At 46.1% G+C, this 57,671-nt stretch carries 43 protein-coding genes, 1 tRNA gene and 2 pseudogenes (2 of these 46 cut by a window edge); 17 read left to right on the plus strand and 29 right to left on the minus strand.

The features are described from left to right. Positions 1 to 1,804: the 5' portion of a tetratricopeptide repeat protein gene (locus tag RNZ41_RS00285; protein ID WP_314027298.1), read on the minus strand. The gene continues 104 nt to the left of window position 1, outside the view; only the first 1,804 of its 1,908 coding nucleotides appear in the window; it begins with the start codon at positions 1,802 to 1,804; its stop codon lies off the left edge, out of view. A 558-nt stretch (positions 1,805 to 2,362) separates the two neighbouring features. Here RNZ41_RS00285 and hemA point away from each other — a divergent pair. Further along, on the plus strand, positions 2,363 to 3,721 hold the full coding sequence (gene hemA / locus RNZ41_RS00290; protein ID WP_314027299.1) for a glutamyl-tRNA reductase: 1,359 nt from the start codon (positions 2,363 to 2,365) through the stop codon (positions 3,719 to 3,721). A 143-nt stretch (positions 3,722 to 3,864) separates the two neighbouring features. Continuing rightward, positions 3,865 to 6,543 carry a [protein-PII] uridylyltransferase gene (gene glnD, locus RNZ41_RS00295; RefSeq protein WP_314027300.1) on the plus strand — a complete coding sequence of 893 codons (2,679 nt, stop codon included), beginning with the start codon at positions 3,865 to 3,867 and terminating at the stop codon, positions 6,541 to 6,543. 79 nt (positions 6,544 to 6,622) lie between these two features. Here the strand turns inward: glnD and RNZ41_RS00300 are convergent, their stop codons facing one another. From RNZ41_RS00300 to mazG, 9 genes are all read right to left on the minus strand, one after another. Beyond that, positions 6,623 to 7,855: a sugar transporter gene (locus RNZ41_RS00300; protein ID WP_314027301.1), complete on the minus strand. Its 1,233-nt coding sequence runs from the start codon at positions 7,853 to 7,855 to the stop codon at positions 6,623 to 6,625. A gap of 199 nt (positions 7,856 to 8,054) precedes the next feature. Next, positions 8,055 to 8,564 (minus strand): ribosome biogenesis factor YjgA, encoded by a 510-nt coding sequence (gene yjgA / locus RNZ41_RS00305; RefSeq protein ID WP_007116564.1) that lies wholly within the window; start codon positions 8,562 to 8,564, stop codon positions 8,055 to 8,057. Positions 8,565 to 8,615: 51 nt separating this feature from the next. Then, on the minus strand, positions 8,616 to 9,491 hold the full coding sequence (rapZ, locus tag RNZ41_RS00310) for an RNase adapter RapZ (protein WP_095356293.1): 876 nt from the start codon (positions 9,489 to 9,491) through the stop codon (positions 8,616 to 8,618). A gap of 2 nt (positions 9,492 to 9,493) precedes the next feature. Next, on the minus strand, positions 9,494 to 10,462 hold the full coding sequence (gene panC / locus RNZ41_RS00315) for a pantoate--beta-alanine ligase (protein WP_314027302.1): 969 nt from the start codon (positions 10,460 to 10,462) through the stop codon (positions 9,494 to 9,496). Positions 10,463 to 10,481: 19 nt separating this feature from the next. Next, positions 10,482 to 11,363: a 3-methyl-2-oxobutanoate hydroxymethyltransferase gene (gene panB / locus RNZ41_RS00320; RefSeq protein WP_313422062.1), complete on the minus strand. Its 882-nt coding sequence runs from the start codon at positions 11,361 to 11,363 to the stop codon at positions 10,482 to 10,484. Between the two features lie 203 nt (positions 11,364 to 11,566). Continuing rightward, on the minus strand, positions 11,567 to 12,061 hold the full coding sequence (gene folK / locus RNZ41_RS00325; protein WP_314027303.1) for a 2-amino-4-hydroxy-6-hydroxymethyldihydropteridine diphosphokinase: 495 nt from the start codon (positions 12,059 to 12,061) through the stop codon (positions 11,567 to 11,569). After that, positions 12,058 to 14,265, minus strand: coding sequence for a polynucleotide adenylyltransferase PcnB (gene pcnB, locus RNZ41_RS00330; protein WP_314027304.1), 2,208 nt, complete (start codon positions 14,263 to 14,265; stop codon positions 12,058 to 12,060). The genes folK and pcnB overlap by 4 nt, the downstream gene beginning before the upstream one ends. 243 nt (positions 14,266 to 14,508) lie before the next feature. Next, positions 14,509 to 14,907, minus strand: a complete 399-nt coding sequence (locus RNZ41_RS00335) for a ComEA family DNA-binding protein (RefSeq protein ID WP_314027305.1) — start codon at positions 14,905 to 14,907, stop codon at positions 14,509 to 14,511. Positions 14,908 to 15,122: 215 nt separating this feature from the next. Further along, entirely contained in the window at positions 15,123 to 15,947 is an 825-nt protein-coding gene (gene mazG, locus RNZ41_RS00340; RefSeq protein WP_314027306.1) for a nucleoside triphosphate pyrophosphohydrolase, read from the minus strand. Between the two features lie 327 nt (positions 15,948 to 16,274). Here mazG and RNZ41_RS00345 point away from each other — a divergent pair, with 327 nt between their 5' ends. Beyond that, positions 16,275 to 17,474 (plus strand): nucleotide sugar dehydrogenase, encoded by a 1,200-nt coding sequence (locus RNZ41_RS00345; RefSeq protein WP_314027307.1) that lies wholly within the window; start codon positions 16,275 to 16,277, stop codon positions 17,472 to 17,474. An 83-nt stretch (positions 17,475 to 17,557) separates the two neighbouring features. Then, the gene (locus RNZ41_RS00350; RefSeq protein WP_314027308.1) at positions 17,558 to 18,997 is read left to right on the plus strand and encodes a phosphohexomutase domain-containing protein; all 1,440 of its coding nucleotides are present in this window, start codon (positions 17,558 to 17,560) and stop codon (positions 18,995 to 18,997) included. Between the two features lie 118 nt (positions 18,998 to 19,115). On the opposite strand, the gene RNZ41_RS00355 is transcribed toward RNZ41_RS00350, so the two are convergent. Beyond that, positions 19,116 to 19,739 (minus strand): thiol:disulfide interchange protein DsbA/DsbL, encoded by a 624-nt coding sequence (locus tag RNZ41_RS00355; protein ID WP_040403627.1) that lies wholly within the window; start codon positions 19,737 to 19,739, stop codon positions 19,116 to 19,118. A 556-nt stretch (positions 19,740 to 20,295) separates the two neighbouring features. Here RNZ41_RS00355 and ubiG point away from each other — a divergent pair. The 4 genes from ubiG to RNZ41_RS00375 all read left to right on the plus strand — a co-directional run bounded on the left by ubiG (position 20,296) and on the right by RNZ41_RS00375 (position 23,023). Then, positions 20,296 to 21,030 carry a bifunctional 2-polyprenyl-6-hydroxyphenol methylase/3-demethylubiquinol 3-O-methyltransferase UbiG gene (gene ubiG, locus RNZ41_RS00360; protein ID WP_007116237.1) on the plus strand — a complete coding sequence of 245 codons (735 nt, stop codon included), beginning with the start codon at positions 20,296 to 20,298 and terminating at the stop codon, positions 21,028 to 21,030. A 40-nt stretch (positions 21,031 to 21,070) separates the two neighbouring features. Further along, the gene (locus tag RNZ41_RS00365; RefSeq protein ID WP_100274291.1) at positions 21,071 to 21,793 is read left to right on the plus strand and encodes an HAD family hydrolase; all 723 of its coding nucleotides are present in this window, start codon (positions 21,071 to 21,073) and stop codon (positions 21,791 to 21,793) included. A gap of 100 nt (positions 21,794 to 21,893) precedes the next feature. Further along, a complete protein-coding gene (locus tag RNZ41_RS00370; RefSeq protein ID WP_050325276.1) occupies positions 21,894 to 22,664 on the plus strand; it encodes a YciK family oxidoreductase in 771 nt (256 codons plus the stop codon). Between the two features lie 92 nt (positions 22,665 to 22,756). Then, entirely contained in the window at positions 22,757 to 23,023 is a 267-nt protein-coding gene (locus RNZ41_RS00375) for a DksA/TraR family C4-type zinc finger protein (RefSeq protein WP_050325275.1), read from the plus strand. 38 nt (positions 23,024 to 23,061) lie between these two features. On the opposite strand, the gene RNZ41_RS00380 is transcribed toward RNZ41_RS00375, so the two are convergent. The 3 genes from RNZ41_RS00380 to RNZ41_RS00390 all read right to left on the minus strand — a co-directional run bounded on the left by RNZ41_RS00380 (position 23,062) and on the right by RNZ41_RS00390 (position 29,162). Further along, positions 23,062 to 24,720 carry a phospholipase D family protein gene (locus RNZ41_RS00380; RefSeq protein ID WP_201665288.1) on the minus strand — a complete coding sequence of 553 codons (1,659 nt, stop codon included), beginning with the start codon at positions 24,718 to 24,720 and terminating at the stop codon, positions 23,062 to 23,064. A gap of 38 nt (positions 24,721 to 24,758) precedes the next feature. Further along, the gene (locus RNZ41_RS00385) at positions 24,759 to 25,664 is read right to left on the minus strand and encodes a crotonase/enoyl-CoA hydratase family protein (RefSeq protein WP_314027309.1); all 906 of its coding nucleotides are present in this window, start codon (positions 25,662 to 25,664) and stop codon (positions 24,759 to 24,761) included. Between the two features lie 192 nt (positions 25,665 to 25,856). Further along, positions 25,857 to 29,162: an ATP-binding protein gene (locus RNZ41_RS00390; protein WP_314027310.1), complete on the minus strand. Its 3,306-nt coding sequence runs from the start codon at positions 29,160 to 29,162 to the stop codon at positions 25,857 to 25,859. Positions 29,163 to 29,540: 378 nt separating this feature from the next. On the opposite strand from RNZ41_RS00390, the gene cysM reads away from it, so the two are divergent. Genes cysM through RNZ41_RS00405 form a run of 3 tightly spaced genes read left to right on the plus strand, consistent with a single transcriptional unit; the run spans position 29,541 to position 32,090 of the window. Beyond that, the gene (gene cysM / locus RNZ41_RS00395; RefSeq protein ID WP_138018196.1) at positions 29,541 to 30,464 is read left to right on the plus strand and encodes a cysteine synthase CysM; all 924 of its coding nucleotides are present in this window, start codon (positions 29,541 to 29,543) and stop codon (positions 30,462 to 30,464) included. A gap of 46 nt (positions 30,465 to 30,510) precedes the next feature. Then, entirely contained in the window at positions 30,511 to 31,389 is an 879-nt protein-coding gene (locus tag RNZ41_RS00400; protein ID WP_314027311.1) for a 3'-5' exonuclease, read from the plus strand. Continuing rightward, positions 31,386 to 32,090 carry a fumarylacetoacetate hydrolase family protein gene (locus RNZ41_RS00405; RefSeq protein WP_312534245.1) on the plus strand — a complete coding sequence of 235 codons (705 nt, stop codon included), beginning with the start codon at positions 31,386 to 31,388 and terminating at the stop codon, positions 32,088 to 32,090. The genes RNZ41_RS00400 and RNZ41_RS00405 overlap by 4 nt, the downstream gene beginning before the upstream one ends. Before the next feature lie 81 nt (positions 32,091 to 32,171). Here the strand turns inward: RNZ41_RS00405 and RNZ41_RS00410 are convergent, their stop codons facing one another. Then, positions 32,172 to 35,138, minus strand: a complete 2,967-nt coding sequence (locus RNZ41_RS00410; RefSeq protein ID WP_314027312.1) for an insulinase family protein — start codon at positions 35,136 to 35,138, stop codon at positions 32,172 to 32,174. A gap of 284 nt (positions 35,139 to 35,422) precedes the next feature. Between RNZ41_RS00410 and RNZ41_RS00415 the strand changes: the two genes are divergently transcribed. Continuing rightward, on the plus strand, positions 35,423 to 36,436 hold the full coding sequence (locus RNZ41_RS00415; RefSeq protein WP_314027313.1) for an adenosine kinase: 1,014 nt from the start codon (positions 35,423 to 35,425) through the stop codon (positions 36,434 to 36,436). A gap of 96 nt (positions 36,437 to 36,532) precedes the next feature. Here the strand turns inward: RNZ41_RS00415 and RNZ41_RS00420 are convergent, their stop codons facing one another. From RNZ41_RS00420 to RNZ41_RS00470, 11 genes are all read right to left on the minus strand, one after another. Then, entirely contained in the window at positions 36,533 to 37,708 is a 1,176-nt protein-coding gene (locus RNZ41_RS00420) for an isovaleryl-CoA dehydrogenase (protein WP_065253886.1), read from the minus strand. Positions 37,709 to 37,724: 16 nt separating this feature from the next. Continuing rightward, a complete protein-coding gene (locus RNZ41_RS00425) occupies positions 37,725 to 38,657 on the minus strand; it encodes a hydroxymethylglutaryl-CoA lyase (RefSeq protein ID WP_314027314.1) in 933 nt (310 codons plus the stop codon). Further along, positions 38,654 to 40,762: an acetyl/propionyl/methylcrotonyl-CoA carboxylase subunit alpha gene (locus RNZ41_RS00430; RefSeq protein ID WP_096489515.1), complete on the minus strand. Its 2,109-nt coding sequence runs from the start codon at positions 40,760 to 40,762 to the stop codon at positions 38,654 to 38,656. Before RNZ41_RS00430 ends, RNZ41_RS00425 begins: the two co-directional genes overlap by 4 nt. Before the next feature lie 110 nt (positions 40,763 to 40,872). Further along, the gene (locus RNZ41_RS00435) at positions 40,873 to 41,667 is read right to left on the minus strand and encodes an enoyl-CoA hydratase/isomerase family protein (RefSeq protein WP_314027315.1); all 795 of its coding nucleotides are present in this window, start codon (positions 41,665 to 41,667) and stop codon (positions 40,873 to 40,875) included. A gap of 103 nt (positions 41,668 to 41,770) precedes the next feature. Then, entirely contained in the window at positions 41,771 to 43,387 is a 1,617-nt protein-coding gene (locus tag RNZ41_RS00440) for a carboxyl transferase domain-containing protein (RefSeq protein WP_159375540.1), read from the minus strand. A gap of 88 nt (positions 43,388 to 43,475) precedes the next feature. Next, positions 43,476 to 45,212: an AMP-binding protein gene (locus tag RNZ41_RS00445; protein ID WP_065253882.1), complete on the minus strand. Its 1,737-nt coding sequence runs from the start codon at positions 45,210 to 45,212 to the stop codon at positions 43,476 to 43,478. Positions 45,213 to 45,653: 441 nt separating this feature from the next. After that, entirely contained in the window at positions 45,654 to 46,046 is a 393-nt protein-coding gene (locus tag RNZ41_RS00450) for a hypothetical protein (RefSeq protein ID WP_218833434.1), read from the minus strand. A gap of 32 nt (positions 46,047 to 46,078) precedes the next feature. Next, a complete protein-coding gene (locus RNZ41_RS00455) occupies positions 46,079 to 46,444 on the minus strand; it encodes a SirB2 family protein (RefSeq protein WP_065253881.1) in 366 nt (121 codons plus the stop codon). Positions 46,445 to 46,530: 86 nt separating this feature from the next. After that, on the minus strand, positions 46,531 to 46,866 hold the full coding sequence (locus tag RNZ41_RS00460) for a BolA family protein (RefSeq protein ID WP_007116216.1): 336 nt from the start codon (positions 46,864 to 46,866) through the stop codon (positions 46,531 to 46,533). A 203-nt stretch (positions 46,867 to 47,069) separates the two neighbouring features. Beyond that, positions 47,070 to 47,525 (minus strand): DUF441 domain-containing protein, encoded by a 456-nt coding sequence (locus RNZ41_RS00465; RefSeq protein WP_060996159.1) that lies wholly within the window; start codon positions 47,523 to 47,525, stop codon positions 47,070 to 47,072. A gap of 257 nt (positions 47,526 to 47,782) precedes the next feature. Continuing rightward, positions 47,783 to 48,583, minus strand: coding sequence for a M48 family metallopeptidase (locus tag RNZ41_RS00470; RefSeq protein ID WP_253852233.1), 801 nt, complete (start codon positions 48,581 to 48,583; stop codon positions 47,783 to 47,785). A 381-nt stretch (positions 48,584 to 48,964) separates the two neighbouring features. Here RNZ41_RS00470 and RNZ41_RS00475 point away from each other — a divergent pair. Beyond that, positions 48,965 to 49,040, plus strand: a tRNA-Gly gene (locus RNZ41_RS00475). A 362-nt stretch (positions 49,041 to 49,402) separates the two neighbouring features. After that, positions 49,403 to 50,926, plus strand: a pseudogene (locus tag RNZ41_RS00480) (ATP-dependent helicase); the annotation flags it as partial. Between the two features lie 25 nt (positions 50,927 to 50,951). On the opposite strand, the gene RNZ41_RS00485 reads toward RNZ41_RS00480, so the two are convergent. Then, positions 50,952 to 52,094, minus strand: a complete 1,143-nt coding sequence (locus RNZ41_RS00485; RefSeq protein WP_314027316.1) for a glycerate kinase — start codon at positions 52,092 to 52,094, stop codon at positions 50,952 to 50,954. A 38-nt stretch (positions 52,095 to 52,132) separates the two neighbouring features. Beyond that, positions 52,133 to 53,485 carry a GntP family permease gene (locus tag RNZ41_RS00490; RefSeq protein WP_314027317.1) on the minus strand — a complete coding sequence of 451 codons (1,353 nt, stop codon included), beginning with the start codon at positions 53,483 to 53,485 and terminating at the stop codon, positions 52,133 to 52,135. 179 nt (positions 53,486 to 53,664) lie between these two features. On the opposite strand from RNZ41_RS00490, the gene RNZ41_RS00495 reads away from it, so the two are divergent. After that, positions 53,665 to 55,596 (plus strand): acyl-CoA synthetase, encoded by a 1,932-nt coding sequence (locus tag RNZ41_RS00495; RefSeq protein WP_314027318.1) that lies wholly within the window; start codon positions 53,665 to 53,667, stop codon positions 55,594 to 55,596. 133 nt (positions 55,597 to 55,729) lie between these two features. On the opposite strand, the pseudogene RNZ41_RS00500 reads toward RNZ41_RS00495, so the two are convergent. Next, positions 55,730 to 55,963 (minus strand): annotated as a pseudogene (locus RNZ41_RS00500) (helicase-related protein); the annotation flags it as partial. A gap of 245 nt (positions 55,964 to 56,208) precedes the next feature. Between RNZ41_RS00500 and RNZ41_RS00505 the strand changes: the two are divergent. Beyond that, positions 56,209 to 56,856 carry an MFS transporter gene (locus tag RNZ41_RS00505; RefSeq protein WP_309574254.1) on the plus strand — a complete coding sequence of 216 codons (648 nt, stop codon included), beginning with the start codon at positions 56,209 to 56,211 and terminating at the stop codon, positions 56,854 to 56,856. A gap of 151 nt (positions 56,857 to 57,007) precedes the next feature. Beyond that, on the plus strand, positions 57,008 to 57,671 hold the 5' portion of the coding sequence (locus RNZ41_RS00510) for a DMT family transporter (protein ID WP_314027319.1). It continues 299 nt past the right edge of the window; 664 of the gene's 963 nt are visible here — the first part of the coding sequence; it begins with the start codon at positions 57,008 to 57,010; its stop codon lies off the right edge, out of view.

A 57,671-nucleotide genomic window follows, 5' to 3' on the forward strand; every position in this document is an offset into this window, starting at 1 on the left:
GCAGGCCACTAATCACATCGGGTACGATATCAAAATTATCTGATAACAGACTAATGACGGTGGCGTTATTAGCCTGATGCAGCGCTTGTTGCGACAATATTTGCCGCGCCTTTAAACCGACTTCTTTGTCATTGATTAATGCCGTCAGTAGGGCGGTCACTTCTTCATTATTTTGTTTTAAATTGACCAAGGTTTGCGCATATTCGAGTTGATAATCCACGTTTGCCGGTGCAAGGCGAATCAACTCTTTTAACAGTCGCAATTTACTGGTGTAATCATCATCGGGCAGTAACAATACCTTGGCAAATAAGATATCGGTATTATTGGGTAAATTGGTTTGTGCGCTATTAAGCAATGCTAACGCTTGCGCGGTTTGGTTATTTTTTTGCAAAATATTGGCTTGCATGATGTAGCTTTGCGGCGCAAAACTGTCAAATTGTTCCCGTAATTTGATGCTACTGGCAATCGCTTCCTCAAAACGACTTTGCGAGATTAATAAATCAATCTGTTGCTGTCTGGCTTTGAGCACCAAATCAGGTTGCATCACTTTGCCATAGTAGCCAATCGCATCATTGAGTAGGTTCTGGCGTTCGGCACTGACAGCCAAATAATAATTGGCTTGGTCCTTAAAGTTGGGGCTGGCAAGCAATGCTTTGAGCAAGCGATCTGCTGCGGCGTATTTTTTCAAATCAATACCTACCAAAGCCGCCAGTAGTTTGATTTCTTCATCTGCCAAAAACTGCTGATTAGCACGGGCATTGAGCTGTTGCCATACCTGCGCGCTTTTGCCTTGCTTTAGCATATAGCGAATTTGATAGACAAATAGCGCTTTATTGTCAGGCACGGTTTTACGCGCCTGCGCAATAAACGCAATCACTTGATTACTGGGCGATAACGCTTGCAGGATATCTGCTTTTAAAATCAAAAAAGCCGGACTTTTTGGGTTGGTTTTAAGCGCCCGATTAATCGCCACTAACGCGGCTTTGGGCTGTTGAAACTGTAGCAGCAGACCTGCTTTCATCACCAGTAGTGAAGGGTTGTTTTTGATATCTAATCGATTGAGCGTAGCAAGCAGTTCAGCTTGGTCACGGGTTTCGGTGGGATAAATCCCAATCAAAATCTGACTTAAATCAGCGTCAGGATCGTACTGCAAAATTTGATTGAGCTTTTCGCCGGCTAATTCATACTCGTGCGCTTTGAGTGCCAAATGGGTCACATAAAAAATCGCCGGCACATGGTCAGGATTTTGCTGTTGCCACGCATTGGCAAAAGCGAGTGACAACTGTGGTGGTTCATTTTGTAAAGATAAACCCAGTGCGCGTTCAAAGACGGGGGCGGCATCCGCCAAAAAAGACTGCTGCTTATAGGTCGCTAACGCCCGATCGATACGACCGCGATCTGCGGCAAACTCTGCCATCAAAATCGCATACAGGCTTGGCTGGGTGCTGACCACAGCACTCGGCTGACTAAGAGAATGATTAAGAGACTCACTAGCGGATGCAAAATTTGCCCCCGCACTAAAAACCGCTGGGCTAAACAATAAGCTTGCCAACGTGACCGTAGTCGCGACTACATTTTTGCCTAAAGCGGTAAAAGGTTTAAATACATCAAGCGGCTTTAAATTAGCCTTCAGATTCGGCTTTAGATTGACAAAAAGTTGCTGCGGTGTGGATAAATGCATCGGTAAATAAATCGATAAACAATAAGGCTTGACATATTTCGACGCAAAAAAGCGTGGATTGAGGGGACAACCACGCACAGCGCAACAAGCCGATGAAATAACCGCTGGAAACAATTTTAGCATTTAGCTCGCTTGGACAGTAACGTACCTAAAAATTACAGTCAGTATTACAATCAGTGACAAGTAAGATGTAACAAAATGTTCATGAAAAACTTAAATTATACGGGGTCAACGGATTCAACTATGTAGAATTATGGTTAAATCGTATGGGTAAATAGCAACCAAATAAGCGAATGTGGCAGAGTTAAGTAAAAAAATATGATGATAGCTCGAATGACTGTCCAAAATGCTAGGCATGCTAGATATGTTAATGTTTTAAATTGTAATGCTTTAAAGCGTGGCTAAAGAATTTCCCTAAATCAAAAAAGCAGGATGTTTTTCATTTGTTATTAGCAATGGTATAATAATCCACTTTTCTAATTTACTTTTATTAAGTGGTTATTATTAAGTTGCTTTAGGTTTCTTTATATTGCCACTTTTCCCCCTGTGTTATCAAGCATGACAAACGTCGATAGGCTGATATGGGCTGGATGTCGCTTAGCTAGCACACTTAGCTAGCAAACTTGGGTTCACAAAAATCGGCTTTGATAAACGCGGTCATTTTTAAGGTCATTACGTTATATGCAGCTTCTGGTTATTGGGTTAAATCATAAAACAGCACCAGTTGCCATGCGTGAGCAATTGGCGTTTGCTGCTGAAGATTTGCCGATTGCCTTAGATTCGCTCAAAGCGATCACCCAAGGCGCGGTGATTTTATCGACCTGCAACCGCACTGAAATCTATGCCCTAGCCCCTGAAGGACAGACCCTTCCTAGCACGATGTCACAAGTGATTGAATGGCTAGCGGCTTTTAAAAACACGCCCATGCAAAAAATCGCGCCACACCTGTATCAATATCAAAATAACCATGCACTGCTACATTGGGTGCGGGTAGCGTCTGGGCTAGACTCGATGATTTTGGGCGAGCCGCAGATTTTGGGACAAATTAAACAGGCGGTGCGCCAATCCCGTGCCAAAGAAGCTATCTCGAGTAAGCTTAGCTGGGTGATTCAGCAAGTATTTGCCGCCGCCAAACAAGTGCGCAATGAAACGCGGGTAGGCTCACAAGCGGTGTCGTTAGGCTTTGCCGCCGCCAAATTGGTGACCCAAATTTTTCAAAAACCTAGCAACAACACTTTGCTGGTTGTTGCGGCAGGTGAGATGAATCGGCTGGTTGCGACCAATATCGCAGGTTTAGGTGTCGGCAAAGTCATCATCTGTAATCGTAGTCCTGAGCGTGCCGCGCTGCTTGCCTCTGAGCTTGAAACGATTGTGCCGCAGATTGAGATTACTCCGCTTGATCAATTACCCAGCGTGTTGCCGCAAGCGGATATTGTAACCAGCTGTAGCGGTAGCTTATATACTTTGATTGATAAAACCATGGTGAAACAGGCGTTAAAACAGCGCCGTCATCAGCCCATGTTAATGATTGATTTAGCAGTGCCTCGCGATATTGAACCTACCGTCAGTGAGCTAGATGACGTGTATTTATACTCAATCGATGATTTACAACATGTGATTGCAGGCAACCTTGAACAGCGTCGCCAAGCTGCCGTAGAAGCAGAATTGTTGGTGAGCCAAATCGTGGTGGCGATTGAGCGCAAATACTTGGTGCGCCAAGTGGGGCAGGATATTCAGCAGTACCGTGAGCAAGCCAAACACCATGCGGATATGATTTTAAGCCAATCCTTACAGCAGCTTGCCGATGGTCATGCAGCCGAAGCCGTGTTAACCGAACTGACCCGTAAACTCACCCAAACGTTAACCCATGCACCGTCCAAACTATTGCGGGAAACGGCTAGCGAACAGCCCGTAGAAACCGTCAATTTTGTGGCACAACAGCTGACCCATGCCTTTCGCAAAGACAAATGCCCCTATCTTACCCATAACAACACCCTGCTTGATGACGAGCCAGCGTCACCGTCTTTTGACAATCAATAATTAACAAGCAATAATTTTCCTATCGCTGAGCTTTTAAGCCCAAGTTTTCGCTACAAGCAGTGGCTAGCTTTTTTGCATCAAATTTGTAATACTGAAAATTGCTCTGCTAACTCTGATAACAATGGCATTGATTAGGATTTGCTATGTTTACTTGCCCACCGATACTACCGTATTTTACCCCACTGCCTGCGCTTAGCCTGCAAGGCGAAGCCAATCTTGGCATACCCGCTTGGTTAGCAGCAGTAGAAGCGGACTTGGATAAGGCGTTGGCATCTGGCACACCGATTCGCCAAGTCGTCATGGGGCGCTGCTGTGCGATTGATAGCATGATGGAAGCCTTGTTTGAGTTGTATGAACTCGATCAAACTGATTTAACGCTGTTTGCCACAGGGGGGTATGGGCGTGGGGAGTTGCACCCGTTTTCGGATGTGGATTTATTGCTGTTAAGTCCAAACCCGATTGATGAGGCATTGAACCAAAAAATTTCGCCGTTCGTCGCGAAGCTTTGGGATATTGGGATTGATCCTGCTTTGGTGGTGCGCTCCGTTGAAGAATGTGATAAGGCTTGCCACGATGATATCACGGTCGCAACAAGTCTGTTAGAAGCACGAATTTTGGCAGGCAACGTTGCCCAAGCTGGGTTACCGATGCAGCTACTCAATAAAAACTGGTCACAAACCAAGTTTTATGAGGCCAAAATGGCAGAAGCCAAAGAGCGCTATCTTAAACATAATTCGACGGAGTATAACCTAGAGCCGGACCTGAAAAACGCACCTGGGGGCTTGCGCGATATTCATACTGTCGGCTGGATTAGTAAGCGCTATTTTCGCGTGACAAACTTGTTTGGACTGGTGCAGCAAGAATTTATTACCGAAAAAGAATTTGATGAGCTGCAACAAGCGGAAGATTTTTTGTGGTTGATTCGCCATCATCTGCACAAAATTGCCAAACGCAATGAAAACCGTGTTTTATTTGACTATCAGCGCCTGATTGCTGAGCGCATCGGTTACCGTGACAATTCGCATCCCAATGCCGCAGTCGAGCAGTTTATGCGCGATTATTACCGCTATGCCATGTCAAACTCAACATTGTCTGAAATGCTCACCCAGCATTACTATGAAACCTTGATTGAAGCACGCTTACCCGATGAGCAGCGCCCGGTACGTAAGGTGATTAATGAGCGCTTCAAACTGGTCGGTGATCGCATCGCGGTGACGCATACGCGGGTATTTGCCCAACATCCGACCGCGATTTTAGAAATGTTTTTGTTGATGGGTCAGCAAAATATTCGCCATATTCGTACCCGCACGCTACGGATTTTGAAAATTGCCGCGCGCGGCATTGATGAGCATTTTCGCAATGACCCCGCCAACAAAGCCATGTTTATGGACAATATCAAAGAGCAAAATCTGCTATTTTGGCGACTGCGAGTCATGAAACGTTATGGCGTGCTAGGTAGCTATTTGCCTGCTTTTGGTCAAATTACTGGGTTGATGCAATATGACTTGTTCCACCGTTATACGGTGGATGCCCATATTTTGATGTTGATACGTATGTTGCACCGCTTTACCGATGACACTTATGTTGATACTTATCCCCTTGTCAGCGGTATCTACCGCCGTATTGACCGTAAAGAGATGCTGGTGTTGGCAGCGATTTTCCATGATATTGCCAAAGGTCGGGGCGGTGACCACAGTGAACTTGGCGAGCAAGATGCCATCAAGTTTTGCTTGTCACATGGGTTAAGCCAAGCCGATGCCGAGCTTGTCGGCTGGCTGGTGTCTCAGCATTTATTGATGTCGATGACCGCGCAGAAAAAAGACATCTCTGACCCCGAAGTTGTCGCAGAATTTGCCGATAAAGTCGGGAATGTGACTTATTTGAATTATTTGTATGTGCTTACCGTTGCCGATATGAATGCCACCAACCCGCAGCTTTGGAACAGTTGGCGGGCAACCTTGATGCGTCAACTATATACCCAAACCCGCCGTATCCTGCGGGCTGATATCGATGCGCCGATGAACCGCCAAGACATGATTGCCAGTAACAAGCAAAGCGCCCGTGATTTGCTAGCGGGTGATAATGGCTTGGCTGACATTGAAAGCTTGTGGGATGGGCTAGGGGAAGAGTATTTTTTGCGTGAAGTCCCAAGCGATATTGTTTGGCATTCTAAAGCCATCATGGCGCATGATGAGGTACAAAAACAACGCACAGAGAGCGAGCAACCTGAGCCGCTGATTATTTTGCGTGAACATCGCGAGTTGGCACTCGATGCCGTGCAAGTATTTATCTACACCCATGACCAATCCAATTTATTTGCGGTGACCATGACCGTGTTTGACCAAATGGATTTGGACGTACTCGATGCGCGCGTCATCACCGCCTCGCGAGATTTTGCCCTAGATTCTTACGTACTGCTTGACCGACATGGCACGCTACTCACCGATACCGAGCGCCAAACTGAGCTCGTTGAGCATCTAAAACAAGCCTTTACTAGTCCAACGCTACCTGAGGTAGCGCAGCGACGCATGCCCAGACAGCTCAAGCATTTTCATGTGCCCACCAAAGTGTCTTTTAATTTTAACCCGCAATCCAATCAGCATATGATGATTTTGGAAACCCTTGACCAGCCAGCCTTGCTTGCGCGTGTGGGTCAGGTGTTTTTGGCGCATGATATTGAAGTGCATTTTGCCCGCATTACCACATTGGGTGAGCGCGCCGAAGATATGTTCTTTATCACTGACCATGAAGACAAACCACTATCAGATGAGCGACTAGAAAAACTCAAACAGGCATTGGTAGAAACGCTGAATGTCAGTTAACTTGTCAGTGGGAAAAGTCACCTGCAAGCAAGCCCAATCGTAAGTCTAAGCGCAATTACCAGTAAGCTATTGGATTTGATTACTTTTGGGTACGCGCCAAATACACCATTAAACAAACCATGGCAATGAGCGCGATACCTGCCCCCACATAACCCACCATAGCCAGGCCTAGGCTTGCAATCACCAGTCCACCGACGAACGCGCCGCCGCCGATACCAACGTTATAAATTCCTGAAAAAATTGACATCGCTACATCAGTGGCATTCGGCGCAAGCTGTAATACGCGTAGCTGCAAAGCAAGGCTAATCGCCGTAATTGCCAAGCCCCACAGCATCGCTAGGACAAGCCACAAGATTGGCACATGGGGCAGCCAAGCAGATGCTAACAAAGAAAACAGCAGCGTTGCCATCGCGCTAATCAAAAACGCCCGTGGGAAACGGTCATAAAAGTGTCCAAATAGCCAGCTCGCTAGCAACCCTGCCACCCCAAAACTCAGCAAAATAACCGTGGCAAATTGCTGACTAAACTGACTAATCGTCAGCATATAAGGCTCAATATAACTATACGCCGTAAAGTGTGCCGTCACACATAGCACAGTGAGTGTATAAACAGTGAGCAAGGGGACGTTATTAAAAATACTGGGTAAACTTGCGGCTGAGCCGACATCTTTGCTCGGCAGTTTTGGCAAAATCCACCACACCATAATCATTGCCAAGAGCGCAGCCGCGCCAATCGTACCAAACGTCATCCGCCACCCGAGCCACTGCCCAATCATCCGACCTAACGGCAGCCCAAGCACCGTCGCCAGTGCGCTACCCATCGACAATAGCCCCAAGGCTTTGGTTTGACGATCTTTGGGCGCCACACGCACCACAAGGCTTGCGGTAATTGACCAAAACACCGCATGTGCTAGCGCAATCAATGCTCTCCCAACCAACAGCATGGCAAAACTTTGCGCCATCACCGATACCGCATGCCCCCCGATAAAGATAACAAATAACCCTATCAATAGCTTACGCCGTTCGATATGGGCAGTAGCAAGCATGGCAGGGAGCGACAAAATAGCCACAATCCAAGCATAGATAGTGATCATATGCCCCACCGTTTCTACCGGCATGGCAAAGCTATGACCAATGTCGGACAGCAGCGCAATCGGCACAAATTCGGTGGTATTAAAAATAAATGCCGAAATCGCCATGACAATCACGCGCCACTGGCGAATTTGGTTGGGATAATTGGGGTTGGACTGGGTATGTTGACGTAACTGGTGAAAATGGCTCATTGCGGGCAGGATGGCTAAGGCTGATGGCATACCTTAGCGGCTCACTCTATAAAATAAAAGCAATTTTACGTTATTTTATGGTGAAAATAGCTTTGGCAGTAAAAAATCGACTCATAGGATAGCGCCATAACCCAATGCGTAGCGGATAAATTACTGATACAGTCATTCGCTATACCCACTAGCCCCGCAACTTAGGGATAAGTGGTTAGAAAACTGGCAATCAGTCCGACTATTTACCTTTGGACAAAATCGCCACTTGGCGGATATAAGTATGTAAATCAGCCACACTCTCATTCATCAATTCATCATCTTGGGTGTATTCGGCGTAGGCAATCCAAATCAGCAGCTGCTTGATGGTGTTGAATTCACTGTCAAAAAAGGTTTTGGTAAATTGTTTTAAGGTATTGTCATCTTGCAAATTTAGGCGCGTTTGCCAACTTTCAATTTTGGCTTGTTGCTCAGGGCTAAAGGTATGGCGAAATAAAAATTCGACAATCGCATGCGGTTCTTCTTCAGCCAGCAATTTGCCCAAACGCTTAATGTGACGTTTGCGTGCTTCATGGCTGGTGATATCGGCAAGCTGCAGCAAGTCATCCAAAAAAAACTCACTGGCAGGCAGTGCCTTCATTTGTTTTTTTGACAAATTGGCAAGCGGTTCAGCCAGTCGCTGTAGGCGTTCATGGGCTTTTTTTAGTTCGGTACGGCTAACCGCCATATCCATTTCAGCAAAATTAATCATTTATCAGTCTCAAAGTTATCAATCATCAGTACAAAGTTGATTCAGAACGTGCTACCAGCGATTTTTTTCACGGTGCTTGATACGTACCACCATCTCTTTGGGTAGCGATTGGGTCAGTGACTCGCCCAACTTTTCTGCGATATACACAGAGCGGTGTTTGCCCCCAGTACAGCCGATAGCGATGGTCACGGTGTGGCGATTGTTGTGCAAAAAAGGCGGCAGCCATTTTTTAAAAAAAGCGATAATATCATTCGCCATCTCATCTACTTCGCTATAGTCATCAAAAAATGCTTTGACACCATCATCTAGCCCTGTCTGGTTGCGCAGTTCAATCATCCAATGGGGGTTTGGCAGGGTACGCACATCAAAGATAAAATCGGCATCAATCGGTGCCCCATATTTAAACCCAAAGGATAAAATATTGACGGTTACCGCATTATCCACGCCCAAATGATCGCGAATGACTTCTTTGAGTTGGTGGATATTAAGAAGGCTGGTGTCAATTTTGATATCAGCGCGGATGGCAATCGGCTCTAAAATATCGATTTCTTTTTTGATGGCATTGGGTAGATTGCCCGACACTGCCATTAACGGATGCAGGCGGCGCGTGGCGTCAAACCGTGCCACCAGGACGCTTTCTTGGGCAGTCACATACAGTATTTTAATCGCCGGTTTGCTATAAGTATCTATCAGCTTATGATAGACCTCGGCAAACCGCGATAAGTCCGCTTGTGGTGAGCGTACATCGACACCAATGGCGATTTTATAAATTTGGCTGTCATGTACAAGTTTATCAATGGCACTAGGGACTAGCGAGAGTGGCAAATTATCAATTGGATAATAGCCAAAGTCTTCCATGATATTGAGAACCGATGTCTTACCCGAACCTGAACGTCCTGAAACAATGATAACTTGCAGCTTTGACATAGTTAATCCTTTACAGATGCGGTGGTAGGTTGTTGATTAAAATCGCTAGCCGATTGCTGCCCCAATTGCTGATTCAATTCCGGACTAAATTCCTGATTTAACTCCCGACTAAACTCTAGGTTATCTAAAAGCCGTGTTTTCTTGCCCAAAAAAGCGGCGGTCAAAATTACCAAGTCTTTATCAGTGGGCTTCGGCGGTTGTAATAAGCGATTTTTAACTTCCAAATAATCCACTTTAAAGCCTGAATCAGCCACCGTCACGCGATTTAACTTATCAATTGCGCCGGCAATAATCTGGTCAAAATCGGCAAAATTGGCAGTTTTTAACTCATTGGCAAGCTGTTGCAAGCTTTTTTGCAAGGTGGGGGCAAGTTGACGTTCTGCTTCGCTTAAGTATTGATTACGAGACGATAATGCCACCCCGTCCTCAGCCCGCACGATATCCACCCCGACAATCTCAATCGGGAAATTTAGCTCAGCGACCAACTGGCGGATAATGGCAAGTTGTTGATAGTCTTTTTTGCCAAAAACAGCGATGTCAGGTTGGACGATATTAAACAGTTTACTCACCACCAAGCCGACACCATCAAAGTGGGTGGGGCGAGTGTTGGCACACAAGATTTTGCTAATATCACCTGATAGCACTTGCACGTTGTTAGGGTAGGTTGGGTACATTTGTTCCACGCTTGGGGCAAACACAAAATTTGCCCCCGCGTCGGTAAGTTTTGCCACATCAGCCTCTAGCGTGCGTGGGTAGGTATCAAAGTCTTCACCCACGCCAAATTGGGTTGGGTTAACAAATACACTGACCACCACGATATCGGCAAGTTCTTTGGCTTTTTTGACGAGGGTCACGTGACCGCTGTGCAAATTACCCATCGTGGGAACCAGCGCTATCTTTGGCGCAGCCGCTTGATGGCGTAAAGGTTTTAAGGTGTCACGTAATGCGTTGATGGTATGAAATACTTGCATTTTTTTGCCTTTATGATTACTAAAAACTATGGGCTGGCGTTGGGAACGTACGGTCTTTGACCGCTTTATGATAGGCTTTAAACGCCCCGGTGATATCTTTGGTTTCGTTATGCTCGTCGGTCAAAAAGTCTTTGACAAATTTGGCAGGTTTACGGGTATATACCCCAAGCATATCGTGCATCACCAGCACTTGACCATCACACTCCACGCCCGCACCGATGCCAATCACTGGGACGGGGAAAGTGTCACGCACTTTTTTGGCAAGCTCAGCAGGGACACATTCGAGCAGTAAAATGGCGGCGCCCGCCTCTACCACTGCTTGACAGTCAGCCATGAGTTTTTCCGCTTGGGCATCGGTTTTGCCTTGTACTTTGTAGCCACCAAACACATTCACTGATTGCGGCGTCAAACCTAGATGCACACAGGTCGGCACGCCGTTGTTGGCAAGCACTGACACGATTTTGGCAAGCTCGGCACCGCCTTCGATTTTGACCACATGGGCGCCGGCTTGCATCACCGCTTGGCTGGCATCGAGTGCGCGCTCAAGCGTGGCAACGCTCATAAAAGGTAAATCACATAAAATCAGTGCATGACTGTTGGCACGAGCCACGTTTTGGGTATGATACACCATGTCTGCGATTGTGACAGGTAAGGTTGAGGTTTGTCCTTGCACTACCATGCCAAGGCTATCGCCAATCAAAATCGTATCAATCGCGGCAACTTGCATGGCTGCTGCAAAACTGGCGTCATAACATGTCAAGCACGAGAACGTCTCGCCATTGGCTTTGAGTTTGTTTAAAGTGGACAAGGTCACAGGTAATTTAGCCTTGGTCGTCGCTGCGGCAGAAGTTGACTCAGTTGTTGAATCAGGGTTAGATTCTAGGTTGCTAACGTAGCTCATGCGGTTTCCTTTAAAAAGCAAGGTTAAAAGAAGTAAAGCTAAAAGAAGTAAAGCTAAAAGAAGCAAGGGCAAAAGAAACAGGCAAAAACAAGAAATAGGAAAAACAAAAAACGTTACTTTATCAATGGTTTAATTTTTTGCGATTTCAAATCTATAGCACCAATAATTTGTTAATTTTTACAAACCATGTTAACTGATATGAGTTAAACTCCGGTTAATTTTTCCAAGCCCTGCCACTGTTGACTGGTCGGTAAGTCTGCCAATTTTTGCCCATTTACCATAAGGGTTGGGTCAAGCTCTAGCATCGGAATCAGCACAAAATTACGCGCAAATAAGCCCTCATGTGGCACGGTTAAACGCGCATTGTTGATTGTGTCATCGCCATACAATAATACATCGACATCCAAACTACGCTCACCCCAGTGGCGCAAACGCGTGCGCTTGGCAGCGCTCTCCAAACTTTGGCAAAAATCCAGTAGGGCTAAGGGCGCCAAATCGGTATCAACTTTTACCACCGCATTAAAAAAATCGGGCTGGTCGGTGACCCCAAAGGCTCTGGATTGATACAGTGATGATGATGTAACATTGGCAAAGTGCGGCGATGCGTAAAACGCCGCAATGGCATTGGCAATATGCTGCTTTGGCGTACCAAGTGCGTTTGCGATATTGCCACCCAAGCCGATATAGCACGTAATCATGGCTGATGACCGTCGATTTTGACCGCGCGTTTGCGAGTGCGTTTTGCCGGTGCCGGTGCCTCGTCCTTAGTCACCGCTTCTGCTGAGACTTTGCTATCAGTAACCGCTTTTTTACGCGTCCGTGGCGCACGCTTTGGCTTTGGCTGTACCACGCCATTGTCAATCATTGATTCATTGGGTGCCGAATGCTTGACCGTGCCAGTGCGAATGTCAGTGCCAATATCAGTATCGGCATGAGTATGAGTCACCGCCTGATTGTCAATGCTTTGTTTGACGGGTGTTGGGCTGACAGGTTCGCCACGCAAATCACTAGCGGATGTTGCGATATCCGCTTGCTGACGTTGCTCCAAAATCGACCAGTCTGAGCTGGGGGTACGTCGCGCACGTTTGGCAGGTACACTGGCTGCCGATAAATAGGCTTTGTCGCGTTTGCGTGAGCGACTCAGTTGTAAATTATTTGGGTGTGCACTTGTCTCATTATAAGCTGATACTGAAGCAGAAACTGTCAGCTGATAAGAGTGGTCATCGTTTCTTTGCGCTGTGATTGGCGCTACGATAAGTGATTTAGCGGGTGCTGAGTTGGTGTGACTGGCAAGCGATAACTGCTGCAGTTGGGCTTTTTCAAGTTGCTGCTGCTGTGTTGGTTTGTGTGCTTTGGTAGATAGTGCCGTATCTTGTACCAGTTCACGCTCGATTTGACTGCTTGCTTCAAACGGCAAACGACGTCGTTCGCGGCGGCGCTGTGCATGACTAAAATCGCTACCCATGTCTGCCTTATTATCACGCACCGCATCGCTAGTTTGGTAAGCAACTCTGTCGTCCTCAAAACTGGTCTGATTGACAATATTCGCAAAGCGCAAACGCACCGATTCAAGGTCAAACTCATCAATCGCTTGTTGCTGCTGTTTGGCACCTAGGGTTTGAAACCACGCCCACCAATGCCCCATGCCATTAGTGCTTTCATCATCCAACGTAATCGCTGCGCCATGTTGTTTGGCAAGCGCTTGGTTTTTGGCTTCTACCTGCTCACGCATCATCAAAAAGTCATAGGCAGCGCGAAAACGTGGGTTTTCAAACAGCTTTTGCAGATTTTTTTTGCGCGGCTGGGCAAGTCTTGGCTGCATGAGCCAAATATCTTTAATAAATTGCTCGGCAAACTTGGGCATGGCTGTGTGCTGGCGCTGCTTGTCCAACACTTTATTGGCGGCTTGGTTTTGCGCGTCGCTAAACGGTGTGTTCTTTTTAAACTTATCCAATAAATACAGATAGTTTTCCCACAAAATAGTCGCATAAAAGAACGCAGGGTTAATGCTTTTACCACTGCCTATGCGCCTATCGGTATTGATGGTGACTTGGTTGAGTAGTGGTGTCACGGTTGTGGGTGGGTAAAACAACAACTGGGAAAACGCACCATAATCAAATAGCAGCGGCAGCATTGGCACCAAGTAGCCGCCTGTGAACATTTTTTGCGTTTCATCATACAAGCGGTGAGGGGATACTTGCGCCAATAATGCCCAGTTTTGCGCGTTGAATTGTTGGTTTAAGGCGTTATCAAAATCAAACTGCAATTTTGCTTTAAAACGCAGCGCTCGTAGTAGACGTACAGGGTCTTCTTCCACCCGTTTTTGGGTGTCGCCGAGCAGACGAATGGTGCGGTTTTCAACATCTTTTAGCCCACCACAAAAATCATAAACGATATCGTCAAATGGCTGATAGTATAGGGCATTGATACTAAAGTCGCGGCGCACCACATCTTGATAGATATCACCCCACACATTGTCACGCATGATCATGCCGTCTTCGGTGAGATGATTGTTGTCCTTAGGCGGCGCGCGAAAGGTGGCAACTTCAATCATATCACGACCAGAATACACATGACACAGCTGAAAACGCCGTCCGATGATGCGGCAGCGTTTGCCAAATACTTCTTTGATTTGGTTTGGGGTGGCGTTGGTCACAGCATCGAAGTCTTTGGGCTTTAAGCCTAACAAGGCATCACGCACCCCACCGCCGACGATGTAGGCTTCAAAACCCGCCTGCGTCAGTGTGCTAATCACTTCTTTGATGGAGTTGGGTAAATCAGCTTTGTTTAAGCCCAGTTTTTTGGCATCCCGGCGAGCCGACTGTCTATCTAAAACATAATCGGTTGGGGTATTGCCAACAGCGGTTGCCGTGCTAGGTGATTTGCGAGTTTTTTTTGCCATGTATAGTAACCAAAATCCATGAAAACGGCAGAAATTTATTAGCGGTTAGTGTACCAAATTTCTGCCTAACTAGGGATATTAATTCACGGTTACAAAAAATCCAGTGAACAAAAAGTATTGTTGAACGATTGATTATTTGTAGGACGTTAGCGGTGTAGGATGAGACGGTTTGCTTGCTAGTACAGCGTGTATAAAATATGAGAATAGGCTTGTGATGATTGCCAATGCTTTATTGAGCTATCACTATTGGGTGGTGATGCGGTGGCGATTTTTATCGACAGTCGCTTTGCCGATACCTTTGACGTTGGCTAGGTCATCCGCTGTGGCAAACGGCGCTATCATTTGCCGGTATAAAATAATTTGCTGGGCTTTTTTGGCACCGATACCATCAAGCTGTGTAAGCTCGGCTTCACTGGCGGTATTGATATTAATCACTTTAGATGAACTGGCAAGGAGATTTGCAGGGGGGTTTGTGGTATTATCGTTAGTCCCCGTCAAATTTGTCACGGCCAAAAAAGCCTGCTCGGGCGTCAAGCTTGGGGTACATACTTGCGCCTGTGCGGGCACTGCCGATACACTTAGAACTAAAATGGCTAGAACTAAAATGGCAAAAATTGAGCCAACTAATAATCGAAAAATCATTGCTTTAACGGTCAAATCTCTGTTGACTCAGTATACCTTGCTAACGCTTCTGGAACAATAAATCTTGAGCAATAAAAAAGCCAAACGTAGTACAAACTTAGCTAAAAAACTGTTTTACCAAAAAAATGTACACGGCATGTACACAGGGTATCATCTGTCAATAATCCTAAAATCTAAAACCTAAAACCTAAAACATAGCCCGTGCTCAAAAACCCTTATACAAATTTTTCATGCTGTTTTGCCAAATCCCACAAGTTATCCATTTCCTCTAAGCTAGCAGTTTCAGGAGTTTTACCCATTTTGGCGAGCTCATCTTCAATAAAGCCAAAGCGAGAGCGAAATTTATGTACGGTGGTCAAAGTCGCTTTTTCGCTATCAATGCCCAGTTTGCGGGCAATATTGACTAGGGCAAAAAAACAATCCCCCAGTTCTTTTTCTAGTAGCATTTTTTGCTCAGGCGTCGGTTTTTGACCATCGATTGGTAAGATTTCTTTGAGCTCTGCCACTTCTTCATCCAATTTGTCCACCGCACCCGACACCACATCCCAATCAAAACCGACTTTATTGGCAGTTTTTTGTAGTTCTTGCGCTTGCATTAACGCTGAGCCTGCCTTGACCGCATCAAGGGTGCGGCGATGGTTTGCCAGTTTACCCTGTTTGGCTTTTTCGGCATTTTCCAAGGCTTTGATTTCATCCCAGCGTTTTTTGACATCTTCATCGGTTTTTAGATTTTCTTTGTCAAACACATGCGGGTGACGGCGAATGAGTTTTTGTTGCAAGGTGAAAATCACCTCGCTGATATCAAACTGCTGCTGTTCTTCATATAGACAAGCGTGAAAAACCACTTGTAACAGCACATCGCCAAGCTCACCCTTGATGTCGTCAATGTCACCCGATTGTATGGCTTCGACGAGCTCATAGGTTTCTTCTAGGGCGTAGGGGATGAGGCTATCGTTGGTTTGTTTTTTATCCCAAGGGCAGTCTTGGCGCAGTCGTGCCATTAAGGCAATAAGGTCAGCAAAATTGGAAGTTGGTTGCATCGTTATCTCTAAAGGGTGATTGATAGTAAATGATGAAAAATTCACAATATAATTGATCTAGCTATTTTAGCGCATTTGACATGGCAATCTAAGTCCATTGGTAAGTATTTGCCTTGACAGTCTAGATGCCTAACATACAGAGGCTTTAAATACAGATGCCTAAAACACAGATGCGGCAAAATAATCGTTGTCATTGCTAGGCCATTTTGTCAAACTATAGTGATATTGGCACAAACTTACCTAATTTAAAAATATAAGAAATATCAAGGCTAAAAATACGCGACGGCTTCGCTAATTTTTGCTGCGATTTGTAAGGTTTCATCACCCATGATTACAACTATCTTTGTCATTGGGGCAGGCTATGTCGGTCTGTCCAATGCGGTACTTTTAGCCCAGCCAAAACTTGCTAACCAAGTCACCTTGGTCGATATCGATGCCCAAAAAATTGCCCAATTACAACAGCAAGAGTCGCCGATTGACGATGCGTTGATTGCGCAGTTCTTGGCAACCCAGTCCTTGAATTTAACAGCGCAGTTGGTAAGTGAGGCGGATTTTTCAACCGCAGATTTGGTGATTATCGCCACACCGACCAACTACGATGTCGCCACTGGCAAATTCGATACCTCATCGGTGGAAGCCAGTATCCAAACCGTACGCGCTCACAACGCACAAGTGCCGATTGTGATCAAATCGACTGTGCCGATTGGATTTACCGTTGACATGCAGGCAAAATTTGATACGCGTATTTTGTTTATGCCGGAGTTTTTGCGGGAAGGCAAAGCGTTATATGACAACCTGCATCCGTCACGTATTATCGTTGGCTGTGATATAAACCATGTGCCAGCGCTGCAAGATGTTTGCCACCAATTAATAACCCAATACCAAACTGCCAGCGAACAAACTGATACTCCCAGCCAAATCATGCCGCCTACTGAGGCAGAGGCGGTCAAACTATTTGCCAACAGCTACCTTGCCACACGCATTGCATTTTTTAACGAGTTAGATAGCTTTGCCGAAAGCATGGGGCTTGATAGTGAGTCGATTATCACCGGTGTGAGCTTAGACCCGCGTATTGGCATGCATTACAACAACCCATCATTTGGCTATGGTGGCTATTGTCTACCCAAAGACACCCAACAGCTTAAAGCCAATTATGAAGGGATTCCTGCCAATGTGATTCATGCGGTGGTCGATGCCAACAATACCCGCAAACGCTTTATCGCCCGTCAAATTATCGCCAAGCAGCCTAATACTGTGGGTGTGTACCGATTAAGTATGAAAAAAGATGCCGATAACTTTAGAGATTCTGCGATTTTGGACATTATTGAGCTGCTCAAACAACATGCCATTGATGTACAAATCTATGAGCCCAGTCTGTCGTCACCGCAGTTTATGGATTGTCCTGTAGTCAATGATTTAGCCAGTTTTTTACAAACGAGCGACGTGATTGTCGCGAACCGATTACATCCCGAATTAGCGCACGTCGAGGCAAAAGTGTATAGCCGTGATGTGTTTGGTGATAGTTGATCATTGCTAGTGAATAATTGATTGTGAATAATTAACAGTTAATTGAATGACATTCTTAATTCTTAATCCCATGAGCCACGTATATGAATGATTTTTCTCCCATCACAATTTCGTCTTTTAAAGCCTATGACATCCGCGGTGAACTCGGTAAAAACCTTGACGAGGACATCGCCTACCGTATCGGACGTGCTTTCGCCCAATTTTTAAGTGCGCCGCTAGCAAATCAGCAAAAACCAGCGATTGTGATTGGCTGTGACATTCGGCCCAGTAGTGAAGCCCTCAAAAAAGCCACCATACAAGGCATATTAGATGCAGGTATTGATGTGATTGATTTGGGCATGACAGGCACTGAAGAAGTGTATTTTGCCACCAGCCACTATGGCGCGATTGGCGGTATTGAAGTGACCGCCAGTCACAACCCCATTAATTATAACGGGCTAAAATTGGTGCGTGAACAGTCTAAACCTATTAGCGCGGATACCGGCTTGGCAGACATTCAACAAATCGCAGAAGAAGGCGTGTTCAAAGCGGCAGCCAGTAAAGGCGAGTATCAGTTAAAAGAAGATAAAACCGCCTATATCAACCATCTCATAAGCTATATTGACGTCAACGCGTTACGACCTTTGACAGTAGTCGTCAACTGTGGCAACGGTAGTGCCGCGCCAACGATTGATTTGCTTGAGCAGCGTCTACAAGCTGCCAATGCGCCTATTAATTTTATCAAAATCAATCATGCGCCTGATGGCAGTTTTCCCAATGGTATTCCCAATCCTATGATTATTGCCAATCGTAAAGTGACAGCAGACAAGCTATTGGCAGAGAAAGCGGACTTAGCGATTGCGTTTGATGGCGATTTTGACCGCTGTTTTTTCTTTGATGAAAACGCTCGATTCTTGGAAGGCACTTATGTAGTGGGGGTGCTTGCCAAAGCTTTCTTGGATAAAAATCCTGCCGAGGCGATTGTGTATGACCCGCGCAATATCTTAAATACCGAAAGCGTCATCGCAGCAGCAGGCGGCAAAGCGACCATCAGTAAGTCAGGGCATTCTTTTATCAAGCAAGTCATGCGTGAAAACAATGCAGTGTATGGCGGTGAGATGTCTGCGCATCATTATTTTCGCGATTTTAACTACTGCGATAGTGGCATGATTCCTTGGTTATTGGTGATTGAGTTATTGTCAAAAACTGGCAAAAGCTTGTCGCAACTAGTTGATGAGATGATTGAGACCTTCCCAATATCCGGTGAAATTAACTTTAAATTAGACGGTATCACTGCGCCTGCGGTGTTGGCAAAACTTGAAGAAATCTACCCACAATTTGATAGCCAAACGGCGACCCTTGATAAACTCGATGGCTTGTCGGTCAATTTTCCACGCTGGCGCTTTAATGTCCGCGCTTCCAACACTGAGCCACTGATTCGTCTCAATGTCGAAGCAAGCGGTGATAAAATGCTATTGGATGAAAAAACCAAACAGCTAGAAAATTGGATTGTGGCACAAGGCGGCACGCCAGCCGACCACTAGGTTTTATTAACTACCATAAAAAAGCCGTTTCAACGTTAATTCATTGAAACGGCTTTTTACTATTTAAGCTAAAACCATCTGGGCTAAAACTATTAATCTTCAGCAAATGGCTGTCGGATTATTTACCACCACGTTCCGCACGGGCTTTATTGATGAGATAGTTAACTACTTGTGGCACTTTACCATCCTCACCCTCCACAACGTATTTTCCATCAACGACAACCGCAGGCACCCCTGACAGTTGGAAGCGCTGCGCCGCATCTTTTGAACGCGCGATACGGGTATTCACCGCAAAAGAATTGTACATGCTGTTAAATTTATTGATATCCACGCCTTTTGATGCGTACCATTGACCGATAGAGGCTTGGTCAAACAATTTTTGGCGGTCTTTTTGAATGGCGTCAAACATCGCTTGGTGGGTTTTGCCTTGATAACCTAATAACTGTGCGGCATAAAAACCGCGCGCGTTTTGTTCCCACACAGGGTTCATCGCAGCTGGCGTCTGCATAAACACCACATCAGCTGGCAATTTTTTTGACCACTGTGCCATGTAAGGTTCTAATTTGTAGCAGTGTGGGCAACCATACCAAAAAAATTCACGAACAATGATTTTATTGCCTTCAATTTTCTCTGGGTTTGCAAGCACCTTATAGTCTTGACCCGCTACAAAATCTGCAGCTTGGGTGGATAAACTGGTCAAGCCGATAGCGGCGGCGATTGCGGTCATTGCTAATTTTTTCATGGTTGCCTCATTAACAGTCAAATCATAGGGTCTAGCACGGCTCATATCTTATAGTATCTTATAAACAATAGTATCTTATAAACAATAGTATCTTATAGAAAATCGCTTGCTAGCAGGGCTCAAAATACGAAAATACCTGCGCGTTATACTAGCATAAATTGAGGACGTGCCTAAGTGTAATCCTTTGTAAACTAAAAAAAACTACAGTGGTGAAAAACATAAGCAATATGTTAGTTAAATTTTCTAAATTACAAAGCATATTTTTTAAGTTTAATTTATCAGTAATATTTAAAGTTGGACGGTTATGGGGTTATGCAGCAATAAGCTATTTTACCCTACAAATTTATCCTACAATTTTACGCTATCAGCCTGCCACATAAATTCTACAGCGAATGGGCTAAAAACTGTTAGAATAAGGCTATTTTTGATAGCCATTGTGGTTAGCAAGCAACCGCATTTCAAAAAACGCGATAACACGCTATTGAAGTAACGCTATTAAAGTAAAAAGTATCGAATTAAAAAAATAGCGAAGTAAAAATCAAACGGAACTATCATCATGACACAACCGAATCTACAGCAAAACGTCGACTTACAAGAAGTACAAAAATTTACCGACCTTGCCAATGAATGGTGGGACAAATCAGGCGCGTTTGCCACCTTGCACCAAATCAATCCGCTACGCTTAAACTGGATTGAACAGCAAACCATCGCCCGCCAGCAATCAGGCTTAACGGGCAAGAAAGTGTTAGATGTCGGCTGTGGTGGTGGTATTTTGTCGCATAGCATGGCAGTGCGCGGCGCCACGGTGACGGGTATTGATTTGGGAGAAGCCAATATCAAGGCAGCACAAATCCATGCCGAGCAAACTAGCCAAGCGATTGATTTTGCTTGTGTTGCTGTAGAAGACTTTGCCAAAGCGCATGCTGGTGAGTTTGATGTGGTGACTTGTATGGAAATGCTCGAGCACGTGCCAGACCCACAGTCCATTATCAATGCTTGTTTTACTTTGCTCAAACCCAATGGCGTATTGGTACTATCGACCATCAATCGCAACCCAAAATCCTACCTGTTTGCGGTGATTGGCGCTGAATACCTATTACGCTTGTTGCCACGCGGCACACATGATTATGAAAAATTCATCACCCCAGCCGAGCTAGATCGATTTGCCCAGCGTGCAGGCTGCAAACGTCAAGATTTAATTGGTTTACATTACAATCCACTTATCAAGCACTATTGGCTGGCACAAAATGTTGACGTTAACTACATGATGGCGGTATATAAGCCTCAGTAGTTGGCTTTACTTAAATATTAATCGTTGATTTGAGCAAAAAATGACTGAAAAATGCCAAGCCGTATTGTTTGACCTTGATGGTACCTTGATTGATACGGCACCTGATTTTATCCGGATTATTAAGGTGATGTGCGCCAAACACCAGCACCCAGCGCCCAGTGATACCGCCATTCGCGAGCAAGTTTCTGCAGGCGCCAGAGCGATGGTCAAGCTAATGTTTGGCGAGCTTGCCGATGTGACTGAGGATGACCCAACCTTGTTGGCTTATCGGCAAGAGTTTTTGGACACCTATGAGGCCGATATCTGTGTCGATAGCCGCTTGTTTGATGGGCTTGATTCGCTGCTAAAAAACTTGGAATCACGTGGTATTGTATGGGGCATTGTCACCAATAAGCCGCGTTATTTGGCGGAAAATTTGTTAGAGAAACTTGAGCTAACTGAGCGCTGTGCGGTACTGGTATGCCCTGATGATGTCAAACATACCAAACCTGACCCAGAGCCCATGTATTTGGCAGTAGCGCGGTTGAACGAACAACTCGGGCGTCAGCTACAGCCTGAAAATTGTGTGTATGTCGGTGACCATATCCGTGACATTCAAGCGGGCAATGCGGCGAATATGCGCACGATTTTGGCAGCTTATGGCTACATTCCCCCTGAAGACCAAGCGGATTTGGGCAGTTGGGGTGCAGATAACATAATCCATAGCGTCGCTGAATTGACCGCTTTGCTGGGCGATTGGACGGATGCTTTAGCGGACACTTAAACAAGCAACTAGGCGCTTGATGCATAGACAAGGTGTTAACAATTTGCCCGATTTTTAGGGAATTTTTTAGCGAGCTTTTGAGAAAAATTTTGAGGAAACTATGACTTTAGCAACCCATGATGATATCCGTAACTTTATCCCACCTGCCGATTGTCTAAAAGGTAAAAATATTTTGGTCACAGGGGCAGGTGATGGCATCGGTAAAGCAGCAGCGCTAAGCTATGCAAAATATGGCGCGACCGTGCTACTACTCGGCAAAACCGCGAGCAAGCTTGAAGCTGTATATGACCTAATTGAAGCAGAAGGCGGTGCCGAGCCTGCCATGTTACTGATGAATTTAGAGAGCGCAAGCTACACAGAAATGCAGCAATTGGCGATTTTGATTGAGCGTGAAGTCGGGCATTTGGACGGTGTTTTACACAATGCAGGGTTGCTCGGTGTATTGACCCCACTTGAGATGTATGACCCGATTATTTTTGAGCAAGTGATGAAAGTCAATTTTAATGCCACCTTTACCCTTACCCAAGCTTTGTTACCGCTCCTCAAATCTGCGCAAAGTGGCTCAGTGGTGTTTACCTCTAGCAGTGTTGGTAGCCGTCCACGCGCGTTTTGGGGGGCATATGCGCTGTCAAAATTGGCGGTAGAAGGGATGAGCGATATTTTCACCCAAGAAACCCAAAAAACCACCACCCTGCGCTTTAACTGCATCAATCCCGGTGCCACGCGTACCCAAATGCGGGCTGCTGCCTATCCGAGCGAAAACCCCAACACCTTGCTTGCGCCCGAAGACTTGATGAGTGCGTATGTTGCCTTGATGAGTGATGAAGCGGCAGGTATCAAAGGTCAGGTGATTGATTTACAGCCACAATAAAATGGCGCGATGACGGCGTTAATACGCTATTGAAATTTGATAAAACCACTACCATATTATTATGGTTAACCTATTAAAATCTAAGGAAAAATATGGCAAGTGGTTGGGCTGCGGATGGCGCAGAAAACGAGCAAATTGAAGCGACTATTAATGATGCGATTGAACGGGCAAAACGGGCATTGCCACAGGGTGAGAGTCTAACGCATTGTGAGGAGTGCGATGCCCCAATCCCTGAAGCACGGCGTCTTGCGATGCCTGGGGTGCACTTGTGCGTGCGTTGTCAACAATCGCTAGAACAGCATCAGCAAAAAGTTGAGCTATTTAATCGCCGTGGTAGTAAAGATAGCCAATTGCGCTAAGCGTATTGGTGAATGCTGTCGTTCATAACAATGACAGCTTATAAAAATTTTTCAAGCGGCAGGTGCGATAGCATCCATACTAGCGTACGCTGCCAAGCCTTGGTTTGAGGCTCTTCATCATACGTGACGATTTGACCGTTCTCGAGCGTTGACCACTGAATATTGTCATCTTTGAGCGACAAGGTGTAGCTGGTTTTTGGCAAGGCTTGCAAAAATTCATTGCGGATTTTGTTGGCAAGTACAGGGTGGGCGATGGCAACGCCAAGTTCAGTATTGGTCAAGGCTGAACGCGGATCAAAGTTGAACGAGCCGATATACACCTTTTCACCATCGCTTTCAAACGTTTTGGCATGCAAGCTGGTGGCAGAGCTTCCCGTCAAGTATGAATCACGTAGATTGTCTTTGATGGCATTGGGCTTTAGTTCATATAGCTTGACCCCAGCTTTGAGTAAGTCTTTGCGGTGTTTGGCATAGCCAGAATGCACAAGCTTGACATCGGTGGCGCTCATGGCATTGGTCAAAATATTCACCGCTACGCCTTTGTTTGCAAGGTTGATAAAATAATCTTTGCCTTGCTTCGTCGGTACAAAATAGGCAGAGATTAAATTGAGTTCGTGGGTGATTTTCCCTAAGCTTTGGTTGATGTCTAACCCTTGGGTATTGGCTTTGCTGACCAGTTTATCAGGATTGTCCGTCAATAGCTGCACGCTTGCCCAGTAGAGCGGCAATTTTTGTTGTTTGATTTGGTTGACAAAGTCGATTGCCACCAAGCGCTTTAGATAGTCGTTTTTCAGCTTTAGCACAGGGTCGAGTTGTTGCGACGCGGGTTTATCAGCTTTTTGGGTTTTTGGGGTAAACACTTGGTTTAGGGCGGATGTCTCAGGTTTTTTAACCAAATCGGTGATAGGAAAAGCCAGTTTATGGTTCCAATATTGGTCAAACGCTTGTGACATCTGCGGCACAATATGCCCAACCATCAGCACATCTAGGTCAGAAAATACCATCTCTTGGTCTAAAGAAAAATACTCATCCCCGATATTGCGCCCGCCTGTGATGGTGATTTGGCTATCGGCGGTGATGGATTTGTTGTGCATACGATGATTGAGCCGCTCAAAATCGCCCACAAACCCTAGCCAGCGCCACGAGCGAAAACGATTGGGGTTCATCAATCTCACTTCAATATTGGGGTGTTCATTGAGTACCCACAGCGTTGGGTCGAGACCACGGGTATTGTTGTCATCTATCAATAATCGCACGCGTACACCGCGCTCTGCCGCTTCTTTGATGGCTTGAAACATTAGATTGCCAGTGATGTCGTTATTCCAAATATAATACTGCACATCTAGCGTTTTTTCTGCGGTGCTAATGAGCAGCATGCGTGCGGCAAACGCATCCATGCCATCTGGCAAGGGATAAACGCCCGTTTTTTGTGGATGGCTTTTAACCAACTCTGCGATGCCATCGGCCATGCTTTGCGAGCCAAATTGGCGAAAACGGCTGGAGGGCTCATCAGGTGGCATATCGGTTGCCACCGTTTTTTGATGGTCTTTGGTAATGACGGCAGTCTGATAGGTGCTGGATTTGCCCGTGTTGGCAGGCAGACGACCCCACCAGGCGATAAAAAACAAAATCGCCATACACACCAAAAACAGGCTGGCTAAAAAAATAAGACGACGTTTGAACAGGGGTCTTAGCATGATGGCACTCACCAAGGTCAATTAAGCCATAGGTTAAATTAGTTAAATTGACGCCCAATAAATTTGACGGTTTCATCCTTGGCTTTTTTGACGGCAAGTTTGCGGTTTTGTCCCAGCAGTAATTTGATTTGCCACAGTTTTTCTTGATACAAGGTTGTTGGAGGCGTGTGATACATGGCATTGATGATGCGTTTGCTCGCCAAGACGGCATCGGGGGAGCGATTACTTAATTCTGTGACCAAATTCTTCGCAACTGCCATCGGTGTATCGCTTAGATGGCTGACCACACCGTAGTCAAAGGCTTGTTGACCGTCAAAAATCCGTGCCGTCATCGCTAACTCCTTGACGATATCGGCGCGTAGCACCCCCATCGCAGACTGGGTCAGTCCCATATCCGGTACCAGTCCCCATTTGGCTTCCATAATGGCAAATTGGCAATCCGCTGTGGCGATACGAATATCGGTCGCCAGCGCCAACTGTAGTCCTGCGCCAAGGCAATGTCCATGCAATACACTGATGACAGGCATCGGTAGTTCTCGCCACACAAGGCACACTTTTTGAAATTTACTTTGGAACGGTTTGATAAGCTCCCAAGCGACCTGTTTTAGATTTTTTGGGTTGTTTAAATCCGCCAAATCAATACCGGTAGAAAAGCTTTTACCTTCACCTGCCAAAATCACCGCCCGCACGTCTGTCCAAGTAGTGAGCAGGTGGGCTAAATCAATGAGTTTATCCATCAACGCAAAACTTAACGCATTGCGCTTGTCAATCCGTGTCAGCCAAACAATGACGCTATCATCACCGCTAAGTTCCAACCGCACATCGGGCGCAAGGTTATCGTTTGCCGCTTTGATACGCTGCGCTAAAGACACAGCAGTAGCACGCTTAGGAAATGGCAAAAACCCTACACCCGGCAATATTTTTGATACCGACAAAACCGACATACGCCTCCTTAAAATTTGACCAACCCAATAAACTTAAAAAAATGTTGCAAGAACGCGAAGATTTGCAATCATTAATCTCACTTTACTGATTTTGTTGGTTGGGCACAAGAGGCGATATCGGACGATACGTTTAAGAAAGGTAACGTGGAATAGCAAGTATGCCAAACCTAGGCGGCATTGTGGTGATGGGTGTCAAATCATCTTCCAAGTCATGTCGTTTTCTTTGAGCTGGGCATATTTGAGTGCAGGGAATTGGCTCAAATCAGCCTGTGCCAAGTTATCGAGCGCTTGTAGCATTTGCTCGTAATAAGGCGCCAAAATGGCAAATTGCGCAGGCGAGCTATTGTTGATATTTAGCAAGCACTTGTCTTCAAGATTTTGGCTGGCTTGGCGGAGCTGTGGTACGCCCGTATAACGACTCGCCCCTAAAATGCGATGCGCCGCGTGGGACAAGGCTTGCCTGTCGTGGCGCTGCCAAGCCTGCTGCAGGTCACTTTTTTCCTGCTCAATTGATTCAATCAGCAGGGTAATTAAATTGGCTGCCAAATCAGGCTTACCTGCTACCCGCATCACCGCATCATCCCAATCAATGACCGCAAGACTTGCTAGTGACTCAGCGCTATGCTGACTGCTAACCGATGGTAGGCTTGGTAGATTAGCGTTGTCATCGGTGGTAGTCGCTGAGGCGGCTAATGGCGTATGAGCAAATACGGCACTCTCTTTGGGGGTTGCAGGTGCAGTACGCGGGTGATTTGCCCCAGAGGCTATATACGCTATCGACCGCGCCGAGATGGGTGAGTTGATAGCCGATTTGTCAGAAGCCACATCAGCTGCTAAATCAGACGTCAAATTAGTGGACACGGACGTGCTGTGTTTACCCAACCAGCGTTGCAGGATTTGCAATAACTGGGCTTGACTGATTGGTTTGCCCACATAGTCATCAATTCCAGATGCCAATAATGTATCGCGTTCATCCGATAGACTATGCGCGGTCAGGGCAATAATCGGGATATGTTGATGTCCTGCTTGCGTTTCAACCTTACGGATTTGGATGGCGGCTTCACTGCCTGACATTCTTGGCATTTGAATGTCCATAAAGATCAAATCCACGGCGGTATCGCTTTGTGACTGGTGGGTGGTGATGTATTCAATGGCGTCAAACCCACTATTAACCGTCACCACATTAATGCTCAGCTCAGCCAATAACGCTTCTAGTACCAACAAATTGGGCAGATGGTCATCTACGGCAAGCACAGTAAAGCCATGCCACTGCGGCAGTGTTGGCTCTTGGCTGCTGGCAGAATTGCTATCGAGCAGCTGGTAAAGCTGGCGACGGTCGAGCGGCTGATACAAGGCTTGTGCTTGGTAACGCGACAACAATTCTGGCTCAAGATTGACTTGATAGCCAAATAGTAGCAATTTACCGGCATAATGTAAGCGTACTTGTTTGAGCAGCGACGTGGTGTCCTCAGTGGTACCATTGTCCACGATGACCCAATCCCAATGATTGCCTGTTTCTTTGAGCGATTCAAGTAGGCTGGCTAGCGTACTTGCGGTAGTAATGGCAATCGGCAATTCACGCAGCGAGCCTTTTAACACTTGTAAGCTTGCAGGATGGTCAATCCAAACCAAAATATTTACTGCAGCGATAGCATCAGCCGCTACATAACCGGCATCGGTTTTTGGCGGGACGATGGCGGGTAACTGCCAGATAGGGTCATGGATAAGCAGCCGCTGCTGCTCTTGGTTACTGATGCTCATCGGCAAAGTAAACCAAAACGTCGTGCCTTTGATTTTGTGCGATTGGCTCGCATCACCCGCTTGCTCAGTGGCGTTGTCATAAAAACCAATATTGCCGCCCATCAGATAGGTAAGCTGTTTTGAAATCACCAATCCTAATCCTGTACCGCCGTACTGGCGAGTAATCGAAGGATCGCCTTGGGAAAAACTTTGGAACAGCACTTTTTGATGCTCAGGCGAAATCCCGCGCCCTGTGTCTTGCACACTGATATGAATTAAATCATCGATGTCATCATCCAGACTGACCCGCACAATGACCTCGCCATCATCGGTAAATTTGATGGCGTTGTTAACAAGATTGGTCAACACTTGCTTGGTGCGTAACGCATCCCCCACCAGATAATGCGGCACATCGTCATAGAAGAACACCGACAGGCGTAAATCTTTCTCTGCCGCAAGTGGCGATAGCATATCCACCACATCGTAGATACTGGCATACAGGTCAAATTCATGACTATCTAGTACCAGTTTACCGGCTTCAATCTTAGAAAAATCAAGCACGTCATTGACCAGTGCTAATAGGTGCGCTGAAGACTTACGAATTGTTTGCACATACAAGTCTTGCTCGGCGTTTAAGCCGCCATGACGGGATAATAGGTTGATAAAGCCATCAATACTGTTCAGTGGGGTGCGTAATTCGTGACTGATATTGGCTAAAAATGCCGATTTGGTTTGACTGGCTGAAACCGCCGCATCACGCGCATTGCGAATGGAGATGTTTTGCATTTCCATCTCGTCAAAAGCCAATCGCAAATCATCTTCGGTCTGTTCGGCGTGATTCTTGAGTTCTTGGAAACTTTTATGCAGACGCCTTAAGGTCTTGACCAAATCCTGTTGCAGTTGGTTGATTTCACCACTGGCGTTGATGGTCATCGGTTTATATAGGTTGTTGGCGTTGGTGCGCTGCAAATGTAACCGCATCTCATAAATCGGCGCAATCCAGCGTCTAGCATATATGTGGGTGGTCAATAGCAGCAGTAAAATAGTAAAAAGTCCGGTAATCGCTAACGCCAACATCACTTGATAGCGAGCCACTTGTAGCGGCTCATTATCAATATTGACAATAAGCCACAAGGTCGGTAGTGGGGCAGTCGCATTGGCGGGCGGGCTTAGTACCAATTTTCGACCAAATAAACTACTACCCTTGCTATTAAACAGGCTGTTGGATTGGGTATTGAGCTGCGTCAGCAAATAAGTTTGCTGTGCATTACTTTGCGCCTCAAGGTGTCGTCCCAAAAAAGGCAACAAGCGCGGATTGGGCTGTTGTGACAAATCCCCAAAACTGACCAACACTTTGCTTTGTTCGTTGACAATCGCCACGCCTTGCAAGTGTTTGTCGTTGATGGCATTTTGTAGGGCAAATTTCACATTGGCTTGCAGTGTCGCCAATTCTTTGGGCGATAGCTCAGCTTTATTTGCGCTATCTTTACTTGAGCGATTATTGCTATTAGGCTGAGTGCTAGTTGTAGATAGCGCTTGGTTGATTTTAATCAGATTCGCCTGCATGGAAGCGGCGACTGGCTGCAGAGTCACCAGCAAATTATCGGCGGTTGATTGCTGAATGGTACGCGCAGCACGGCTAGTATCCGATAACACCAAAAAACCACCCGTCAACGCGAGTGCGCTAATCGGCAAAAACACCAACAGTATCAACTGTCCATAAGCGGTGGAAAAATCCAAGTGAAATCGTTTGCTCACATTGCTAGCCTTGCATCAGCCTAATTTAGGCATCAGATTTTTTATCAGGGTTTTGGGGTATAGCGTTTCATTTTATAGGATTTTAGCCAATTTTGCTTGCGCGGCTAGGGTTTTTGTCGCAAGTAAATTTTTGACAAGTCTATACCCTAGCAAAAAATCGAGATAAAATCAGATGGGATAGCGGTTGAAAAATGACTGGCACAATAATCATGATTCGCCACTGACGGGTGATACGAATTTTGCTAAACTACGCGCGCAATTCAAAAAAATTACTGTTAAAAAAACTAATCAACGCTAACTAATCTATAAGCTAGACTAAATGCGTCTGCGCAAAACTCGTATTATCAAAAGTTCATGGCCAAAAACTAAGGTTGTCTTATGACCCATAATAATTTTATCACTGAAACCAGCACGCTCAATGACTGCATTGGACATACGCCACTGGTTAAGCTAGCGCGATTTGCACCGCAAACCGACCAAGGCACAGCCACCCTGCTTGCCAAACTTGAAGGCAACAACCCAGCGGGCTCAGTGAAAGACCGCCCTGCATACAATATGTTTTATCAAGCGGAAAGGCGTGGCACTATCAAGCCAGGCGACACCATCATTGAGGCCACCAGTGGCAATACGGGCATCGCCCTTGCCATGGTCGCGGCAATGCGCGGCTATGCGATGACGCTGATTATGCCTAGCAACTCTACCCAAGAGCGTAAAGACGCGATGGCAGCATATGGGGCGACATTGATTGAAGTCGATAACATGGAATCGGCACGCGACCTTGCTCAGCAAATGCAGGCAGAAGGCAAAGGCATCGTACTCGATCAGTTTAACAACCCTGACAACAAACAAGCGCATTATCTGACCACAGGTCCTGAGATTTGGCAGCAAACCAATGGCACGATTACCCACTTTATTAGCTCAATGGGGACCACAGGCACCATCATGGGCGTGTCCAAATACCTAAAAGAACAAAACCCAAACGTGCAAATTATCGGTTTACAGCCCGCTGAAGGTGCTAATATCGCAGGAATTCGTAGATGGCCAGCCGCTTATTTGCCAAAGATTTTTGAGCCAAGTTTGGTGGATAGGGTGATGGACATCGATCAGCACGATGCGGAAGTGTTTATGCGTAAGCTTGCCCGCGAAGAAGGGATTTTTGCGGGGGTATCATCCGGTGGTGCGGCGTGGGCAGCGTACCAAATCGCTAAAGAACACCCGGATGCGGTGATTGCATTTATCGTCTGTGACCGTGGCGATCGTTATCTATCAACAGGGTTGTTTGGTGTTAAAGATGACGCTTAATACCCAATAACCTAAAGCATAAAGCAGAAACTAACAAGGAAGTATTATGGCTACGCCAGCGCCGATTTTAGTATTTGATATCGAAACCATACCCGATGTTGCCACAGGCAAGCGGCTATACCCTGAGTTGGCTGGGTTATCGGATAACGATGCCATGACCAAGCTTATGGCACTGCGTGAGCAAGATGTTGGGCATCCTTTTATGCCCCTGCCTTTGCACCAAATCGCATGTCTTTCGGTGTTGTGGGTGGCGGGCGGCAAAATGACCCTAAAATCGCTGTCGCTGGCTGACCATAGCGAAGCGCAAATGATTCAAACCTTTTTTAATGCCATTGAAAAAAATCCGTTGTTGGTGAGCTGGAATGGCAAGGGCTTTGATATACCGGTTATGGTGTATCGGGCATTGCAGCATGGCTTGACTGCGCCCAAGCTGTTTAGCCAAACCGGTGAGATGAGATACAACAACTATATCAACCGCTATCATGACCGTCATACCGATTTGATGGTGAAACTTGCCATGAATAGCACGTCGCAAAAACTCGATGTCGTCGCATCTCTATGCGGCTTTGCAGGCAAGCAAGCGTTGGACGGCTATGATGTGGTGCCTATGGTGCAAGCAGAAGCATGGGATAAGCTCACCACTTATTGCGAGAGCGATGTGCTCAATACTTGGCTGATTTTTTTGCGCTACCAAAGACTGACGGGACAGTTTTCAGCTGAACAAAGTCAGCAATGGGAATTCACCACCCGAGACTATCTGCAATCGTTCACCAATCAAGACAATAGCCTGCGCCATGATAAGTTTTTGCAAGCGTGGCAACCTGCTAGCAATTTAGCAGCTGACCAGCATGTCACTCATGTCACTGATATTGCCATCACCCAGCCGCCATCTGATACTCCAACCAACCAAGTAGAATCACCATGAATACCATTTTTCCACCCAGGCCAGTGGTGGCACTGCCCATCCATCAATCTGAGCAAACCTTTCCTGTCCGCCGCGTGTATTGCGTGGGGCGCAACTATGCCGACCACGCCCGAGAAATGGGCAGTGACCCAGACCGTGAGCCGCCATTTTTCTTTTGTAAAGCCAGTGACAGCGAGTCGATTATTGCGGTTCGACCCGATAGCGTTGCCCAATTGCCTTATCCGACTAAAACGCAAGCGCTACATTATGAAGTAGAATTGGTGGTTGCGATTGGCAAAGATGGCGCCAATGTGAGTGTAGCACAGGCACATGAGCTGATTTTTGGCTATGCCGTGGGGCTCGACATGACGCGCCGCGACTTGCAAAACGCCATGAAGAAAAACGGTCGCCCGTGGGAGATTGGCAAGGCGTTTGACTATTCGGCACCCATTGGCGAAATTTATCCCGTTGCTAGCGTTGCTGAGATACAACAAGCGAATATTTCACTAGCGGTGAATGGCGCGCCCAAACAACAAGGCAATATCAATCAGTTAATCTGGAATGTGGCAGAGACTATTGCCAATTTATCTGAGTTTTTTGAGCTCAAAGCAGGGGATTTGATTTTTACAGGCACGCCAGCGGGCGTCGGTGCGGTGGTGAAAGGCGATACCATACTGGCGCAAATTGATGGACTGGGTAAAATTGAGTTGCTGGTTGTGTAAAACAGGTAGTGTAAAAGATGAAAAAAGGCGCTAATAATAGCGCCTTTTTTATTAAGATGATTAATTTTATTATTACGTTTGTTATAGCACTTTTTCAATCTGAAAACCCATTTTTTGCATGAGTTCAGCTTTATCAAACGGCGCAAGGCTGGCACGAGTAAATGGCTTGTCTTTAAGATAAGTTCTTGTCACCCGCTGTAAGTCATCAAGGCTGACCGCCAAGATTTTGGCACGCATCGCTTGTTGCCAGTCTTTGCCGCGACCATGCAACTCAGCAAACAGCGCCTTCACCGCTTCACCCGCAGGACTTGCGGGCTTATCCATGCCTGCCATCAATCCTAAAATCGCTTCTTCAATCCAGGCATCGGTTTTTTCGCCTGTAGTTTGCGCGAGTAACCAATCAATACTACGCAAAAAATCATCAAACGTGGCTTGGTCACGCGGGTCACGGTAGCTATAAAACTTGAAAGAGCAAGCATTGCTATCATAGCTCGCCCCGCCGCCATACGCGCCGCCTTGCTCACGAATGGTACGATGCAGATAGTTGTTGCGTAGCACGCTTGAGAGTACCATCAAGGCAGGAGCATCGGGATGGTTGGTCGGCACAGCATCAAAGACAAGCGCATGATGAAATACATTGGTTTGCGCAAGCCACGCGATATCGCTACCGTCAGTGGTAATGGGCGATTCGATTAAGGTAGCGGTAGGCTCGTCAACAGGCGCTTGCCAGCTCTCGCTAATCGCTTGTTGCAGCGTGGGTAATATCTCTGCTTCGGCGATGATAAGTGCTTGTTTTGGCAAGGCTTTGATGTAGCGATGTAAATTGTCTAAGCGCTCTCCCAGCTTTTGCCACGCACTGCTATCTTGCTCCGCTTGCTGCAAAAATTCAGTTAAGCTATTTAATGCAGGCAAACCACCGCGTACATATTCAAGACGGGCGATTTTACTGGTGTTACGGCTCGCTGTTTGCATGGCATACGCATGACCTGCATTGGCAAGACGCGATTGCCAGCCCATTTGTTTTTGGGTCAGTAGCTCTTCCATCCGCGCATATTCAGTAAAAATAGTGTCGTTGAGTACTTCTTTAAGCAACTCAATCGCTTCAAATTTACGTGACAATGAGCGGGTAGCGACCACCAAAAAGCTATCCATTTTTTCGGGATTATCAGGTGACGTGCGCTGGCTGATTCTGACAGTCACACCGCTTGAATGACGTGCTTGCCGCGCTTGAAATGCCAAAGCATCGTGTTTGCGCGTGCCCACTTCGCTGATCAAACTCAGATACGTTGGTAAATCTGGGTGATTGATGAGCGCTTCATGTCCCTCTAGGGGCATAATCACTTGATAATAGTACAGACCGTTGGTGCCTGCTTCATATTCATACAACGTACTTGGCACACCGCTTAAAATGATATCGCGCTTTTTACCTGTTTTAAATTGAATTTGGGCAGGAATATCCGCCAATCCCACTTTGGGTAGCAAATCCACATCATCAGGCGTAGCTTGGCGTTCGGCAAGGGCTTTGGCTTGGCTGATGAGCGCATTACGGGTGTCATCGGTCAGTGCCGCTTCAATGGTGTCAAGTTTGGCTTGCTCATCCTTGGCTTGTTGCTCAGATTTGCTCGCATCAGGGATGAGTGTCAAGCGCACGCGATGCGGATTGTCGAGCAAAAATTTGCGAATCAAATCGGCGATAAAATCAGGATTTTGTACTTGCTCACGTAGCCAGTTTAGGTTTTCATCGATATCCCACACATGCATGGGGTCGCCGTCGTGGATAGCAGTACTAAAGCCTTCTAGCATCAAATTTAGACCATATGGCATACTATCGCCACCGATATGACGTTGGTCGATTTCGATTTGGTGCAAAATGGTTTCAATCGCTTCACTGTCCACAGGCTGGTCCGCCACTTGTTTGAGTAAGTCCAAAATCCCTTGCTCAATGGCATCGCCATGCTCAGGCTCAGAGCCACGGACACCCGCATAAAACACCATCTGATAATGGCTGTCATCCAAGCCCAGTAGCGGCGTCGGGGCAGATGCCAGCGGATGGCTATCGAGATACGCCCGCAGCGGCGAACCTGCATGTTCAACCAATACGCCTTCAAGTAGTCGCATAGCCAGACGCTGCTTGCCGTCTAAAATCGATGGTAATAACCATGCCATGACGTGATGGGTTTGTTTGGGTTTCACCGTATCGACACTGTAAGTGTCCGTCACGCTGATTGGCGCGGTCAATGATTTTTCGAGTCGTGAGGCGTGTTTTTGCCCTTTAGCAAACGCTTTGCCTGCCACCGCCAATGCATCCTCATGGATACGGGCTTGGGTCTCTGCCATCGGGATATTGCCAAAGCTCATCACCACCGCATTGCTTGGGTGATAGTGACTTTGATGAAACTTGACCAAATCAGCGTGGTTAAGCTCAGTAATGGCAGCAGGCTCACCGCCAGAATTGTAGTGATAAGTGGTTGTGGGGAATAAATGACGCGCCAGCGTATGATACAACTGGTCAATCTCGCCACTCATCGCGCCTTTCATTTCATTAAACACAATGCCTTTATACTGGGGTTTGCCGTCTTCATCAAGCTCCACACGAATCCCTTCTTGGGCAAAATCGAGCGGATTTAAACTTGGGAAAAATGTCGCATCTAGGTACACCGACAACAAATTAAAATAATCTTGACGATTTTGGGTGGCAAACGGATACGCCGTCCAATCTGCCGCGGTAAACGCATTCATAAACGTATTGAGCGAGCGCTTAATCATGCTAAAAAACGGGTCGCGCACGGGATATTTTTCAGAGCCACATAGACTGGTATGCTCCAAAATATGCGCTTCACCGCGGTCGGTCATCGGCTGGGTGCGAAAACCAATCATAAAGGCATTTTCATCACTCGGGTGGGCTAGGTGATAATGAATCAACCCCGTGGCGTTATGTTCACTCACCACTACATCAAGCGATAACGCATCGATGCGCTCATGAGAGCGTAGGGTAAAAGCAGGGTGCAGGGTCAAATCTAAAGTAGTGTCGGGAGAAGTTGCGGGCATGAAGTTACCTGTGTGTCATCATAATATTTGTCAGAATTTATCAGCAAAACCAACTGTAAAAAAACAGAAAGTATAGCAGTTTTGTCGGATTTATTTTGAGTTAAATGGGGTCAAAACCTGCTTTATAAAGGCAAAAAAACACAGATACCACAGATAACACAGCGCCAATCATTTGCCCGTGTCAGCCAATTTTCAGATATTAACTTTAACGGTTTTAATTTACAATGACACCACATTGAATTTAACTTATATATTTTTTCCAAAATCGTTAAAAAGGAACCACAATGGCAAAAATCGTCGCCATCGGCAATGCGTTAGTTGACAGTGAATTTGTCGTCACCGATGCACAGCTTCACGCCACAGGCCTGACCAAAGGCAATATGACCCTAGCCAGTCACAGTGAGCAAGCTGACCTCATCGCCTCGCTCACCACGCAAAACATCACCGCAACCAAACAAGCCGGCGGTGGCTCAGCTGCCAACAGTATCTATGCCGCCGCAAGCCTTGGTAGCGATACTTTTTACGCTTGCCGAGTCGGTGAAGATGAGGCAGGGCGTTTTTATTTGGCTGATTTAAATGCCGCAGGTATCAAGACATCTACCAAGTCATTTGCTGATGGTACTACAGGCAGTTGTATGGTGATGGTGACCCCAGATGGCGAGCGCACCATGCAAACGCATTTGGGCACTTCAGCAGAAATCAGTGAAACCGATATTGAGTTTGATGCGCTCAATGATGCTGATTGGTTGTATCTTGAAGGTTATCTCGCTATGTCACCCTCGGTACAACAGGCGATTGCCCAGCTAAAACAACAAGCTAAAGACAAAGGGGCTAAAATCGCGGTCAGTTTTGCCGACCCTGCCGTGGTCAAATTTGGTCGTGAAGGACTTGATGCGATGCTAGAGGGTGGCGTGGATGCGGTGTTTTGTAACTGTGATGAAGCGCAGCTATTTACCAACCAAAGCAGTCATTCTCAAGCGGCAGCAGCGTTATTGTCAGTTGCCAATATGGCAGTGATGACCAATGGTGCAGCAGGGTCAATCGTTGCCGTGCGAGACGATGTTTCACGTGAAACAAAATTGATTGACGTGGCATCGTTACCCGTTGACCAAGTGCTAGATACCAATGGCGCAGGGGATAATTTTGCGGGCAGTTTTTTATATGCGCTATCGCACGGTCATGCGTTGGCAGATTGTGGCAAATTAGCCAGTAGCGTTGCAAGCCAAATCATTCAGCAGTTCGGACCCCGTCTCAAACCGGCGCAATACCAAGCGATTTTACAATCAACCTTAACATAGCGCACAGCTGATAAGGCGGATTTTGACAACCTATTTTGACAATCTAATAAAAAAGCCCTAGTTTTAGCTAGGGCTTGTACTGATAAAGCTAATCAATTAAGCGGTTTCGTTAAACAGCTCACGACCAATCAGCATACGCCGTACTTCGCTGGTGCCTGCGCCAATCTCATATAGCTTAGCATCACGCCAAATACGCCCCAGTGGGTACTCGTTGGTATAGCCATTGCCGCCAAAGATTTGGATACCTTCTCCTGCCATCCAAGTGGCTTTTTCCGCTGTCCACAAAATCACGCTGGCGCAGTCTTTACGTACTTGGCGCACATGGTCTGAGCCTAGCATATCCAAGTTTTTGCCCACGGTGTAAAGAAAGCTGCGTCCTGCCTGTAAGGTGGTGTACATATCCGCCACTTTACCTTGAATTAACTGAAATTCACCGATGGCTTGACCAAATTGTTTGCGATCGTGGATGTAGGGAATGACATTGTCCATCACTGCTTGCATCAGCCCGATAGGACCTGCAGCGAGTACCGCACGCTCGTAGTCCAAGCCACTCATCAAGACTTTAACGCCGTTGTTAAGACCACCCAGAATGTTGTCGCTTGGCACTTCGACATTGTCAAACACCATCTCACCTGTGTGGCTGCCGCGCATACCGAGCTTGTCGAGTTTTTGCGCGGTGTAAAAGCCTTTCATGCCTTTTTCTACCAAAAACGCGGTGATGCCTTTTGCCCCGAGCTCTGGGTTGGTTTTGGCATACACCACCATCACATCGGCATCAGGTCCATTGGTAATCCACATTTTTGAGCCGTTTAGTACATATACGCCACCTTTGTCTTCGGCACGTAGTTTCATGCTGGTCACGTCTGAGCCTGCACCGGGTTCACTCATGGCTAAGGCACCAATGAATTCACCGCTGATGAGCTTTGGCAAGTATTTTTGTTTTTGGGCTTCTGTACCGTTGCGTTTGATTTGGTTGATACATAAATTGGAGTGCGCGCCATAGCTTAGCGCCACTGAGCCTGATGCGCGGCTGATTTCTTCCATGGCGACCATGTGCGCCACATAGCCCATGTCCACGCCACCGTAAGTTTCGGGTACAGTGATGCCATGCAGTCCAAGCTCACCCATTTTTTGCCACAAGTCCATCGGGAATTGGTCGGTGCGGTCAAGCTCGGCAGCACGTGGGACGATTTCGGCATCGGCAAAGGCTTTGACGGTTTCGCGTAGGGCGTTGATGTCATCGCCAAGTTGGTAATCGAGTCCTAAGTTCATAGTCATTCCTTGTTTATTAACTGACTGTTAAAGATTTACGTTTATTTAAAATCGCTGTTGCCACCTTTGAGCCATTTTGCCTGCCCAAAAACGCGCTAATTTTTTGTCCGACATCAACCAGTTTGTCGAGGTCAATGCCCGTTTCAATACCCATGCCATGTAGCAGATATACCACATCTTCAGTGGCAACATTGCCGGTTGCGCCTTTGGCATACGGACAGCCGCCAAGCCCTGCCACCGAGGTATCAAACTGCCATACACCCATTTGTAATGCCGCTAAGGTATTGCTAAGCGCTTGACCATAGGTGTCATGAAAATGTCCAGAGATATTGTCAATATCAATATAACGCAAGGCAGCATCCAACGCTTTTTGCACCTTGATAGGTGTGCCCACGCCGATGGTGTCTGCAATGCCAATATGTTCAGCGCCAATGGCAACGAGTTTTTCTGTCACATAGGCGACTTTATCGGGGTGAATCTCGCCTTCATACGGGCAGCCTACGGTACAAGAGATGACACCGCGCACCTTGATACCATGCGCTTTGGCGGCGTCAGCCACCGGGGCAAATCGCTCGATACTCTCAGCGATGCTACAGTTGATATTTTTTTGGCTAAAAGCTTCACTCGCTGAGCCAAAAATCACCACTTCATAATTGGCAAATTGGTCACGGTGGGCAAGGGCGGCATCAAAGCCTTTCATATTGGGTGTGAGCACCGAATATACCACGTCATCGCGTTTGACAATGCCGTTTAATACGGCATCATTGTCTGCCATTTGTGGTACCCACTTTGGCGACACAAAACTGGTGGCTTCAAGCTTGCGCACCCCTGCATCAATCAAGCCGTTAATCAACTCAATTTTGACATCGCTGGGTACGGCTTGCTTTTCGTTTTGTAGTCCGTCTCTTGCGCCCACGTCGATGATTTTGACAAAGTTTGGATAGTTCATGATTGGCTGCCCGTATCAAGTTTTAATAGCTCATCGCCATCGGATACCAAATCCCCTGCTTTGAACAGCAGCTCTGCCACCGTACCATCAGTAGGGGCATTGATGGTATGCTCAATTTTCATCGCTTCAATCACTGCCAAGGCTTGACCTTTTTTCACTTCATCGCCCACATTGACCCGAAACGCCACCACTTGACCTGGCATGGGCGATTTTAGGCTGCCGCCATCTTGGGGCTCGATGCCCACATGCGCCATGCTATCCACCAAGGTGATGACATCGCTGGCATGATTTGAGAACACATATACTTGCTCATTGTGTCGCCATGCCTGCATCTGTTGGCGCTTGCCGGCTGTTTCTCCGTCACTTAGCCATAGCGTGAAGGTATCATCGGCAGTGGGCAAATAACGAACATCGCCTTGATAGATGGGCGTGACAACGTCCGCGTCTTGTTTTTCCGCTTTGGCAATGGTGTTAATCGTTAGATGAAATGCCTGTTCCTTGGCTTGCCCCTGAACTTGCGCCTGAATTTGGCTGATAACCGCACGTAGTGGCTTATCGTGATACACCAAATCAAACGGACGCTCATACTGGCTATACGCGCGCCATGCGTCAGTTTTGCTAAAGGGGTCGTGGTTTTGGGTTTGCGCTTCTTGGGCAAGCTCGTTGACAATCGCGGTGGCTACCAGCCAAGGTAGTTCACCGCGCTGCTGTCCAAACAGTACGTCTTTTTCACGTTCAATCAATGCGGTATCAAGATTGGCATATTTGAACGAATCTGATTGCACCACGTGACGCAAAAACGCCACGTTGTTAGGCAGACCGACAATACGGGTTTCTGCCAAGGCTTGGTCTAGTTTGGCAAGCGTCTGCTCACGGGTTGGCGCATGGACGATGAGTTTGGCAATCATCGAGTCGTAGTAAGGACTGATGACATCGCCTTCGCGTACGCCATCATCTATGCGCACATCTGCCACCCTAAACTCGCTGTGAGTTGGCGTGCGGTAAACGTTTAACGCACCTGTGACAGGCAAGAAGTTGTTGTCTGGGTTTTCAGCATTGATACGTGCTTCAATCGCATGACCGTTGATGGTCAAGTCTGCTTGTTGTTTTGGTAACGGCTCGCCGCTGGCAACACGCAGTTGCCACTCGACCAGGTCAGTACCGGTAATTGCTTCGGTGACGGGGTGCTCAACTTGCAGGCGCGTGTTCATTTCCATAAAGTAGAAATTCATGCCGCCAAATTTATCTTCGGGTGAAGGGTCACGTTGCTCTACGATAAATTCAACCGTACCCGCCCCCACATAATTCACCGCTTTTGCCGCCGCTATCGCCGCCGCGCCCATCGCCTCCCGCATTGCCACGCTGACATCGGGGGCAGGGGCTTCTTCGAGCACTTTTTGGTGGCGGCGCTGTACTGAGCAATCACGCTCAAATAAATACACATAGTTGCCGTGGCTGTCGCCAAAGACTTGAATTTCAATATGACGCGGACGCAGGGCGTATTTTTCAATCAATACGCTATCATTGCCAAAGCTGCTAATGGCTTCACGTTGACATGAGCCTAAGGCGTCAATAAAGTCTTCGGTTTTTTCAACTAACCGCATCCCTTTGCCGCCGCCACCAGAGCTGGCTTTGATTAGCACAGGGTAGCCAATTTTGTCGGCCTCGCTATGCAAAAACTCAGGGTCTTGGTTGGTGCCATGATACCCTGGAATGAGTGGTACATTGGCAGCTTCCATCAAGCGTTTGGACTCGGCTTTAAGCCCCATGGCGGTGATGGCAGACGCAGGGGGACCGATAAACACCAAACCCGTATCCACGCACGCTTGGGAAAATTCGTCGTTTTCACTCAAAAATCCATAGCCTGGGTGAATCGCTTGTGCGCCTGTTTGTTTGGCCGCCTCCAAGATACGCTCCCAACGCAGGTAGCTGTCTTTGGGCGCAGAACCGCCTATATAAACGGCTTCATCACACACGGCTACGTGCTTGGCAAAGCGGTCAGCGTCTGAATAGACCGCAACGGTACGCACGCCCAGTTTTTTGGCGGTGGCTGCCACGCGGCAAGCAATCTCACCCCGATTGGCTATTAAGATTTTTGAAAACATAATCGTCCCTTTTTATTTTTTCAAGACCGCATCACCGCGAATCTAACTTGGCATACTTATAAAATTTGGCTTATAAAATCCAGCTTTTTACCTCAGTTATTTTGGCTCAGTCATTCAAGCCAGCTTGGTTTGCGTTTTTGCAAGAATGACTGTACGCCTTCTTTACCCTCGGCAGATGCGCGGATATCGGCAATGCCTGCAACGGTATCTTTGATTAACTGCTCATTAATCTCGGTAAATGCCACATCCTGCACCAGTTTTTTACACACCTTGACAGCATTTGGGCTGGCGTTGACCAAGTGTTTGACCAAGTTATCAAGGCTTTGTGTAAACTCTTCTTCATCCACCCGCTCATGGATAAAACCGATTTTTTTGGCTTCTTTGGCATCAAATACTTCAGCAGTTAAGAAGTACCGATGCGCGGCTCGTGCACCCATCGCACGAATCACATACGGGCTAATGGTCGCAGGAATCAAGCCAAGTTTGACTTCGCTTAAGCAAAAATTGGCGTTTTTTACGCTAATGGCGATATCACAAGCCGCGACTAGACCCATACCGCCTGCATATACATCGCCTTGAATGGCAGCGACGGTGGGTTTTGGACAGTGGTAGATGGTGGCTAGCATTTGCGCAAGCTTGCCAGCGTCTGCCAAGTTTTCATCGTGGCTATAATCCGCCATCGCGCGCATCCAGTTTAGGTCTGCACCGGCACAGAAGGCTTTGCCATTGGCAGTCAATACCACCGCACGTACTTCGTCTTGCTCAGCGCAAAATTGAAACACATCGGTCAGTTCTTGGATGACATCGTCATTAAAGGCATTGCGTTTGTCGGGGTGATTGAGGGTAATGGTCGCCACGTGCTGGTCAATGTCTAACAGTAAACTATCATAAGTCGGTAATTTCATCGTGTTTTTCCTTTTTTTTATTGGGTAATGTGGGAGTATTTTTGATGCTTGCTCGATGGTGATAGAACAAACAACCAAGACTTCCGATTTTACACGCTGAAAATTACATTCTAAATACACCAAAGGTGGTGTCTTCAATCGGTGCGTTGTAAGCGGCACTTAAACCGAGTGCCAATACTTGTCGGGTATCAGCTGGGTCAATCACGCCATCATCCCACAGTCTAGCCGAGGCATAATACGGATGACCTTGCTCATCAAATTGCTGACGCACTGGCGCTTTGAACGCTTCTTCGTCCTCGCTTGACCAGTGCTCACCTTTGGCATGGTACTGGCTGCGTTTGACCGTTGCTAATACCGACGCCGCTTGCTCGCCACCCATCACCGAGATACGCGCATTTGGCCACATCCACAAGAAACGTGGACTGTACGCACGACCACACATACCGTAGTTACCCGCACCGAATGAGCCGCCGACAATCACGGTAAACTTCGGCACTTTGGCGTTGGCAACCGCCATCACCATTTTGGCACCATGACGGGCAATCCCTTCATTTTCGTATTTGCGCCCCACCATAAAGCCTGTGATATTTTGCAGAAACACCAGCGGAATTTTACGTTTGCAACATAGCTCGATAAAATGGGTAGCTTTTTGCGCTGATTCGCTAAATAAAATACCGTTGTTCGCGATAATACCCACTGGCATACCTTCAATATGGGCAAAACCACACACCAGCGTCGTGCCAAAACGGGCTTTAAACTCATCAAACTCACTGCCATCGACGATACGTGCGATGATTTCGCGGATATCAAAGGGCTTACGGGTGTCAGTTGGGATGATACCGTACAATTCTTTGGCATCGTATTTGGGTGGACGCGGGGTTTTTTGCGCAGTAGCGTGGTGGATGGGTGTTTTTTGTTGGTTTAAATTGCCGATGATGTTGCGCGCCAGTGATAACGCGTGTAAATCGTTTTGGGCAAGGTGGTCAACCACCCCTGACAGACGGGTATGCACATCGCCACCGCCTAAGTCTTCGGCGGTCACTTCTTCACCTGTGGCAGCTTTGACCAGTGGTGGTCCCCCCAAAAAAATCGTCCCTTGATCTTTGACGATAATCGACTCGTCACTCATGGCGGGCACATAGGCACCACCTGCAGTACAGCTGCCCATGACGACGGCGATTTGGGGAATGCCTTCGGCGCTCATATTGGCTTGATTAAAAAAGATACGACCAAAGTGGTCTTTATCTGGGAATACTTCATCTTGGTTGGGCAAGTTCGCGCCGCCAGAGTCCACCAAATAGATACATGGCAAGCGGTTTTCTCGCGCGATTTCTTGCGCCCGTAAATGTTTTTTGACCGTCATCGGGTAGTAAGTGCCGCCTTTGACGGTGGCATCGTTACACACAATCATACAGTCAATACCAGCGACACGACCAATGCCAGCAATCACGCCTGCGGCAGGGATATCGGCATCATACATGCCATACGCTGCCATCGGTGAGACTTCCAAAAATGGCGTACCGGCATCTAGCAAGCGCTCGACACGTTCACGGGGCAATAACTTACCCCGAGCCACATGTTTGGCGCGGGCAGACGCTGAACCGCCCTGAGCAATGACCGCAAGTTTGGCTTTGAGGTCATCAACGATAGTTTGCATGGCAGCGGCATTGGCTTGAAACTCCGCACCATTTGGGCTTAATTTACTTTGGATAACCGTCATTGTAAATCCTAATTCTGTCAAAGGGTGCAGCTAAATTGCTATCAGATGCCCTCTGTATTTATGTTAAGTTTTTGATGAAGTTGAAAATTTAGAGTCCTAATTCTTGTGTCATCGCTTCCACGATTTTGAATTTTTGAATTTTACCCGTGACGGTCATTGGGAACTCGTCGACAAACTTCATGTAAGTCGGTACTTTATAGTGTGCGATGTGATCTTTACAAAAATCACGGATGTCTTGTTCGGTTAAGTTGCTGTCTTTTTTGGGGATAATCCAAGCGGCAAGGACTTCACCAAATTTCTTGTCGGGTACGCCCACGATTTGGACGTCACGGATTTTTGGGTGGCGATATAGGTAGTTTTCAATTTCAACAGGGTAAATGTTTTCACCACCGCGAATCACCATATCTTTACTACGTCCGACGATTTTGACATAACCTTCTTCGTCCATGGTTGCCAAGTCACCGGTATACATCCAGCCATCGACAATGGCTTCCGCCGTTTTATTGGTGTCATTCCAATAGCCGAGCATGATTGAGTAACCTTTGGTACACAGCTCACCTGTCTCACCGATGCCAAGCGTTTCGCCCGTTTCTGGGTTGACGATTTTGACTTCTAGGTTTGGCTGTACCAGACCTACGGTTGAGACTTGTTTTTCAAGTGGCGTGTGCTGGTTGGTTTGACAAGATACGGGCGATGTTTCGGTCATGCCATAGGCAATGGTGACTTCTTTCATGTGCATTTGGTCAATCACGCGGCGCATGACCTCAATCGGACAGCTTGAGCCTGCCATGATGCCGGTACGTAAAGTCGATAAGTCATAATTGGCAAAATCTGGGTGGTCAAGCTCGGCGATAAACATGGTCGGTACCCCATGCAGACCTGTACATTTTTCGTTTTGCACGGTTTCAAGTACGGTGATGGGGTCAAAGCCATCGTTGGGATACACAATCGTGCCACCGTGGGTCAAGATGGCAAGGTTGCCCAGTACCATGCCAAAACAGTGGTAAAGCGGGACAGGGATACACAGACGGTCATCGGCAGTGAAGCTCATGGCTTCACCGATGAAATAACCGTTGTTCAAAATATTGCGGTGGGTAAGCGTCGCGCCTTTAGGCGTGCCTGTGGTACCACTGGTAAATTGGATATTGATGGGGTTATTGGGGTTGAGCTTTTTGGCACGTTCCGCCACTGCCGGATCATCGGCATCGCCTTCGGCAATCCATGCTGAGAATTTTTGCATATAGCTAAAATCCTCAGTGGACTCTGGGCTATCAATCCAGATGACCCGTTTGAGATTGGGTAATTGCACGAGCTCTAAATTTTGGTAGCTTTGGTGACGCGCTTCAGGTGCAAGCTCTTGCAGCATCACCGCGTAGTCGCTAGATCTGAAGTGGCGCATCAATACCAGCACTTGGCAGTCGACTTTGTTGATGGCGTATTCAAGCTCAAAGATACGATACGCAGGGTTGATGTTGACCAATATGATACCGGCTTTGGCTGTCGCCAATTGCATGATGACCCATTCAACGTTGTTGTGTGACCAAATACCCACGCGATCGCCTTTTTGTAGACCCATACGAATCATGCTGCTGGCTAGCTGATTGACTTTACGCTGTAGCTCGCGGTAGGTGAGACGAATGTTTTGGTGAGCAGAAATTAAGGCGTCTTTATCGGGGTTTTGTTCCACCATCTGATCAAAAAAATCACCAATGGTCAATTCTATCAGTGGTGTGACCGGTCCTTTATCATAGCTTTGGGTGAGTGGGGCGTTGGCAGATTTCGCACCCATTACGATGCGTGGCAGGGTTAGCACGTCTTTGGTCATGGTAGCATCCTTACTATCGTGTTTTTTAGCGTGTTTTTCTATCGTTTTTTGGGGGGTTTACTAAAGGTATTGACGAAAGCTAGTGAAAACTTCGTGTTTACCTGAGTAAAAATTTTTACCCACTGATTAATACCCAAGTATTCCTTGACTTAAAGTATTGTTCTCACACGCATTTTAATTCATTTTTTTAAAATTTTTACCGTGTTTAACCATCAATATGTGACATATTAATCAATAAATTATGGACTTGTCAATCTAAAACGAGACAATCTTTATCGAAATAAAAATTATCTTTAAGCTAAAAAAATATTCGATACATATTCAATAGGTATTCAATGACACTTACTACCCCTAAGCCAGCCACTGATTTGGTTGACCATAAAAAAACCCATCTCACTATGAAAGATGGGTTCTACACTCAACAGGGTAAAATGGGATAAATTATTTTTCGCTATAGAGTTTGATGCCGGTAGCAAAGGGGCATTGTTTCAACCGAGCGGCTTGTAGCATCGCATCACGTTGTCCCATAGCAATCGATAGATTATGACGGTTGCCGCCATTGATTGAGCCTAAGCCGACACTCACGGTAGGATAAATACCATGGCGATTGCCCGATACGCCAATCCCGATACCTGAAGCTTGCAAACCGGTGCGCTGATTGGCATTGGCATCAATGTATTGATTGACGCGCGTGTATTCATTAGCAAGCGCAACACAGTCATAGCTTTGGTAATTGTTGGCGGATACGTATTCAGGGGTAGGCGTGGTCATACACCCTGTCAAACCTGCCGTGGCGGCCGTCGCTAAAAGTATTGAGATAGCTAATTTTTTCATTATCCTACTCCCTTATGTTCACTGCTTTAGCCTTAAAATAGGTTGAGCGGTTTAACAAACGCTAGCGTCAAAATACCCATATAGGCAATAAAAGCAATCAACATACCTATTTTGGCTTGATTGGGCGTAGTCGTCTGGCGTGTGGCTTTGACAGTCGCCGAAATGGCAACAATGAGTAATACCATCTTGGCAATCAACCAATGCGGCACTATACCTGCGCCAAATAATGGCATCGCCGTCACCGCGCCTGTTAAAATCACCAAGGCATACATCACGTGGGCGCCGATTTTGGCAGATTTTGGCAAGCCTTGCCCTTTTGGTGCGGTAAATACCAACACGGCTTGCCACAAGAATAAGGCAATTAAAATCAATGCCATCAGCATATGTGCGTGTTTCATACATCAACCTTTTTTATCATAATATAGCGTAAATGAACTCAATGGGTCTGTGGTTTTAGCTTATGTTGACACTCTTTTTTATCATATCACCCTGCGTTTTGTCCCGCGCAATTGGGACTTTCAGGAGATTGCCCAACCGCTTGCCATTCTGCTTGGGTATAAGCATGAATTGAAAACGCGTGAATTTGCCCACCGCCTTGTGACAGTAACGTATGGATGAGTCCATACACCAACTGATGACGCTGTACCAAGCGTTTGCCGGTAAATGCCTCACTGACAATGGTCAGTTTAAAATGGGTTTCTTTGCCCTCAAAATAGCCAGCATGGCGCATTGACTCGTTTTCTAGCTGATAGACACTGGGCTGTAACGTTTGCAAACGCGCTGTCACGGCATCGGCAATCGGGGTAGCAAGTTGACTCATGTCGTCCTCGGTTCACTGATTTTATTCATCAAAAATGGGTAGCCAATGACAAATCCAACTGGTCACCACTTACCGCATTTTAGCTATTTTAGCATAGTTTTAAGGTAGCCTAATCTATCAAATGGGTTTGAGGGGCAAAAATAATCTTGTGTCAATACCGCTCAATTTTTCTCTATGTTTGATGGCTCAGTAGCTTCTATGATTCACTTCGACCAATATAGCAAGGATAAAATCCCTGCGGCAATTAACGGACCGACCGCCACCCCGCGAAACAATACCACCCCTGCTACTGTGCCAATCATCAACCCCGTGACCACATTGGGGTCAACTTTCATTAAATTCACCCCTCTTGCACCCAGCCAAGTCACCAGCAATCCCACGGCAATAGCCAATAATGAGCGCCAACTGGCAAAAGAGGTCATCAAGGCTTTGCTACTGACTTGTTCGGAAGCGATGGGCGCAATGACGGCAATGGTGAGCAGCAAAATACCCAAGTTGAGTCCATATTGCTGAATATAAGAAAAGATAGGTTGGTTATGGGGTAAAAATTTGATGATAATCAGCGCAGTCGCACTGACCCAAATCGTGGGATTGTGCACAAAAATACCGCAGCCCAAAATGACGAACAAGACTAGCAAATTAATATCAAGCTGATTCATGAATTTACCCTATAGCGGTGACCAAACGCTTATTATGCCACTGACGATGCCGCTGTGCTGTTGAGATAGTTAAAAAACTTCAATCAATCGGTTTTTTGACAACTTGTTAGGCTGGCTAGCCTGTTGGGTAAAGTGAAGGGCTATGGATTATTAGAGATCAGCAGATTTTTAATCTACCCCTTATTTTGAATACTAAATTTGCTCACTAAAAAAGCCAATATCAGCTAGATATTGGCTTATGACATACGAAGTTAGAATTAACGGTAACGGCTTTGTTGGTACAACGGCATCACACGTGGTAATAATGATTGAATGGTGGCAATACGTGTTGAGCTCACCGGGTGGGTGCTTAAAAATTGAGGTGGCTCGCCGCGACCGCCCGCACTCTGCATTTTACGCCATAGGCTAACTGCTGCATTAGGGTCGTAACCTGCCCGTGCCATCAACTCTAGCCCCATCAAATCGGCTTCCGTTTCTTGGGTACGGCTATTGGGACGAGAAATACCCAAATCCCCAGCTAAGCCTGCTAACTGTGCCTGACCTTGAGATAAGCCTAAGACGCTCGCGGCAATACCAATCCCTGTTTGGGTTGCCACGTCACGCGATAGACGCTCACGGGTATGCTCACGTAATGCATGCGCCATCTCATGACCCATAATCGCAGCAATCTCAGCATCGGTTAGACTCAAGCGATCGATAATACCGGAGTAGAAGACAATTTTACCACCTGGTAATACGTGCGCATTGAGCTCATTACTCTTAATGACATGCACTTCCCACGGCCATTGTCTTGCATCGCTGCGATAGGCACCTGTCTGTGCAATCAAACGCTGAGAAATTTTCTGTAAACGCGCCAACTGGGCAGGATTGGTATCAAGCAGACCTTTGGCACGGGCAGCGGCAATTTCTTGTTGAAAAGCTTGCTTGGAAAGTTGTTGCACTTGTTGGTCGGATACTACCAACAACTGATTACGTTCAACGCCAATCGCCCCCGTATCAGTGGTGGTTGAGCAACCTGTGGCACCTACCGCAATGACCGATGCCGCCAAACTTGACATTATAAGTTTTTTTGAAATTTTCATCTTATTGTTATCTCCAAATACAGCAAAAAGGACCAAGAAAGTAGGAAAATTAAACGCATTATAGCGAAGTCGCTAAAAAACAATCTGCTGAGATTTGCAGTAATTGCGTAACGATAGACACATGGTGTGTTTCAGAGTGTGATAAAACAAGCTAATAACTATGGGTAGAAAGAAAAAAGGTCATACGAGAATAGGCAGCTAAAAAAGCTACTTTGCAATAAAAAATAGTTAAAATTAAAAAAAACGTATTTTTTTGAATTTTTTTTGCAAAAATGCTTGACGCAGTGTCAAAAATCCTTATAATACGCATCCACAACGACGCAACAAACATTCAAAATTGCTAGTTGACCACCTAATGCGGGAATAGCTCAGTTGGTAGAGCACGACCTTGCCAAGGTCGGGGTCGCGAGTTCGAATCTCGTTTCCCGCTCCAAATTCAAAAAAGCCACTTTAATATAAAGTGGCTTTTTTATTGCATAAAAATCAATAACTTACCAATCATACTTTAAGATTTTTTAATTAATTTTAATGACCACTTTTCCTCAATTTGTCACACTAAAAAATCTGTGTGACAAAATTGTGCCAAATTTGTGCCAAGCCTAAAATTTAACTTTGAAATTTGTGTCCCCGACTGTGAAATTATTGTTAAGTACTACTTTAAAGGGCGCTAACCTGTTTTGTGATGTTTGAACTAACAAGTCATTTTCTTAAAAGCCCTCCTTAATGAGTAAAACATTAGACAGCGTTTCATTAGTTTGCTAGCCTAAAATCAAGCTATCAATTCCGAATACTTCTATGACAATAAACAACCTTCTTGCCGAACTCAACCCCGCCCAGCACAAAGCTGCGACCACTGATGCCCAAAATACTTTGGTATTGGCAGGAGCAGGTAGTGGTAAGACCAAGACCATTGTGGCTCGCGCTGCCTATTTGATTGATAAAGGTGTGCCTGCCAATGAAATCCAAATCGTCACCTTTACCCGCCGTGCTGCTAGCGAGATCGTCACCCGTGTGGAGAGCCATTTAGGATTGCAAGCCGAAGGACTGCGAGCATCGACCTTTCATACCTTTTGTTTAAGTATCTTACGTCGCTATTCAAAAGTGTTTGGATTACAAGGCTTTAACGTCATCGACCGTGATGACCAAATCATGATGTTCAAGCTACTTCGTGGCAAACTTGAAGACAAACGTAATAGCCAAATCACGTCAACGGGTAAAACCATTACCTTTCAAAACAGGCGTCAGCAACCTGTGGGTGAAAAGCTACCGAAAGCAAAAGAACTCGCTGATTTGTATTCCTATGCCCGCAATACCCAAACCAAATTTGAAGATGCGCTATATAAGCAGTTACCCGACTATCAGCTAGTGATGGATGAGATAAAACTTATCATGGCAGGCTATCAAAAACAAAAGCAAGAACGTCACTATCTTGATTATGACGATATCCTAGAATATGTCGCTAAATACTTAAATGCTGATGAATGGTTATTAGAAAAAGTAACCCAAACGACCAAATATCTACTGGTTGATGAAATGCAAGATACCAACCCGTTGCAGTGGTTACTATTGCAACCTTTTATCGGACGCAGTCAATTATTTTGTGTCGGTGATGACGCCCAATCCATTTATGGTTTTCGCGGTGCTGACTTTCAAAATATCCATAGCTTTAAACAACGCGTACCGGATGCTGAAGTGTTAACCCTAGATTTAAATTATCGATCAACTCAAGAGATTCTGGATCTGTCCAATTGGTTAATGGATAGAAGTGAATTAGATTATAAAAAACGTTTAACCGCTCACCGTGGACAAGGTATTAAGCCTGTACTCCATAGCTTTGGCAATGAGTTTGATGAAGCACGATGGGTGATAAAAGATTTACAGCACCGTTATAACAAAGGCACACCGTGGCATCATCATATGATTCTACTGCGTTCAGCCTTTTCAGGTAGACAGCTAGAAAGTGCGCTGATTGAAGCGGATATTCCTTATATCTTTATCGGTGGTACTAAGTTACTGGAAGCGGCGCATGTTAAAGATTTAATTAGTATGCTACGAGTCAGCGTGAATTATTTGGATGAACTGGCTTGGATACGCTTTTTAACCCTATGGGATGGCATCGGCGATGCCGGTGCGGGGAAGCTCGTTAATGAGTTTTTAACCCAGCCTGATTTAACCGCTTGTATCTACATTCTAGATAAAAAAAGCAAAGTACCCAAACCTGCCATTGACGCGTTAAAGCAACTAAGCGAATTACAACACTTACCTGAGCAAAGTATTGATATTGCCTTTGCGGCGTTACATGACCAACTGCAAAAGTCGGGGTTTATCACTATGTGGCTAAATACTAACGGTTTAATTGTTGACCCAATTGCATCGCCATCGCGATATTATAGGCAGTTTTTTCAACATTCTGTTTTGCTAAAGCAAGTGCCTCATCAAGCGAGCTTAAAGTTTGAATACTGGGAATCGCTATTGTAAAACCATCGTCTTTCCAATGGCTGTGGGGGTCATCGACTACGCCACAAATGGCGATAACGGGCACATTAACTGCTTTGGCAATTGATAGCACGCCTGATGCCACTTTGCCCATGGACGTTTGAAAATCCATCTTCCCTTCACCGGTGATGACCAAATCTGCTTGCTGAACCATTTGCTCAAGATTACTAAATTCACTTACCAACTGAAACCCGCCTGTCAGTGTTGCCGATAAAAACGTCATTAACGCAAAACCCAAACCGCCTGCGGCACCCGCGCCTGCTTCATTACGATTATCGGGGAAATTTTGACGGCTGGCAATATTGGCAAAATGGCTAAGGGCATTATCTAAAATAACGATATCGTCTAGCGTCGCCCCTTTTTGCGGGGCATACACATGGCTAGCACCGAGTTTGCCACATAATGGATTGGTCACATCACAGGCGACGGTAATACTAATATCGGTGATTTTATCGCTAACCCCACTGCTATCAATAAACGCCAATGCCGCTAATGCTTTACCACCTTGCGCAAGCTCATGATGCTGTGAATCCAAGAAACGATAGCCCAAGGCCTTTAGCATACCTGTACCTGCATCATTGGTGGCACTGCCACCGATACCTAGGATAATATGTTTTGCGCCTTTATCAATCGCATCAAGTAGCATTTCACCCACGCCATAAGTGGTAGCGATACTTGGGTCTCGCTCTGACTGTGTCAGTAGGTGCAAGCCAGCACAGCTTGCCATCTCAATAATGGCGGTTTGATTGGGCAGTAGCACATAGCTTGCCTCAATCGGGCGCATCAAAGGGTCATGTGCAATGATACTTTGCCATTGGCCAGACAGCGTTTCTTTAAGCGCGGCAGCCGTGCCTTCACCACCATCTGCCATCGGTATTTTAATGATGTCAGCTTCTTTAAAAACAGTGGCAAATCCTGTTTCAATGGCATCACATACTTCACTGGCAGTGAGACTTTCTTTAAATGAATCTGGGGCAATAACAATTTTCACGGTGCTTTTCCTAAAGTTATTTTATGACAGCGTATGACTTAAAGCAGAATAATCGATAATAACCAAATAAACACCATACTAACGACACCTTGGATACCTGTAGCGACAGTATGTGCTTTATAGGCTTGTGGCACACTCACACGACTAAACTGACTGACAACCCAAAAATAGCTATCGTTGGCATGGGATACGGTCATCGCGCCTGCCCCAATTGCCATGACACAAAGCACTCGGCCCATATCGCTGTCCATCCCAATTTGCCCTAACATCGGTGCGACTAAGGCAGAGGTGGTTACCAATGCCACCGTGGTTGATCCTTGAGCAGTTTTGAGTGCCGCCGAAACGATAAAAGGCATTAAAATGCCTAGACCCAAACTACTCAGCGTTTCACCCAAATAAGTACCTACCGATGTGGCTTTTAACATGGCACCAAATGCGCCCCCAGCCCCGGTAATCAATAGAATTGGCGCCGCTACCGTTAAGCCCTCAGCGATGCTATCGCTAATTAGTTGACTTTTATTATTCCCTTTAATAAGTAAAAACGATAAAAACAGACCGATAAGTAAAGCGGAAAGTGGATGACCAACAAAGCCTAATAGTTGAGCCAATAATCCACTGCCCAATGGTTTAGAAGGAAATGCTACGATAGACGCTAGGCATATTAATATAATGGGCACAATAATCGGTAAAAATGCCATCGTGGCTGATGGCAGCTCACCATATTGCTCACGCGCTTGCATCACTGCGGCTTTGTCAGTTGACATGAATGGATTGTCTGCCTCAGGAATGGCCGTTAAAAAACGCTGGGACCATAACCACCCTGCGGTTACCGCCACTACCGAAACCAATAGACCCATACCGATGACTAAGCCAAGATTGGTTTCCAGACCAAGATTACCTGCGGCAGAAATAGGGCCGGGGGTTGGAGGTACAAAAGTATGCGTAGAATAAAGACCCGTTGCCAACGCAACACTCATAGCGACGTTAGAAACTTTTAAACGGTTCGCCAATGATTCTTTTAGTGAATTTAAAATCACAAATCCCGAGTCGCAAAATACAGGAATCGATACCACAGCACCGACAATTGACATAGTTAACGTTGGGAACCGTTCGCCAAGTAGCTTAATTACGGTTTCTGCCATCACGATTGCCGCACCCGTCTTTTCTAAAATAAGTCCAATAATTGTGCCAAATACGATGACCAAGCCAATATAACCTAAAATATTCCCAAAGCCCTCGGCAATGGTCTTAGGCACAGTGGCAATAGGAACTTGATAAAACAGTGCGACTAAAAATGCTGAAAGAATCAACACCAAAAACGGGTGCCATTTTAATTTTGCGGTGGCAACAATGATAAAGATAATAACAATAGCAAGCCAAAGTACAATCATCGGAACATCCTTTTTCCCGTAGTTTCATGAGTTAACTGAGTTTGTCCATCACATCAGCTAACTGTAGCAAATATGTACGAAACAATACCAGAACTTTTGACTGACATACCGTATTATTTCTAGAGGCAATGTTGGCGTATTGCGATAATTAATTTAATAGTAAAAAGGACTTTGACACGATGAACCAGCAAATAAAAAATCAGGATGACCTAGAGCAATATGAGCAAAATTTTCCTTTAAACCTGCCTAGCAGCACCTATCAGATGCTATGTGAGAGCGAAGCTCAGTTTGGCGATGAAAAAGCCCTTACCTTTGTGTTAAATGCTACGCAGTATCAACACAGCACAAGCTATAGCTATCGGGAGCTATTGGCATATATACGTCAAACCGCCAATATGCTTTATTCGTTGGGCGCGGATAAAGATACGGTCATTGCGATATTGTTGCCAAATTTACCCGAAACCCATTTTTGTATCTGGGGCGGTGAGGCAACGGGTATTATTTTTCCGATTAACCCATTGCTTGAACCTTCTGTGATTGCCGGCTTATTAAATGAAGTCAAAGCCACGCTACTCATCACGCTTGCGCCAATACTAAGCCAACATAACAAGCCGCAGCTTTGGGACAAGGCCATCGCGGTCGCCAAGCTTACCCCAAGTTTGCAGCATATCATTGGGGTGACGATGGCTCATCATTTCGCCCATCAACTTAATATAACCTTGCCAGATGCAAGTAAAGAATTTGTACAGCAGTTACCAGAGACGGTCACCTATCATGACTTTTATGCTGGGATTGCCAACCAGCCCAAAGATAGATTAATTAACCCCCGTACCATTGGGCCTGAGGATTTGTCTTCATTCTTCGGAACCGGTGGTACAACTGGCATGCCCAAAATCGCCATGCGTAATCATAAAAATGAAGTCGCCAATGTCTTGCAGGCACGGGCATTGTTTGGTGATGACATGCTAAATCAGGGCAATGTCGCGCTGTGCGGACTACCCCTATTTCACGTCAATGCCGTCATGGTTACAGGATTATTACCGTTATCGATGGGTGGTGAAATTTTGCTGGTTTCGCCAGAGGGCTATCGCGGCGATGGGGTGATGGCAAATTTTTGGGCGATTATTGGGCATTATCGCGTGAGTTTTTTTAGTGGTGTGCCCACGCTTTTTGCTGGATTATTAAATCTACCAGTTGGCGACCATGATATTGCGAGTCTAAAACACTGTTTGTGTGGGGCAGCCCCGATGCCGATAGAAGTATTTAAGCAATTTGAAGAACAAACAGGGGTGCAAATCATTGAAGCGTATGGTATGACGGAAGGTAATTGTGGTAGTTCAGCCAACCCAAGATTTGGGGAGAAGAAAATTGGTTCAATAGGGCTACGTTTCCCGTATCAGCCTATGCAAGTGATGATGCTTGATGATAATGGCAAGTTTGTGCGAGTTGCCAACACAGGCGAGGTGGGTAATATTTGTATTCGCGGCGATAATGTGTTTGTCGGCTATTATTTGGCGCAGCAAAATCAGGGGATTTGGGTCACTGACTCTGACAATCAAACTTGGTTTAATTCCGGCGATTTGGGCTATCAAGATGCAGACGGCTACTTTTTCTTGACGGGGAGAAAAAAGGAATTAATCATTCGAGGTGGACATAACATTGACCCAAAAATGATAGAAGAAGTCGTTTATCAATACGAAGGCGTAGCCGGCTGTGCTGCCATTGGTAAGCCTGATAGCTATACAGGCGAGTTACCTGTTTTATTCGTTGCCCCTAAGCCGGGTGTTAGCTTAGATACTGATAAACTCATGCAATTTTGCCAACAAAACATTGGCGAAAAAGCGGCGATTCCTAAAGCCATCTACGTGATTGATGCATTACCCTTAACCGCCGTGGGTAAAGTATTTAAACCTGCACTAAAACGTCAAGCGACGGTAATGGCTGTCAGTGAATTACTACTACAACATCATATTAATGCTACCGTCAGCAGCAAAGACGACCCTACTTATGGGTTTATTGTGCTAGTCAACCTAGAGGGCGATGCATTACATCAACCAAAAGCCAAAACAGTGTTAGACCAGTTAGCTATTCATTGGCAGTGGGATGAATAGGTTTTTAAATAATAAAAGCAACCACCTGATATGGTACAAGATGAGCGGTAATATGTATGATTCATAGAAAATGTTAAGAAAACGTTAAATTGAAACGATTTCTATGAATCATACCCATCAACACATATCCTAAAAACTTGTCAAACAACCCTAGCCACTCATCTTCACTCAGCTTGATATTGCCTTCATGGTCGGTGCTTACAATAGATTGAGCAAGTTTGGCGGCAGGGTTCCACCAAGGGTTATAATGAATCACCGTGTCGGCGGCGGTCAGGTTTAGTCTCACGCCGCCTGCTTTTAGGCTAATCAAAAATACAGGCACTTGCCCCGATTGGAATGTCTCAATCGCCTCGCTACGTTTTTGGCTGACATATTATACCAAACCCAATAATTACAGTATTGCTCACGACGAGCAGTGAGGAGTATGGCAGGGGCAGGCGGTTATCGTGAACATGATATTTTGGTTTTAACTGAAACAGGCGCTGACAATATCACAGGCTTCGCCTATGGTCCCGCGCATAACATCATCAGTTAGCTTACTTTAGCACGACTTACTACCAACCAAGGGGAAACTAAATGACAACTTTTGCACTTTCACCCACTGCTGTAGCAATGCAACAACCAGCTGCAGAGCCGTATGTTAAAGATCCTGTGTTACTCAAAAAAGCCGCCAAAGCCAGTTTTATTGGTAACTTTGTCGAGTGGTTTGATTACGCATCGTATGGCTATTTTGCCACTGTCATCGCTAGCGTATTTTTTGCTAAAACCGATGCAACCGTCGCATTGATGTCAACTTATGCAATTTTTGCGCTATCCTTTATTGTCCGTCCATTTGGAGGTATTTTTTGGGGACATATTGGCGATAAATACGGTCGGAAAACCATGCTGATCATCGCATCTGTGTTGTTTATCGCGTTGACAGTGCCTTTGTTTCATATCCTAAGCCTGGGTGGGTTTTTAACCATTGTGTTGATTCAACTGGTGTTCTCGCTCTTATTATCCGTCAATGACGGTACACTACCGGCATTTTTAAGTGAGATTTTCCCAGTCGAGGTGCGTTATTCAGGTTTTGCTTTCACCTTTAACTCAGCCAATGCCCTACTCGGTGGCACAACCCCCTTGATGGCAACTTGGTTAATGAGCAAAACAGGCAGTCAAATCGCACCAGCTTGGTTATTGGTGATAGCAAGCGTAATTGCACTGGTAGCAACGGTGATGTATAAAAAATCCGATAGTGTGTCTATGTTAGAAAAAGGTTAGAAAAAGGTTAAAAAGATGTTAGAAAAATAATTGATTAATCACGGTTATCAATAACCCCATGAAGTTAATTTAAGTTTTTTCCCAAAGTGGTTTTAGCCAACCTTGTTTGCTAGAATCACTTTTTTTATCCCCCATTTTTTAGGAATTGCCAGTGACTCGTAAACCCGCTTTCGCTACCAACCAATCCCGTAACACGCTCAATCATGCGACGATGGGTGGCTTGCAAGTCATTGTGGCGGCTATCTGTTGGGGCACGCTGGGTATCTTTACCACCTATCTACATCAACTGGGTTTTGATAGTGTGCAAATTGCCATTTTAAGAGTGGTGACCGCTGCTATGATGCTACTGATGTTATTGCCATCGTTGTGGACGTCTATTAGGCAGTTATCAGTCGGCGAGATATTACAGTTGAGCCTGCAATCGTTGATTGGTGTGTTAGGCATGACTGTTTGCTATTTTATCGCTGTCAATTTTGTGGGCGCGGGCATTGCGGTATCGCTACTATATACGGCGCCGATTTTTAGTTTGGTATTGGCATTTTTTTTATTAAAAGAACCGATAACAAAAAAATCATTTACCTTAGCTTGCATCGCGGTATTGGGCGTGGCACTGACAACGCTGAGTGAAAATTTTACATTGAGTTGGGGGATTGTGTTTGGTTTATTGTCTGGGGTGTGCTATTCACTGTATGGCATTTTAGGAAAAAAAGCCTTACACAAACACTATCCACCAACCTTGGTGTTTTTTAGTTCGGTGGTGATTAGTGCCATGGCTTTATTATTCCTACCGATGACCTATCAAACCTATGCCAAAG

It is taken from the genome of Moraxella sp. DOX410, from assembly GCF_032248735.1.
Classification (GTDB): domain Bacteria; phylum Pseudomonadota; class Gammaproteobacteria; order Pseudomonadales; family Moraxellaceae; genus Faucicola; species Faucicola tetraodonis.

Excerpts from the sequence above, each read along its gene's own strand:
- RNZ41_RS00420 (WP_065253886.1), bottom strand. The coding sequence starts at position 37,708 with ATGAACTTAGGACTCGATTACCAACTTGGCGATGACATCAACGCCCTA.
- RNZ41_RS00490 (WP_314027317.1), bottom strand. The coding sequence starts at position 53,485 with ATGATTGTACTTTGGCTTGCTATTGTTATTATCTTTATCATTGTTGCC.
- RNZ41_RS00495 (WP_314027318.1), top strand. The coding sequence starts at position 53,665 with ATGAACCAGCAAATAAAAAATCAGGATGACCTAGAGCAATATGAGCAA.
- RNZ41_RS00430 (WP_096489515.1), bottom strand. The coding sequence starts at position 40,762 with ATGTTTTCAAAAATCTTAATAGCCAATCGGGGTGAGATTGCTTGCCGC.
- rapZ (WP_095356293.1), bottom strand. The coding sequence starts at position 9,491 with ATGTCAAAGCTGCAAGTTATCATTGTTTCAGGACGTTCAGGTTCGGGT.
- RNZ41_RS00415 (WP_314027313.1), top strand. The coding sequence starts at position 35,423 with ATGGCAAAAATCGTCGCCATCGGCAATGCGTTAGTTGACAGTGAATTT.
- glnD (WP_314027300.1), top strand. The coding sequence starts at position 3,865 with ATGTTTACTTGCCCACCGATACTACCGTATTTTACCCCACTGCCTGCG.
- mazG (WP_314027306.1), bottom strand. The coding sequence starts at position 15,947 with ATGCAACCAACTTCCAATTTTGCTGACCTTATTGCCTTAATGGCACGA.
- RNZ41_RS00505 (WP_309574254.1), top strand. The coding sequence starts at position 56,209 with ATGCAACAACCAGCTGCAGAGCCGTATGTTAAAGATCCTGTGTTACTC.
- RNZ41_RS00470 (WP_253852233.1), bottom strand. The coding sequence starts at position 48,583 with ATGTCAAGTTTGGCGGCATCGGTCATTGCGGTAGGTGCCACAGGTTGC.
- panB (WP_313422062.1), bottom strand. The coding sequence starts at position 11,363 with ATGAGCTACGTTAGCAACCTAGAATCTAACCCTGATTCAACAACTGAG.
- RNZ41_RS00450 (WP_218833434.1), bottom strand. The coding sequence starts at position 46,046 with ATGAAAAAATTAGCTATCTCAATACTTTTAGCGACGGCCGCCACGGCA.
- pcnB (WP_314027304.1), bottom strand. The coding sequence starts at position 14,265 with ATGGCAAAAAAAACTCGCAAATCACCTAGCACGGCAACCGCTGTTGGC.
- RNZ41_RS00370 (WP_050325276.1), top strand. The coding sequence starts at position 21,894 with ATGACTTTAGCAACCCATGATGATATCCGTAACTTTATCCCACCTGCC.
- RNZ41_RS00350 (WP_314027308.1), top strand. The coding sequence starts at position 17,558 with ATGAATGATTTTTCTCCCATCACAATTTCGTCTTTTAAAGCCTATGAC.
- RNZ41_RS00400 (WP_314027311.1), top strand. The coding sequence starts at position 30,511 with ATGGCTACGCCAGCGCCGATTTTAGTATTTGATATCGAAACCATACCC.
- ubiG (WP_007116237.1), top strand. The coding sequence starts at position 20,296 with ATGACACAACCGAATCTACAGCAAAACGTCGACTTACAAGAAGTACAA.
- RNZ41_RS00435 (WP_314027315.1), bottom strand. The coding sequence starts at position 41,667 with ATGAAATTACCGACTTATGATAGTTTACTGTTAGACATTGACCAGCAC.
- RNZ41_RS00385 (WP_314027309.1), bottom strand. The coding sequence starts at position 25,664 with ATGTCGGTTTTGTCGGTATCAAAAATATTGCCGGGTGTAGGGTTTTTG.
- RNZ41_RS00410 (WP_314027312.1), bottom strand. The coding sequence starts at position 35,138 with ATGCCCGCAACTTCTCCCGACACTACTTTAGATTTGACCCTGCACCCT.
- RNZ41_RS00425 (WP_314027314.1), bottom strand. The coding sequence starts at position 38,657 with ATGAACTATCCAAACTTTGTCAAAATCATCGACGTGGGCGCAAGAGAC.
- hemA (WP_314027299.1), top strand. The coding sequence starts at position 2,363 with ATGCAGCTTCTGGTTATTGGGTTAAATCATAAAACAGCACCAGTTGCC.
- RNZ41_RS00440 (WP_159375540.1), bottom strand. The coding sequence starts at position 43,387 with ATGACGGTTATCCAAAGTAAATTAAGCCCAAATGGTGCGGAGTTTCAA.
- RNZ41_RS00345 (WP_314027307.1), top strand. The coding sequence starts at position 16,275 with ATGATTACAACTATCTTTGTCATTGGGGCAGGCTATGTCGGTCTGTCC.
- RNZ41_RS00445 (WP_065253882.1), bottom strand. The coding sequence starts at position 45,212 with ATGACCAAAGACGTGCTAACCCTGCCACGCATCGTAATGGGTGCGAAA.
- RNZ41_RS00460 (WP_007116216.1), bottom strand. The coding sequence starts at position 46,866 with ATGAGTCAACTTGCTACCCCGATTGCCGATGCCGTGACAGCGCGTTTG.
- RNZ41_RS00355 (WP_040403627.1), bottom strand. The coding sequence starts at position 19,739 with ATGAAAAAATTAGCAATGACCGCAATCGCCGCCGCTATCGGCTTGACC.
- RNZ41_RS00465 (WP_060996159.1), bottom strand. The coding sequence starts at position 47,525 with ATGAATCAGCTTGATATTAATTTGCTAGTCTTGTTCGTCATTTTGGGC.
- RNZ41_RS00300 (WP_314027301.1), bottom strand. The coding sequence starts at position 7,855 with ATGCCATCAGCCTTAGCCATCCTGCCCGCAATGAGCCATTTTCACCAG.
- RNZ41_RS00365 (WP_100274291.1), top strand. The coding sequence starts at position 21,071 with ATGACTGAAAAATGCCAAGCCGTATTGTTTGACCTTGATGGTACCTTG.
- RNZ41_RS00335 (WP_314027305.1), bottom strand. The coding sequence starts at position 14,907 with ATGATTTTTCGATTATTAGTTGGCTCAATTTTTGCCATTTTAGTTCTA.
- RNZ41_RS00375 (WP_050325275.1), top strand. The coding sequence starts at position 22,757 with ATGGCAAGTGGTTGGGCTGCGGATGGCGCAGAAAACGAGCAAATTGAA.
- RNZ41_RS00405 (WP_312534245.1), top strand. The coding sequence starts at position 31,386 with ATGAATACCATTTTTCCACCCAGGCCAGTGGTGGCACTGCCCATCCAT.
- yjgA (WP_007116564.1), bottom strand. The coding sequence starts at position 8,564 with ATGATTAATTTTGCTGAAATGGATATGGCGGTTAGCCGTACCGAACTA.
- RNZ41_RS00455 (WP_065253881.1), bottom strand. The coding sequence starts at position 46,444 with ATGAAACACGCACATATGCTGATGGCATTGATTTTAATTGCCTTATTC.
- folK (WP_314027303.1), bottom strand. The coding sequence starts at position 12,061 with ATGATTACGTGCTATATCGGCTTGGGTGGCAATATCGCAAACGCACTT.
- RNZ41_RS00380 (WP_201665288.1), bottom strand. The coding sequence starts at position 24,720 with ATGCTAAGACCCCTGTTCAAACGTCGTCTTATTTTTTTAGCCAGCCTG.
- cysM (WP_138018196.1), top strand. The coding sequence starts at position 29,541 with ATGACCCATAATAATTTTATCACTGAAACCAGCACGCTCAATGACTGC.
- panC (WP_314027302.1), bottom strand. The coding sequence starts at position 10,462 with ATGCAAGTATTTCATACCATCAACGCATTACGTGACACCTTAAAACCT.